Source organism: Congregibacter sp. (genome assembly GCF_965662665.1).
Classification (GTDB): domain Bacteria; phylum Pseudomonadota; class Gammaproteobacteria; order Pseudomonadales; family Halieaceae; genus Congregibacter.
The window spans coordinates 1-49,681 of sequence record NZ_CBFIIF010000021.1 but is presented as its reverse complement, the minus strand read 5'-3'; the positions used below and the strand labels follow the sequence as shown (position 1 = coordinate 49,681).

The window sequence follows — 49,681 nt, the reverse complement described above, 5'->3', positions numbered from 1 at the left end:
AAGGAGATACCCATCTCACGGATCGCGACTTCAGCTGCGGTTCGGCGCGCGGATAAATCATCTGCTGCGAGCTCTTTCAACAGTTTGACCGCCGGCCTGGCTACCTGCCGAGGCGTACCCTTGGGCGTAATCAACTCGTCGTAGTAACCCGCTGCGCTGTAGCGGTTCCAGTTCTTGTCCATGAGACCTCCATCGTTACGCAGGCAGAGAGAACCGCTAGGGATTCCCGTCTACCGCAGTGCTACAGTGTAGCAAGCTGTAGCCTGCGGATACGCAAGTCCCGCGGGCAGTGAGAGTCTTGGGGTAGACGGGCAGGACAAACTGCTGAAGAATTCCGCTCCTAAGAATGCAGCCACCAAATAATCAATATCGGACCCGCATCATGATTCAAACTCACTATCGCGCCTGCCATCTCTGTGAAGCCATCTGTGGCCTGAAGATCGAAACCCAGGGCCAGGAGATACTCTCCATTAAAGGCGATCCGGATGACCCGCTCAGCCGCGGGCATATTTGTCCAAAAGCCGTAGCTCTGAAAGACATCCACGAAGACCCCGACCGCCTGCGTTACCCGGTGCGCCGAGTCACCGGCGAAGACGGAAAAGATCAGTGGGAAGAAATCAGCTGGGAGGAAGCACTCGACAGCACCGCCGAGGCCCTCATGCGTAGCTATCGAGAACACGGCGTCGACTCTATTGGTGTGTACCTCGGCAATCCTTCGGTTCACAACTACGGCATGCTGACGCACCAAAACTATCTATTCCGATGGCTTCGGTCCAAGAACCGATTTTCTGCCACTTCTGTAGACCAGCTACCTCATCACCTCACATCTTTATGGCTCTTTGGCCACAAGTCTCTGTTCCCCATTCCCGATATAGATCGCAGTGATTACTTCCTGATGCTCGGCGCTAACCCCCTGGCCAGTAATGGCAGTATCTGGACCGTGCCGGACGTGAAGAAACGCATCAAAGATCTTAAGGCGAGAGGCGGTAAGCTTCTGGTGGTTGACCCCCGGCGTACAGAGACCGCGGAGCTGGCAAGCGAGCATCTTCCCATTGTTCCCGGCAGCGATGCGCTTTTTCTCGCAGCAGTGCTTAACACGCTTTTTGAAGAAGGACTCACGAATCCAGGACAGCTTGCGGACTTCACCACTGGCCTGGAAGAAGTGGCCAGCGCGGTGTCGGGATTTAGCCCGGAACACGCCGAAAAACACTGCGGTATTGACGCTGCAAGTATCCGGCGTATCGCCCGAGAGTTTGCCGCCGCCGATGCCGCTATCTGCTACGGCCGTATGGGCGTATCAACCCAGGTCTTTGGTGGCTTATGCCAGTGGCTGATTCAGATCATCAACATCGCAACGGGCAATCTGGATAAAGCCGGCGGCAGTATGTTCACACTACCCGCCGTTGATCAGGTGCCTCGCACCGGTCCCGGTGGCTTTGATCGCCATCGAAGCCGCGTGCGCGACCTTCCGGAATTCGATCGGGAGCTTCCCGCTGCGGCGATGGCCGAAGAGATCACCACGCCCGGCGAGGGCCAGATTCGCGTGATGTTCACAGGTGCAGGCAATCCGGTGCTCTCCACACCCAACGGACGGGCGCTGGACGAAGCCCTGACGCAGCTGGACTTTATGGTCTCCCTGGACCCCTACATCAACGAAACCACTCGGCATGCGAATATCATTCTGCCACCCACATCGCCCCTAGAGCACGATCACTACGACATTGCTTTTCATATCAACGCCCTGCGCAACACGACGCGCTACAACCCGCCCGTCTTCGAACCCACTGCAGACAAGCTGCATGACTGGGAGATCTTTACGGCACTGGGCGAGCGTGTCGCGAGCGCCCTTGGCGAAGAGCCCAAAGAGCCGGTAGCACCCCATGAAATGATCGATGTGGGCTTACAGTTTGGTCCCTACGGAAAAGGCAGTGACTATGATCTGAGCCTGGACAAGCTGCGGGACAAGCCCTCGGGCATCGATCTTGGTGAATTAAAGCCGATGCTCCCCGAGCGACTCATGACGGCGGACAAAAAGATTCATTGTGCAACCCCCCAGGCCCTTGCTGACCTTGAACGTCTGAGGTCTACCTTCGGTGAGGATCCGGCAGAGGGTCTGCTCCTTATCGGTCGACGCCACGTCCGTTCAAACAACTCCTGGATGCATAACTATCATCGCCTGGTAAAAGGTAAGCCTCGCGATCAGCTCATGGTGCACCCACAGGATTTAAGTGCCCATGCGCTCAGCGATGGTGACCAGGCTCTCCTGCGCTCGCGCAGCGGTGAAGTCACGGTAACCTTGCTGGCATCGGACGAGGTCATGCCGGGGGTCGTCAGCCTTCCCCATGGCTTTGGACACAATCGTCAGGGCATACGCATGGATACCGCCAGGGCTCATGCTGGCGTATCGTGTAACGACGTTACAGATGCAGGCTATCTTGACGAACTCTCAGGTAATGCTGCCGTCAACGGCGTTCCCGTAGAGCTTAGTGCCATCGCATAATGTGACTCTCAGAGTCGCCTACCCTCTCTTGGCTATGTAAGGAGTTGTCTCATGGAAGTGTCGTCAATCGTGTTCTGGCTGGTGCTACTCGGCCTGGTGATCTACGTCATCAACATCTACAACAGGCTGGTGAGTCTCAAGAACCGCCACGAAAATGCCTTTGCACAGATTGAGGTACAGCTAAAGCGTCGCTATGACCTGATACCTAACCTGGTGGAGACTGCCCGCGCTTACATGACGCACGAGCGCGAGACTCTGGACGCGGTGGTCACCGCACGAAATGAAGCCGCGGCGGTGCTCAAAGCGCTGGGCGAAGGCGGCGGAGGGGCTTCCATGGCCAGTTTGGCGGGGGCGGAAAATAATCTCCAAGGCGCTCTGGGTAAGCTTAATATCACCATGGAAGCCTACCCGGATCTGAAAGCCAGCGAGAATATGCAGCAGCTCTCCGAGGAACTCACGAGCACCGAAAATCGCGTAGCTTTTGCCCGCCAGGGCTTTAACGATGCCATCATGGCCTTTAACACCTACCGCCAGAGTTTCCCTGCGGTAGTCCTTGCAGCTACCTTTGGCCACCCCGCTGACGCCGAGCTTCTTGAATTTGATGACTCTGCACAGATCCAGGCAGCGCCAAAAGTGAGTTTCTGATACGAGGCTAATGCTCCGCAGCTGTGGACTTTTTCACCCAGCAGGATCGCGCCAGGCGTAACACGCGCTACCTCCTCGTGCTATTTACCGTCGCGCTTACGCTACTGGTGCTGATGGTCAATGCGCTCGTCACCGCGTTTCTGTGGGTGGGCCGCGACTACAACATCTATGTGGGTGGCAGCGGCTGGGAAGGCTATCTGGCGCTTTTTTCCTGGGAACGCTTTGCTACCATTGGCCTTGCGGTCGTCTCCACCGTAGGCTTTGTATCCCTTGTTCGCTGGCTTCAGCTCGCCTCCGGCGGTAAAGCTGTCGCCGAGAGCATGGGCGGTCGTCGCGTAATGCGTCAAAGCTCAGACCCCTACGAAAAACGCTGCCTGAACATTGTCGAAGAACTCTCGCTCGCTGCCAATATGCCCGTGCCCGCGCTTTACGTGCTCCCGGAAGAGCGGGGTATCAACGCCTTCGCCGCAGGCGTGAACCCCACCGATGCCGTGGTGGCTGTTACCCGCGGCGCTGCCCTTCAACTCAGTCGAGACGAGCTTCAGGGCGTTGTGGCCCACGAATTCAGTCATATTCTCAACGGCGATATGCGCTTGGGCATACGCCTCGCTTCCCTGCTCAAAGGCATCACCTTTATCGGTGATGTCGGCCACTTCTTGCTGCGCATGGGTGCTTATGGCGTTGGTCGTAGCAATCGCCGCAGCGAAAGCAGCGCAGCACTGCCGGTTCTGGGTTTGGGCCTGATGATCATCGGCTGGCTGGGATCTCTCGCCGCGGGCTTCATCAAAGCCGCCATTAGCCGACAAAAAGAGTATTTGGCCGACGCCAGCGCTGTACAGTTCACCCGCGATACCAGCGGCATTGCTAATGCGCTCAAAGTTATTGGCGGCTTCATTCCCGGCTCTCTCGTCCACAGTGCCCGGGCCCCGGAGATGTCGCACATTTTCTTTGGCGAGGTCCGTCACCGCCTCTGGAGTGGCTTTGCAACACACCCTCCTCTGGATATGCGCATACGTCGTCTGGATAAGAACTGGAATGGCCAGTTTATTGAGCGCTCGGAACGGCGCTACGCCACAGAGCCGCTCTCCGAGAACGACGTTCAGGCGGGCGTGGGCAGAGCCGCTCTGGTTGCCGCCGCAATGGCCAGCGCAGTGCTTCCCGAGGATTCTCACGGCGAGGATAAGTTACTCACCGAAGATGGGCAGTTTGCGAGCTCCACCGGCGACCCTGAGAACGCTAGCGAGGAACAGTCTCACAGCGAGATAACGGGATACATTCCCGACGCTCTGCACAACGCCGTGTTGGAACCTCTGGGAGCGACGGCGACGGCGCTAGCAATGGTCACCGCGCGGCGAAGTGCTGATCAGCTCGAAGGAGCGCTCACAGTGTTGCGCCAAAAAGGCGTCCAAGGTCAGGAAGAGCTTGTATCGGAGCTCCTGCCGCAGATTCGTGAGCTCAAGCCGGGAAAGCGATTTCCTTTAATAGCAGCAGCCATGCCCGCCTTGAAAAACATGTCTACACCGCAGTATCGACAGTTCAAGTCCACCTTGCTGTCGGTTATTCAGAGCGATGGTCAGATTGATCTCTTTGAGTGGTGTTTGTTCCAGCTGTTGAGGCACTACCTCGATCCGGAATACCTGCGAGTGGAAAACAGCCGACCTCGTTACAAACATATCGCCAAAGTGCGAGCGCCGCTCCGTCAGGTTTTATCGATACTGGCCCATCAAGGCTCGGGAGACAGCGAACGTGCCTTTGTTTTGGCATGTGAAAATCTGGGGCTAACAGGCCTTGGTCTGCTACCTCTGAGTGAGTGCAGCGTAGCCGAGTTCAGCCGCAGCGTGCACACCCTGGCAGACTGCTATCCGCTGCTTAAGCCAAGAATTCTCAAGGCTATGGCTCTTGCAGCGGCCGATGACGGCCTGGTCTGCCCCGTGGAGCGGGAGCTGGTGATTGCCGTTGCCGCTGTCATGGATTGCCCCCTTCCACCGGAGCTCTCTCTGGAATAGAGCGCCCCGGACGTTTTCCTGCGCCCCTCACGATTTGATCAATTGCGACCGACCGCCGTGCTAGCTGCTTTTCATTTACCAGCGCTCTGCTAAGCTAATCAGGTGCTTTGCACACCTCGACATCACGGATGATATCGAGTCCGCAGATCTCCCTTGAACCAAAGGGAGGCTCTGGAGACAGTCAATCGAGCAAGGAGGCATCGATGATTCACTTTGATCAAAACCCCCAACCGTCCCCACGGCACAAACACCTGGCCTGGCAGCCCGACCGGAACAGCTCTCCGGTTGTTTCTCGAGAAAACGTACGAACACCGCCACCCAAGTGCTCACAGTCGATGCCACACGCCCTGCGTCGGCGAGACGAGACCTGCAAGCAACTCACCGTAGAGCCCCATGCAATTCCTCTGGAGCATCCCCCAGAGAAACCCAGAACCGGCATCCTCGATCACATGATCCCGGCGTCAACCGTCGCGACAAGTAAGTGGGACTCCTTCGCCCGCTATCAGCCTCACAGCTTACCCACAGAGCACTGCCCGGGCGCTGATGAAGATCTGGACCAGAGGACCCAACGTCAGGATAGTCAACGTCGTCAGCCCTGTGGTGGGCCGACAAAAAGCGAGAACAAGACCAAATACCTCCCGCTATCGAGAACCACTGACCGCGTGCTGAGGATATTGCTGGACGATGATCTATCCAGAGTCCGTGCCGAGAGCGTCGCCGAGACCTTGGGAATCAGTTGCACAACCCTGCGTCGGCGTCTCCGCAACGATCACACCAGCTATCAGTTTTTGCTGGATCGGGCGCGGCAATATCGCTGTGAGTCGCGACTGCGGGAACGCTGGTTACCCGGCAAGTGTCTGGCGGATGAATTGGGCTATCTCGAAGTCAACAGCTTTTACCGGGCCTTTAGGCGATGGACCGGACTCAGCTATAGCGACTATAGACAGCGCTATCACTAGGTCTCCTCTCAGCCACGGGCCGAGAATTTTCTTATGTACGACGATCGCTAACGGGCTTTGGCTATCTGACAATGGCCACCCGGCTTTCGAAACCGCTGGTCCGGGACCCGTAGAGCTGGGTCCTAGCTGAAGGGGTCGTGAAGAATGATGGTCTCCATACGGTCAGGCCCTGTAGAAATAATGTCGATAGGCGCACCGACCACCGTCTCGATCATGGAGATGTAGTCGCGTGCCGCCTTGGGCAGCTCATCGAGGCTCTTTGCGCCCACGGTGGATTCACTCCAGCCGGGCACGGTCTCGTAGACCGGTACGAGACCTTCATAATCGTCGGAATCCATCGGGTTGGGCACTGACTCCCCCGCTGCATTGCTATAACCAATGCAGATTTGAATAGACTCCAGGCCATCCAGAACATCCAGCTTGGTCAGACAGATACCACTCACGGAGTTGATATTGACGGCGTTTCGCAGCGCCACAGCGTCAAACCAACCACAGCGCCGAGCGCGCCCCGTGGTCGCGCCAAACTCATGACCACGGCTCGCAAGATGCTCCCCCGTCGCGTCAAACAACTCAGTGGGAAAGGGCCCCGAGCCCACTCTCGTGGTGTAGGCCTTAGTAATACCCAACACATAATCAAGATAGAGAGGACCAAAGCCCGAACCCGTGGCTGTGCCTCCCGCCGTAGTGTTTGAACTGGTAACAAACGGGTAGGTGCCGTGGTCGATATCGAGAAGGGAGCCCTGCGCACCTTCGAATAATATGCTCCGCGAATCTCCCCGCAACTGATGCAACATCGCTGTTACGTCAGTCATCATGGGCAGTAGCTGCTCCCCAAGGGCCAGGCTGGATTGCAGGACCTCTTCCACATCCACCCGATCGACTTTGTAGTAATTTTCGAGCTGGAAGTTGTGATACTCCATGACGTCCCGAAGCTTGCGTTCAAAACGCTTGGGGTCCTGAAGATCCCCCAGGCGCAAGCCTCGTCGCGCAGCCTTGTCTTCGTAAGCGGGGCCAATACCCCGTCCGGTCGTGCCTATCTTATCTGCACCCCGACGCACTTCCCGGGCGTTATCCAGAGCCACGTGGTAGGGAAGAATCAACGGACACGCAGGCGATATCCGCAGGCGCTCTCGTACTGGCACATCCCGCTCTTCCAGTTCGATGATTTCCTTGAGCAGAGCGTCGGGCGCCAATACAACACCGTTGCCGATGCAACAGATGACATTGGCTCGCAGAATGCCCGACGGTATCAGGTGTAATACCGTTTTCTCGCCATCGCACACCAAGGTATGACCCGCGTTGTGACCACCCTGAAAACGCACCACTGCTTCGGCGCGATCAGTTAGAAGGTCTACGATCTTGCCCTTGCCCTCATCGCCCCACTGGGTGCCCAGCACTACCACATTCCGGCTCATTTACCCTCTCCATCAAGTGACGCACGCCGTGATTGGGGCTGCCACTGACCATCAATTTTTACCATTTCCCGCGCGCAGCGCGAATCTGTTTCACCATCAAGCATGACGATGACCGTTTCGCCTGCGCTACGAAGTTTGCGCACAGCTTTCTGCAGCGATGCATCTTCCAGATCGGGAGCAGCGATTGCATTCTTTGGGATCTCTCGGTGCCTTAGCTGCGCCGCCAGTAGTCTTAAGTCCGTCGCAAAACCTGTCGCAGGGCGAGCTCGGCCGTAGACTTCTCCTACATTGTCATAGCGGCCACCCCGAGCCAGCGCCTCACCCAGACCCTGCGTGTACACCGCAAATACGACGCCTGTGTGATAGCGATAACCGCGCAACTCGGCCAGATCAATATACAAGGACACATCGGGGTAGCGAGCCTGCAGTGCCGAGGACAGGTCGCGCAGCTCCCGCAGAGACTCGCGAATCTTTGGCGCAGCCTCAGCTAACTCTTCCTCTGCGCGATCCAAAACACTCAGATCGCCATGCATGTCCATCAGCGCACGCAGCCCTGCACTCGAGTCCGCTGGCAGTTGCTCCAGTAATCGCTCGAGGTCTGGCCGGGATTTACGCTGCAGAGCATCAAAAATAGCCGACTCAATACCGGCTTCGGCGGCTCCGCTGGCAGCCAGAACATGCTTAAAAACATCCCCGTGGCCCAAATCCAGGGTCAAAGCCTGACCGACTTCAACGCCCGCTACATCGATCATACTCAGCATCAAGGCAATAACCTCAATGTCCCCCGAGAGGCCCGCAGCACCATAGAGCTCTGCGCCCAGTTGTAGGGGCGAGCGGGAAGCTGCCAGGGATTCAGAACGAGTATGCAGTGTCGAACCGGCGTAGCAGAGTCTATTTACCTGCTCACCGTGGAGACTGTGGGCATCCATACGAGCAACCTGAGGCGTTATATCAGCACGCAGCCCCAACATTCGGCCGGTCAACTGATCGGGTACCTTAAAGGTCAAGAGATCGAGGTCTTCGCCAACGCCCACGAGCAGGGAATCAGTGAACTCCACCATCGGCGGCATCACCAGGCGATAGCCCCAACGGGACGCACAGTCCAATAAGCTTCTTCGAAGATTTTCAACTTGCGCTGCGGCATCCGGCAGCAGCTCGTCAATACCATCGGGCAGCTGCCAGGCCCGCGCGGGGCTTTGCTTTTCCACTATTAATGCACCAGATACAACATCACGACGCCAAACAGCATGCTACCCAATCCAAACCGTCGAATAGCCGCATCATCGAGCTGTGCGACGGTCGCAATCATGGAACGCCAGCGTCCCGGACTGATGAAGGGCAGCAGCCCCTCCATAACAAAGACGAGCGCTACTGCAACGGGAAATACCTGCCAAAATTCCTGCAAAACACTCCCCCAAGAAAAAACCGTGGATTTGGACGCGCTCTATTAGCGCACCATCCTCCACGGTTGTCGGATTTTAGCACAGGGCTGCCGCAGCAGCCGATGCTTTATTTAGGGTCTTTACTTCCCTCCGCTAGAGTCCTTCAGATAGCGGAAGAACTCACTATCGGGACGCACGAGCATGATGTCACCGCTGCTCTGAAAGGAATCCTGATAGGCACGCAGACTACGCGTGAAGGAATAGAACTCGGGATCCTGACCAAAGGCCTCGGCGTAAGTCCGTGTGGCGTCGGCATCACCGCGACCGCGAATCTGCTGCGCTTCACGATAAGCGTTGGCGCTGATCACAGTAACCTCACGGTCTGCTGCAGCACGAATACCCTCGGCGAGTTCCTGACCCTGAGAGCGACGCTCTCTGGCTTCTTTCTCTCGCTCCGCGTTCATACGTCGATAGACCGACTCTGAGACTTCCGGAGGCAGGTCAATCTGCTTAACCCGCACATCTACGATCTCAATGCCCAGCTCCTCGCGTGCGACCACGTCCAATTCTCGAGTGATGGTTTCCATGAGCTGATCGCGCTCACCGGACACCACTTCCTGAATGGTACGGATCGCCACCTGGTTACGCAGACGGTTGTTAACCCGTTGGGCCAGCAATCCCGCTGCGCGAGACTCCTCTCCGTTGGTCGCCGTATAGAAGGTTGCGGTATCCGCGATTCGATACTTAGCGTAGGAATCGATAATCAGCGCCTTCTGCTCCTGAGTAAAAAATCGCTCAGGCTGAGAGTCCAAGGTAACGATTCGACCGTCGAACTTACGCACGTTGTTCACAAAGGGCACTTTTACGTGCAATCCCGGTTGGAGATTGGGGTTAACAACCTCACCAAACTTGAGGAGCACTCCTCGCTCGGTTTCCTTGATCACGTAGAGCGAATTACTTGCGACAAACATCACAAGCGTTGCCAGTATCACCAGCGTTAATGAACGTCCTGTCATATCAACGCCCTCCTCTTCGCGCTTGCTGAGCCGCAGCATCCCGGCGCAACTGCTCCGTTACCGCATCTGTCAGCTCACGAATATTGCTTGTGTTGATATCCAATGGCGCACTGCGACGCGTGGTCGTGGTACCCGATCCCAGCTTATCCAACGGCAGATACATCACGTTGTTACCGCCCTCGACGTCCACCATGATCTTACTGGTATTGGTGAGTACGTTTTGTACGGCATCCAGATAGAGACGCTCGCGGGTCACCTCGGGTGCTTTGCGATACTCCTCAAGGAGATTGTTGAAGCGATCCGCTTCACCTTCCGCGTTTGCAATAACCTGCTCCCGATAGGCGCTGGCCTCTTCGATTTGCCGCTGCGCCTGACCTCGGGCCTCGGGCACAATGCCGTTGGCATAGGATTGCGCTTCGTTCTTCACGCGTTCCTCGTCCTCACGGGCCTTGATCACGTCGTCAAACGCGGCCTGGACCTGTGAGGGTGGCTTCGAATCATCAACGTTAACCGCAGACAGCAGAATACCTGTGGTGTAACTGTTCAGATAATTCTGCAGCCGCTCATCGACTTCCGTGGCGATTCTTGTTCGGCCTTCGGTGAGCACCAGATCCATGGTCATACCACCCACTACATGGCGAAGGGCGCTCTTGGCAGCCTGCTGCAGCGAGTTCTCTGGCTCACGGACCTGCAGCACGTAGTTCTTAACGTCATCAATGACGTACTGCACCGACATTCTCACTTCGACGATGTTCTCATCCTGCGTCAACATGATTTCCCGAAAGCTCGCTGCGCGAACCTTGGTAGTGTTAACCCGAATCACTTCGTCGATGCCCGGAGGATTCCAGTGCAATCCCGGTTGTACCGTGGAATTGTATTTGCCGAAGCGCAGCACGACGGCTCGCTCCTGCTCATCGATCTGGTAAAGACCCATGAGCCCCCAGACCACTGCAGCCCCGATGATCAACACAATAAACAGGGAGGACGATGCACCGCCTCCGCCGCCACCTTTGGAGCCCCCAAAGAGGCCTCCAAAGCGCTGCTGCAGTTTCTTCAGTGCTTCATCAAGGTCCGGGGGACCCTGATTGCCACCGCCCCAGGGGTCGCGTGAATTGTTACCGCCACCCGGTTCATTCCAGGCCATGCTTTATCTCCTCAAAACAGCAAGCGCGGCATTCTAGCAAAGTCTTGCGTTAACCATGTGGCTAACCCTGAAACTTGCTGCCGCATTTAGGCGCCTTCCCGGGAAATCAAGCGTTCCCAGTCCGAACGCGGCAGCCGCACTTGCAAGTGCGCACTGCCATCGTCACCAAACTCTTCGTTCTCTACCGCGCCCAACGCATACAGCGCGGCGCGAAGTTTTGCCTGATCCGGACGCAGTTCAACATCCTGCGCCAGCACATCTTCACCCAAGCGCTCGGCCAGGGCGTCAAGCACCAGGTCCAGGCCGAGTCCTTTCTCTGCACTGACCCACACACGATAAGGGACACCCTCATCATCGCGATCAATGCGTGGCTGCATCTCCAGCAGATCGATTTTGTTGTAGATCTCCAGCACCGGTCGCTCGTCCGCGCCAATCTCTTCCAACACCGCCTGAACCTCCTGACGGTTGTCATCACGGTCCTCACTGGCGGCGTCGACAACGTGTAAGAGCAGATCCGCCTCTCGAGTCTCCTCCAGAGTTGCTTTGAAAGCCTCTACCAAACCATGAGGCAATCGAGCAATAAAACCCACAGTATCCGCAATGACCACCGGCCCCAGGTTATCCACTTCCAAACGACGGAGCGTCGGGTCAAGGGTCGCAAAGAGCTGGTCAGCGGCATAGACCTTTGCGTTAGTCAGAGCGTTAAACAAGGTGGACTTTCCCGCATTGGTATATCCGACAAGCGCGACGGTAGCCAGTTCCGCACGTTGACGGGCCCTGCGCCCCTGTCCTCGCTGCCGCCTCACACGATCAAGACGAGCGCTAATGGACTTAATCCTTGCCCGGAGTAAGCGGCGGTCCGTCTCCAACTGGGTTTCTCCGGGACCGCGCATACCAATTCCGCCCTTTTGGCGCTCAAGGTGTGTCCACCCCCGTATCAGACGGGTACTCATGTGGCGCAGCTGGGCCAGCTCCACCTGCAACTTACCCTCGTGGGTCCGCGCCCGCTGCGCAAAAATATCCAGAATCAGCCCCGTGCGATCCAGAACACGAGCGCGCAGCGACGCCTCGAGATTGCGCTCCTGGCTGGGACTGAGGCTGTGATTAAAAATCACAAGGGAGGCATCTTCCGCCTGCACAAGCTCGGCGATTTCCTCCAGCTTTCCGCTACCCACAAAGCTCCGCGCCTTGGGCGTAGTTCTGTGGCCCGTAACATAAGCCACAGGATCTCCCCCCGCAGAAATCACCAGGGCCTCGAACTCCCGAGGGTCTATGCCGCCACCGTCATTGTCCAGACTGATATTGACAAGCACGGCGCGTTCGCCGCTGTCCGGCCGATCAAAAAACAAGGGTATTCCAGTTTTTCGGTGCTATCTCGTCAAGCTTTGGAGTGTCGCTTTCGACGATTAAAGATCGACGAGATAGGATGTTGCATTGCGCCGAGGGCTTAGCTCTCACTATCGTCCTCTGGTGGGTTCTGCATAGGCATGCGAACGACACGCCCAGGAACCACGGTAGAGATAGCATGCTTGTACACCATCTGACTGACGGTGTTTTTAAGCAGCACGACAAATTGATCAAAAGATTCGATCTGGCCCTGTAGCTTGATGCCATTGACCAAATAAATAGATACCGGAACGTGCTCTTTTCGCAAGAGGTTCAGATAAGGGTCTTGTAGGGTATGCCCTTTAGACATGACGCTATACTCCTTTAGCCACGAAGGCTGTTTGGGGCTCAAACCGAGCCAAAAAAAACCAAAGTACGGTGTTACACCGTGTTTGCAGCAGACGCTAGTCCATAGATTGGGCTAGGCGCCGAAACGCCGCCTGCGCAGCTTACTACATGGAGTTGTACGTTAGGTAGTTCAAGAGCAGATTTGCAGGATCTTTGATTTTAGCGAGAAAAGGGTCATTTGAGGCCAAATCACTGCTAGTCACCGCGCCAGCTTCATCCGTATTGATCCATTTTAGGTCGGGCCACTTTCGCAACCAGGTAAACTGCCGCTTGGCGAGTTGGCGCGTCGCAATCACGCCAAGCTCCCGGGCCTCCTCCAAAGAGCACTCACCGTCCAGATGGGCCCAGAGCTGTCGATAGCCCACGGCGCGTATCGCTGGTAAATCAGTGCGCAAGTCTCCGCGTTCCCGCAACCGTTGAACCTCGTCGAGAAAACCCGCTTCCATCATTTTCTCAAAGCGCAGCTCTATGCGCCGATGAAGCACCTGTCGATCCTCGGGCGCTATTGCGACGGCCAACACGTCATCCACATCCAGCAAGGAGTCAGACTGTTGCGCGTGAAGCGCGGTCATGGTCCTACCGGTGAGTCGGTAAACCTCGAGAGCCCGGGACAAACGCTGGGAATGGTTGGGGTGAATACGCGCAGCGGACTCCGGATCCACCTTGGCCAGCTCTTGATGCACGGCCGGCCAACCGTCACGGGCGGCGAGGCTGGCTATGGCGTCCCGCACCGCCGAATCCGCACCAGGCATTGCGGCAAAACCCCGCAATAAAGCGCTGTAGTAGAGCATTGTGCCGCCCACCAATATGGGGCGACGCCCCCGACCACGAACATCGTCTATCGCTTTCTGCGCATCAACGGCAAAGCGAGCTGCCGAGTAGGCCTCGCCCGGATCGCAGATATCGACCAAGTGGTGGGGATAGGCGGGTTTGGCGCTACCTATATCCAGATCGCGATACACCAGCGCAGAGTCCACGCTGATCAATTCGCCATTCAGAGCCTCTGCCAGCGCAATCGCAAGGTCGGTTTTTCCCGAGGCCGTGGGCCCCATGATGCACAGCAACGGTGCGCTCATGTTAGCGTCCGCGCAGAAACAGGCGATCCAGGTCCTGCACGCTCAGCGCCGTCCAGGTGGGGCGACCATGGTTGCACTGCCCCGAGCGTTCCGTGATCTCCATATCCCGAAGCAGGGCATTCATTTCGGGCACCGTCAATCGACGATTGGCACGCACCGAGCCATGGCAGGCCATGGTCGACAGCAGTTCGTCTTCGTGCCGGGCAATACGCTCGGAAGTTCCATACTCAAGAAGCTCCGCCAACACGTCCCGCAACAGCTGCTCCACGTCCGCGCCCTGCAGTGATACCGGAATTTCGCGAATCAGCAGACTTTCATCGCCAGCGACATCGACGCGCAGACCAAGACTCTCAAACAGAGTGGCGTGCTCCTCTACCAAAATGGCTTCGCGACTACTCACCGACACGCTCTGGGGAACCAGCAGCGGCTGACTGCGAATCCCCTGCTCATCCCTGGCTTGCTTGAGACGCTCGTAGGTAATGCGCTCGTGGGCTGCATGGGTATCCACCAGCACCATGCCCTCACGATTCTGAGCAAGGATGTAGATGCCATGAAGCTGCGCCAGGGCGTAGCCCAGCGGCGGAACCTCGGCTGTATCACCTTCAGCAACGCTGTCTTGGGAATCATGGTTGCCATATAGCTGCTGATAGCTCGCAGCAGTAGCCCCACCGAAATTGGCGGAGCCGCTGCTGGCGCGCTGAAAGTCACCGCGACTGCCGTGGTTTGGAAACACCGTCGGGGCGCTATTGAGTCCATCTCCCGCAGACGATTCAGCCAGCCCCATCTCCTGCTGGCGGACGAGTTCACCGGTGAGCAAGTCCAGACGTCCGGCGGATGCCGAAACTGGCGAGCTAGTCCCTTGTGTCGGCACAGATGCATCACTGGGACGGATATCCGCAAGCGCTTTGTGCAAGGTGCTGTAAATAAAACTGTGGACACTGCGGCCATCCCGAAAGCGCACTTCATGCTTGGTGGGATGCACGTTCACATCCACCTCGGCGGGATCCAACTCCAGATACAAAACAAAGGCCGGGTGGCGACCTTGATATAGCACGTCGCTGAACGCCTGGCGCACCGCGTGAACCACCAACTTATCGCGAATATAGCGGCCGTTAACATAAAAGTGTTGAAGATCCGCCTGGCTGCGAGAAAAGCTGGGCTGTGCCACCCACCCGTGCAGGCGCAGTTCTCCCGCATCGCGATCTATGGCAACAGCGTTTTCCACAAACCCTGGACCACAGAGTGTCGCCACCCTGCGCAACTGATCCGCCTCTGAATCGCAGCGACGGAGGTCGCGCAATTGTCTTCCGTTGTGCCGCAAGCCAAAGCTCACATCAAAACGCGCCAGCGCTATGCGCTTGACCACATCTTCCAGATGATTGAATTCCGTGCGCTCGGTACGCAAGAACTTTCGCCGAGCAGGCGTATTAAAAAATAGGTCTCTTACCTCTACCGTCGTGCCCTGAGGGTGTGCCGCGGGCTTCAGTGTGACGGCCATATCCCGCCCGGAACAGCTGGCAGACTGGCCATCGCTGTCTTCTTCCGCCGCGTTGCTGGTTACCAGTAAATGGGAGACGGAGCCGATACTGGCTAAGGCTTCACCGCGAAAACCAAAACTGCCCACCTGCTCGAGGTCTTCCAAAGAGCCTATTTTGCTCGTCGCATGACGATCCAGAGCGAGAGGCAGATCCTCTGGCCCAATGCCAGAGCCATTGTCCCGAATGCGGATCAGCTTGGTGCCCGCCGCTTCGATATCAATGTCTACTCGCTGAGCTCCGGCGTCGAGGCTATTTTCAAGCAATTCCTTCACCACGGAGGCCGGACGCTCGACCACTTCGCCGGCAGCGATCTGGTTGGCTAGGCGCGCGGGGAGGCGCTTGATCTGAGGCATATTGGCTGTCTGCTTCTGTCTATCTAGCTGGCGGGGATGCGCAGCGTTTGGCCCACAAGAATCTTGCTGTTACGCAAATTATTGTACTGACTCAGCAAGTTAACATTAACGTTGAAGCGCTGAGCGATCCCCGACAGTGTATCGCCCCCAACAATGGTGTACTCCTGCTCTCCGGCATCACGTAAATGCGCCAGCAATGAGCCGGGCGGCGGGTGACCGCGAAACCACTGCACAATACCCGTGTGAATAGCTCTTGCCATGCGCCGACGATAACTCGCCGACGCGAGTTTTTTGGCCTCTTCCGGGTTAGAAATAAAGCCCGTCTCTACGAGTATTGAGGGCACATCCGGTGACTTGAGTACCGCAAAGCCCGCCTGTTCCACCTGATTTTTGTGCAGCCGGGCAAACTGATTCATCTCGCCCAACACACTGGCCCCCAGGTTCAAGCTGCTATCAAGCGTCGCGGTCATGGACAAATCGGCGAGGGTCATCGCCAGGGCATCTTCCTTGTCACCCAGGCTTACACCACCCAGTAAGTCCGCTGCGTTCTCCCGCTGAGCAAGATAGCTCGCTGTGGTACTGGTCGCTCCCCGGGTAGACAACGCGTACACCGATGCTCCTCTTGCGCGTTTATCGCGAAACGCATCGGCATGTATGGAGACAAACATATCCGCCTGGCGCTTACGGGCCAGATCGCGACGCCCTTTGAGGCTCACGTAATAGTCGCCGCTGCGAATCAGTGTCGGAGCAAAACCCGGATCCGCTTTGAACAAACTGTGTAGCTCCTTGGCGATCTCAAGCACTACCTGCTTCTCGCGCAATCGACCGGGACCTGAAGCCCCCGGATCCTCTCCCCCGTGCCCCGCATCAATAGCGATGACAATATCTCTACGATCACTGCTGCGAGCGCTCTTTTTAACCGCTGGTGCCGCGACTTCAGTTTCGAGATCGTACAGGTCAATAACCAGACGATGATCGGCGACCTCTGAGGCCTTAAGGGCAAAGCTTCGCGGTCGCACGGCTTCGGAGAGATCGAGCACCAAACGCAAATCATCGCCTTCCCGAACGCCGCTGCGAATTCTTGAAATGGGGGTTTTCTCCAGCTCAAGGCTTGCGATCTCGGCGACCAGCAGCGCATCCGTAACATCGACAACCAGGCGTCTTGGGTTTTGTAATTCTAAAAGCCGGTGCTCCGTGGGGCCCGACAAGTCCAGCACCAGGCGGGTGTGATCCGGAGCGCGCCATAAGCGCAGGTCTTTTACCTCTATGGCCTTGGCATGAAGGAGTGAAGGCGTGGCGCACAGCAGAAGGATCAACGCTTTAAAAATGCATTGACGAGATTTCACTCTGCGCTCAGTACTGATTGTGGCCATCTCCCAACTTTGCTGCTCGATCGTCGAATACGCACAAACCACCCGACATTCAGATGTCTCCGGATTCCAGAGCCGCGAGGCATGCTCTCCCTTTGAGACTGTGCGACGTCATCTGCAGCGCACGCCCCGAACCATCGACCGTAAGTCTAATCTCCAGATCCGGCCGCGGCAAAAAGTCTCCACCACGCTCGGGCCATTCAACCACCACCAGCGCTCGGGTATCAAAGTAATCGCGAATCCCCAGATACTCCAACTCTTCCGGGTCGCCCAAACGATAGAGGTCAAAATGATAAAGAGGCTTCTCCAGATCCTCATAGGGCTCCACCACAGTGTAGGTGGGGCTCTTTACGGCGCCCCGGTGACCCAGACCCCGGGCGATACCCCTCGTGAGCGTGGTTTTTCCCGCGCCGAGCTCACCGTGCAAATAGAGCGTCGCCCCCTCGGGCAGCTGCTGTGCCAGCGATTCACCGAGACTCACCATGTCAGCCTCAGTAGCCACTGCTGCGTGCAGCGCTTGCTCCGGCCTTGCGGCGTCTTTTTTTATACCGGTCACTGTAGCAGCGACCCAAGGCAGGGCGCGAGGTCTCCTGCAAGCAGCGCCCTCTCGCCGATGTTAGCCGCGGCGCTGTCACCGGCCTGAGCGTGGAGCACCACCGCCAGAGCTGCGGCATCTTCCGCGGACAACCCCTGGGCGAGGAGCGCGCCGCAAATGCCGCTCAACACATCACCCATACCACCAGACGCCATGCCGGGATTACCATCGACACACAGGCCCTTGCGCTGTGCACCGACAACGAGACTCCCGTTGCCCTTGAGAACGACGGTCGCGCCCCAGGTCCGGAAAAGCTTCTCGGCGGCGGAGAATCGATCTCGCTGAATGTCACCCGAACTCATTCCTTCCACCGCTAACAGCCGCGCTGCCTCGCCAGGATGGGGCGTTATCACCGAGCCCGCGGGCAAGGTGCGCGGCCCCATCGTTGCAAGCAGGTTAAGCGCATCGGCATCCAGCAAGAGTGGTTTGGCAGACTCCAGGCAGGCATGCAGCATTTGCTCTCCCCAGGCTTCCTGACCCAGACCGGGTCCGATAATCACTGTATCTGCCCAGTCGAGCAGCGGCATCAATGCATTGCGGTGATCAACAGCGCTGACCATGGCTTCGGGACGACGCGCCAGAATCGCTGCAAGATGAGCTTCTCGGGTGGCGACGCGAACGAGCCCCACGCCGGTGCGCAGAGCAGCCTCCGCCGCAAGCACAATGGCACCACCCATACCGTGATCACCACCTACGATCAGGCAGCGCCCAAAGTGCCCCTTGTGAGCTCCCGGAGCGCGTTCAGGTAGAGCTCGTAAGGCGTCTTCGCGCCGCAGCACTTGGTAGGCATTATCCGCAGCAGAAAATGCCGCTTCGGGAACATCGAGGTCATCGTAAGACAGTGCCCCGGCATGCTCAGCACCGGCTCCCGTGTAGAGACCCCGTTTGGCAGTAATAAAGCTTACGGTCCACAATGCTCGCACTGCTGCACCACAAACGGCGCCGGTGTCGCTATCGATACCCGAGGGCACATCCAGTGCAAGTACGGGAACACTCATTGAATTGAGCGCTTCAATGGCAGCGCGGTACCCGGGACGAACATCACCGGAAATACCGGTACCCAACATCGCGTCAACGACGACTCCCTCATCGACCAAAACATCAGGGGCAAAGTTTTCGACAATTAAACCGGCGTTCTCAGCCCGAAGCGCGGCAGCTATGGCATCCTCGCTCCGTGGAGCTCCCCCCACAAGAAACACCCTGGTAGTAATCCCTCGCCCCTTGGCCAGCATGGCCAAAAGGAGTCCATCACCGCCGTTATTTCCGGGGCCACACAACACTTGCAGCATTTTTGGCAGAGCGCCGAACGCGGACTGTTTGGCGAGCAGCAGATCAAACGCCGCGCGGGCAGCCCGCGCCATCAACAGGGGGCCGGGCAGGCCGTGAACAGTAATTGCCTGGCGATCAACGGCGCGACTTTGCTCTGCGGTATACAGTAGCTGTGGCCGCCTGGCGCTCATTCTGCGCGGGCCTCTGGCACAATCGTCTCTATGGCATTAAAAAGCATGGCGCAATTATACGGTCACCGCGGCAAAAGGGCTGCAAACTGATGACAGATAAGCTTCTGGCTTCCGATCACGGAGACCTTCTGGAGGAGATACGCGGCTGGGCTCAGGAGTTGGGGTTCTCGCAGCTCGGTGTGAGCGATATCAATCTGGCTGAGCACGAGGAGTATCTGGAGCGATGGCTCGCGGCAGGATACCAGGGAGAGATGCAGTGGATGGGCGACCATGGCAAAAAGCGCTCCCGGCCAGAGGAACTAGTCCCGGGAACCTGCCGTGTTCTCTCTTTGCGTATGGATTACCTGAATGATGGCGCTGACCCCTTGACCGTACTAGAGGACCCGAACAAAGCCTATATCGCTCGCTACACTCTCGGCCGGGACTACCATAAGCTGGTTCGCAAGCGTCTGGCGACCCTGGCAAAACGCATTGAAGGGCACCTTGGCCGTGGTCAGTATCGCGCCTTTGTCGACAGCGCACCGGTGCTGGAACGCGCCCTGGCCGAGCGCGCGGGACTTGGCTGGATCGCCAAGAACACCATGCTCATTAACCAGGATGCGGGCTCGTGGTTTTTTCTAGGCGAGATTTATACCGACCTCCCATTACCCGTCGATCCACCGCAGGTCAGCAAGCACTGCGGAACCTGTCAGGCCTGTATCGATATCTGCCCTACCAATGCTTTTGTAGGACCCTTCGAGCTGGATGCCCGGCGCTGCATCTCTTACCTCACTATTGAACACAAGGGCAGTATCGACCCGGAACTGCGACCACTCATGGGAAACCGTATTTTCGGCTGCGATGACTGCCAGCTCGTGTGCCCCTGGAACAAGTTTGCAGAGCCCACCACAGAACAGGATTTTCAACCGCGTCACGGGTTGGACAATCAGGGACTACTGGAGCTCTTTAGCTGGAATGAAGAGACCTGGGCCGCGCGTACCGAAGGCTCAGCATTGCGGCGCATCGGTTACGAACGCTGGCTGCGTAATCTGGCCATAGCTCTGGGGAACGCCCCTTACAGCCTGGCGATTGTGGACGCGCTCCGACAGCGGGAGAGCCACCCTTCGGAGCTTGTTCAGGAACATGTTCGCTGGGCGCTGCAACGCCACGGCGCGGAGTGAGGGCTTATGCGCCAGCGTCGCAGTTTAAAAAGTGCTGCTGATAGTGGCGAAGCTCATCGATAGAGTCGCGGATATCTTCAAGGGCAAGATGCACTCCGCGTTTTTGCAAGCCTGCGGCAACATCCGGTCTCCAGCGCTGAGCGAGAATTTTCAATGTGCTGACGTCAAGATTGCGGTAGTGAAAGTAACGCTCCAACTCTGGCAGGTGTCGCGCCATAAAACGCCGGTCCTGACAAATGCTGTTACCGCACATGGGTGAAGCACCTGCAGGCACCCAATCTGCCAAAAAGGCCATGGTCAAACGACTCGCCTCGGCCTCGTCGATGGTACTCGCCCGCACCCGATCACAAAGACCCGAATTGCCATGATGCGTGGTATTCCACTCATCCATGGCATCGAGGGTCGCCTTCGACTGATGAATCGCGATCACTGGCCCTTCTGCGAGGGTGTTCAAGTCGCTATCCGTGACGATCGTCGCGATCTCAATCACGCGATCAGCGTCGGGATCGAGACCGGTCATTTCGAGGTCCACCCAGATTAAATTGCGCTCGTCGACCATCATTTTTTCCTTTCCACTGTCGCAATTGAGTTTAGCACGCGCTCGACACTCTCCCGGCAGCGCTCAATAATGCAGTCGTGAGCAAACGTAAACTCAATCGCCGCCAAAATTGGCGTATCGAACGCAAGCAGCAGGAGCGCGCCGACCGTGCTGAGCGCGCAGGCGCACTGGGCGATGAAGCCCTGGCGGGAGGGCAGCTTGGCGGCGAGCAGCGCGGTCGGGTCATCGCCCGCTACGGCACCCAGGCTGATGTGGAAGCCATTGACCTCCAGATCCATCGCTGTCATTTGCGTATGAATTTGGGCTCAATTGTTGCCGGAGATCAGGTGATCTTCTGTGCAGGCGAAGAAACAGGGGTTGTCGTGGCGCGGGAGGATCGCAGTACAGAACTGCGTCGCCCCGATAAGTTTGGAAAGCTTCGCAGCGTCGCCGCCAACATTGATCGCGTCATTATTGTTATCGCGCCCTACCCGGAACCTCACGGCGGCCTCATAGATCGTTATCTTGTGGCTACCGAAAATCTCGGTGCAGAAGCCGTGATTCTTCTGAATAAAGCAGACTTGCTGGACGACCCCTACTTAGCGGAGTCCATCGACATTCTTTTGGAGCCCTATGCACCTCTGGGGTATCTCACGATCAGAGCCCAGGGTAAGTTCGGCGCCATCGACGAACTTACAAAGCTGCTCGCCGGGCACACCAGCATTCTCGTAGGGCAATCCGGCGTGGGCAAAACCACCCTGGTGAATGCACTGCTTCCCGATGCGCAGCAACGCGTGTCAGAGCTGTCTCCTGACAAACAAAAGGGTCGACACACCACGACGACGGCTCGCCTTTTTGATGTGCCGGGTGGCGGATCATTGATCGACTCCCCGGGTATCCGGGAGTTCGGCCTTTGGCATATGAGTCGTGATGAAGTCGAACAGGGTTTTCGAGAGTTTCGCGAGTGCATTGGGCAATGCCGTTTTCGCGACTGCCAACACCAGAGCGAGCCGGGCTGTGCGCTTACTGCGGCCATCGACACCGGAGCTATTCATCCGGCGCGTCTGGACAGCTACCGGCGAATCATCGCCTCGCTGGATCAGCCTCTTCAAGGCTGAACGTCCGGCTGCACCCCGGCAATTGCGCCATTCAAGCCATTATAAGTGCTAGGCAGACAATTGCTCGCCCATACGCACGGTCGCGCCGGCGACGAGATCCTCATTCCAGGAAACGACGCCTTTGGGAAACAGTAAGATAACCGTTGAGCCGAGCAAAAAACGGCCCATCTCGCTGCCACGGTCAAGGAGGATCGGCGTGGGCGCTGTTACATGATCCCAGCGATCGACCTGCCGAAGACGGGGCGCCACCTGGCCGCTCCAAACCGTCTCGATACCTGCCACGATCATCGCCCCCACCAGTACCATGGCCATGGGCCCGCGGGGGGTATCGAAGTAGCTGATGTGCCGCTCATTTCGAGCAAACAGCCCATCGATGGCCGCGGCGGTGGTACCGTTTACTGAAAACAGATCGCCGGGGACGTAGCTGCTCGACTGCAGCTGACCGTCCAGCGGCATATGCACCCGATGGTAGTTCTTGGGTGAAAGATAGATCGTCGCAAAACTGCCTCCGGTAAACTGCTCGACGCGCGTGTGATCGCCCGCCAGTAAAGCATCGAGGGAATAACTGCGACCCTTGGCCTGCAGAACGCGCTGGCCATCAATGTCACCAATCTCACTTATTGCGCCGTCTGCGGGACAGGCAATACCGCTGGTGCACAGTGGCCGGACTCCGGGCTTTAGAGCCCGGGTAAAAAAGTCATTAAAGCTCTCGTAGGCCTCGGGAAATGGCCGCTCCGCTTCTTTGAGATCAACAGAATAGTGGCTCGCAAAGATCCCGATGACGCGATCTTTGAGCCAGCGAGGGCCCGTGGCGGTCGCAAGGCGACCGACAAGTCGGGACAGCGCATGCTGGGGCAGCAGGCGCTGAAGCAAGATAAACAGAGTGTCCACTGCGGTTTAGTATTTATCCAAATTGTTTTAGCTGCCGACCTATGGGGGTCAGAGATTCTCCTCGGCAAACGCGGCAAGTCTAGATCGGACAATGCCATTCACGTGCATGATACCCGCGTGATCATACCCTTTGCTGCGTTCTACGAGATAGGTCAGCCCCGAAGTCAGCGGAGAAATGTATTTATTATCGATCTGGGCCAGGTTGCCAAGCACGACAATTTTGGAATCCTCACCTACACGGCTGATAACTGACTTGAGCTGAAACTGGGTCAGGCCCTGCGCCTCATCGATAATGATATACGCGTTATTAAATGAGCGTCCGCGCATAAAGTTAAGTGACTTGAACTGAATATTGGCGCGTTCCTTCACGTAATCAATGCTGCCCGTGCAGGACTCATCAGAGCCGTGGAGGATCTCCAGGTTATCGTCAAATGCAGCAAGCCACGGCGCCATTTTCTCTTCTTCGGTGCCCGGAAGAAAACCAATATCCTCGGCGATGGGCGGCGTTGAACGCGCCACGATCAGCTTACTGTAGCGTCCCTCTTCAAGGATAGCGTGCAAACCATAAGCAAGAGCGATGAGGGTTTTACCGGAACCCGCTGGCCCGGTCATCACCGTCATATCTACGTCGTTGTTGCCGATAAGAGACATTGCCATCGCCTGCTCAAGATTCCGCGGCGACAGGCCCCAAAAACGACGATTCATCAAGTTGTCGCGACTGTCACAACGCAGATACAAATACTCGGCATCGATGCGGTGCACAAAGGCGAGAAAGTCCTGATCGTCATACAGGAACATGTTGGGATAGGCGTCGGCAACCGCGTCCCTGGATACCCGATGGAGCGTTACGTTGTCTTCGCGAATCGTATCGACTTCGTTAATGCCTGCCCAAAAATCGCCCTCAATGTGACGATAACCTTTGCACAGCAAATCAATATCATCGAGCACACGATCTCGCCGGTAGTCCTCTACGTGCAGCAGACCCGAGCCCTTGGCCTTGATGCGCATATTGATGTCTTTGGTAACAAGACAGACAAAAGCGCCCTCATTCTCCGCCTGCAGCTTCAGGGCAACGTTGATGATCCGATTGTCGTTGGCCTGATCAGGTGTGCCATCCAGATAGGGCACGTCACTGTGATCGTTAATCAGCTGGTCCGGGTAAATCGCCAGGGTGCCTCTGCTCCCTTGCTCGTCCGCTGAAGGGATACCAACGCCTTCCTGAATCGCCTGGGGTGAAGCCGCATCGACTATCTTATCGATCATATTGATCGCGATTCTGGCTTCGCGACTCACCGTTTTATCGCGGCGATCCTTAATGTGGTCCAGTTCTTCCAACACGGTCATAGGAATGACAATGTGGTGCTCGTTGAACGCCGTGACAGCTGTCGGGTCATGCAAAAGCACGTTGGTATCCAGCACATACACTTTCTTTGCTGGTTCGACGAGCGGGGTCAGGTCGTGCACAACGGAGCTAGATTCCATAAGCGATTCCTCGGGGCAGACAAGCAGAAAACGCCATATCGGACGATATGACGGCAAAAAAAGTGGTTAAACGCGCAGTGCGGTTCTTGAAAGCAACGCTGCGGGTGCAGCTGAAACGAACGCGCCCTGAAACGCGCTTAGCAACGCAGGCAAGAAAGAGCGAAAGGGTCGGTAAGTTCCATAACGAAGAGTAAAATTGCGAAGCGCCTGGATCTGTCAGAGCGACACGGGCTCCTGGCGCTTTGTGAGCACCTTCAGTACCAATCGCATCGGGGAATACACACCCGGTGCCTCACTGATCACCCTCTAAGGCTGGAAAGATCGTCGCGTCCACCTGAAGCTGGAAACACCTCGATTATTAGCTCTGGTCCGAAACACTGTCAACGGACTTCTGACAAAGTGCTGAAATTTCCAAACTGTACACGCTCCGCAGCAGTGGTTCACCGATGCCCGCCCCAAACAACCCCGGGCATCAGTGCAAGATATCTCCACTGAAAGTTAAGCACACTTAAACCGCTTTCAAACTGACACCTGCGGGCATTTCCGATAGCATAGCGCCCTTAAATTTGATGTAGGTCACCCACAGCTTTCCGATGTTAGATCGAGACGCCCTCGCCCAGCTCAAAGGGCTGAAAACCCAGATTGAATCCGAGAAGGAGCGCACCGAGGCAGTGCTTCGGGGTACCCCTGCGCGCTATGGGTTTGCCCGCACTGACGATGGCCGCGAAGTTTTCGTACCCCCGGACGAGATGCTCAAAGCATTCCCCGGGGATCGCGTGCGTGTCTGCCTGCGTCCGGGCAAAGACAAACGACCCATTGCCGAAATCGAAGGCCTCGTCGATAGCCCCATCGGAGAATTTACCGGCCGCTGCGTGAGCAAAGGCAAAGCGATGTTTGTGGAGCCCGACATTCCAGGCGTGAGTCGTTGGCTGTTTTTGCCACCGCAGGCGCGCAACGGTGCCAAGACAGGCGACTACCTCCGCTGCGCCTTGCAGCGACACCCTATTCGTGACGGTAAGCCCCAGGCCAAAGTGCTCGCGACCATAGGCGCCGCCGATGAGCCGGGCATAGAGAATAGCTACACCATGGCCAAGTACGGCCTGGAGCGCGAGTGGTCTGAGGGCGACAAAGAAAAGCTCAACGAAATCCTCGCCAACGCGGCCCCGGAGAACGACCCCGGGAGAGAAGACTTTTCGGATCTGGCCTTTGTCACCATCGATGCGGCAAGAACGCAGGATATCGACGATGCGCTATATGCCGAAGTCACCAGTGATGGCTGGCTGCTCTACGTAGCCATTGCCGACCCTACGGCCTACATCACCGCTGACTCACCGCTTCGAGCCACGGTCGCAGCGCGAGCAAGCAGCGCGTACTTTCACGGTGCTGTGGTTCCCATGCTACCGGAGAGCATCGCGCAGCAGCGCTGTGCGCTGACCGAGGGCGAATTACGCGCGGCTTTGGTTTGTCGGGTCGCGATCGCCGAAGACGGCAGCGTCGGCGAGTTTAAATTCTTTGAAGCGAAGATCCGCTCTCGAGCAAAACTGTCCTACTGTGCGGTTGATCGATACCTGAGCGGACAAGACGAATCTCTAATTTGCCATGCGACGCCCCTGGAAGCGCTCTATCAAGTATCCAGAGCACTCCGTAGCCGTCGTGAGGCCAATGAACTGGTGATGGAAGATCGTCAGGAGTTTCGCTGGCAACTCAATGATCGCGGCCATATCGAGAGCATAGAGCCCTGTGAGAAGCTGAGCTCTCAGCGCCTCGTAGAGGAATGCATGGTCGCGACAAACCGCTGCGCGGCTGTGCTCCTGGCCGATGCAGGAGCCAGCGGACCGTTCGTGGTGCACGATGGCTTTCGAAGAGATCGATTGAAGGACCGCGAGAAGTTTCTCGAGCTCTACGTGAAGGATGCGGGGAGTCTCGATCCCGATTCCCTCGAAGGTTATCGAGACTTGCTGCGCCAGCTCGCGGCCAGTGAGCATGAACTGCCTTTGCGTAGCATGGTGAATCGCTTGCTCACCCGTGCGCGTCTGTCCAAAAAACCCGGTGCTCACATGGGCATGTCTCTACCGCTCTACACAAACTGCACATCGCCACTGCGCAAATACCTGGACTTTCTTGTGCACTTGCAGATCAAAGCAACACTGCGTGGAGAAGCTGCAGCGGCTTGTGAACAACCCGAGCTCGATACCCTTAACCAGAAGCTTCAGAAGCTCCGTCAAATCAGCAATGAAGCAGAGCGCTGGTTAACGCTTGAGTATCTCCAACGTCAGTCAGAGGTCGCTCCGGGCCCTTGGTCTGCCCATGTATCGCACATGGGCAACAACGGTTTCAGTGTCCGTTTGGACGACAGTGGTCTGGAGGGCTACGTGGACCTGCGCAAAGCCGGAGAAAAGTTTCACTTTGATAAGTGGACAGCGACCCTCAAAAGCAAGAGCCGACACTTCAGAGTGAATACTCCAGTGAAGGTCACGCTCATAGGCAGCGATGAAGAAACGGCTCATCTGCCGCTGTTTAAACTTGATCCGAATTCGGGACGGAAGCTCGAAGTGATCTCACAGCCCGAAGAGACAACAGACGCCTAAGCCGCCGCGGTAAAACCGGGCGGCAGCACCTCAGGAGCTGCCTCTAGAAGTGTGCGTTACCCGGGGTGCGGGGAAATGGAATAGCGTCGCGAATGTTTTCCATGCCCGTGACGTAGTTGATCAGACGCTCAAAACCCAAGCCAAAGCCTGAGTGGGGAACGGTGCCGTAGCGCCGCAGATCCCGATACCACCAGAGCTCCTCAAGTAGCTGAGGATCCATCCGCGCATCCAGCACATCCAGGCGTTCTTCGCGCTGGCTGCCGCCAATGATTTCACCGATACCCGGCGCTAACACGTCCATCGCCGCTACGGTTTTTTCATCGTCATTAAGGCGCATGTAAAAAGCTTTGATCTCCCGGGGGTAGTTCATGAGAACCACGGGGCGTCCCACGTGTTGCTCGCAGAGAAAACGCTCATGCTCACTGGCAAGATCAACACCCCATTCCACAGGAAACTCAAACTTTTGACCGCTGTTTTGAAGAATTGTGATCGCATCGCTGTAGTTCATGCGCTCAAAGTTCTGGTCGACCATCGCGGTGAGTCTGGATAACACCGTGTCATCAACACGCTGATTGAAAAAAGCCAGATCGTCTTCGCACTCGTTCAACACCCGACTGAACACATGCTTGAGCAGGGACTCCGCAAGATCCGCATTCTCTGCGAGGTCCGCAAAAGCCACCTCAGGCTCAATCATCCAGAATTCCGCCAGATGGCGACTGGTGTTGCTGTTTTCGGCGCGAAAGGTTGGCCCAAAGGTGTACACCTTACTCATGGAGAGGCAGTAGGATTCCACCGCCAACTGGCCGCTCACTGTAAGAAAGGCATCACCACCAAAAAAATCCTGCCCGTAGTCCACCTTGCCGTCAGCTGTCCGGGGAATATTGTTCATATCCAGGGTACTGACGCGGAAAAGCTCTCCGGCTCCCTCGCAATCGCTGCCGGTGATAATGGGTGTATTCACCCAATAAAAGCCGTTGTCATGAAAATAGCTGTGAACGGCATTTGCCAGACTGTGGCGTACGCGCGTGATCGCACCAAAAGTGTTAGTGCGCGGTCTGAGGTGCGCCTGAGTGCGCAGGTACTCAAAAGTGTGGCGCTTCTTGGCAATGGGGTAGGTTTCGGGGTCATCAACCCATCCGAGCACCCGCACCTCACTAGCCTGAATCTCTACCTGCTGCCCCTTGCCCTGAGAGGGAACCAAGGTTCCCCGAAGCTCTACCGAGCAACCGGTGCTGAGCTGCAATATCTCACTCTCATAATTGCCAAGATCCGCAGGCACCACGGCCTGAATCGCATCAAATGACGATCCATCGTGTATCGCAAGAAAAGAAATGCCCGCCTTGGAGTCGCGCTTGCTGCGCAGCCAACCGCGCACAGCCACTTCAACCCCCGAGTCAGGGTCGGTTTGTAGTAAGTCGAGAACGCGTGAAAACGCTGTCATGGTTCGTCTCCAACCGAAAGGCGCGGAGCATACCCAAACTACTTTGGAACTGCCATGCCTGCGAGGGGTTCAGAGCGTAGCGGCCTGCTGCTCGCGAATGATTTTTAGCTGAACACGGTAGCGCTGCTTTTCGACATGGAAAGAGGCTCGCTCGATAGCTCTCGAGATAAGTCGCTCCGCCTCTTGGTCATTCCCCAACTCGTGGGCGGCCAGGCCCTGACTGTAGATCAGCAAACCATCATCGGGCTGCAATTTGGTAGCTCGCGCGTAGTGCTCGTAGGCCAGGTCCCAATCTTCCTCTTCCATAGCCAGATCGCCGAGGCTCGCGTGGTAGTAAGGATTCAAATTCCGGTACCGCTCAAGACGATCTTCCCAGTAATTCTGCTCATTACTGCGCCCCTGCAACTCGTAAAGAACGACGAGGTTGTTCATTGCCGATCGATCTCCGTTATCTATCTCCAGAGCACGAAAATAAGCTTGCTCCGCCTCGGCGTACTGCCCGGCATAGCGATAGATTGCTCCCAGGTTTACCCACAGCTGCGAAAACCCGGGCGCCTCTTCGAGTCCACGCACCACCTGCTGCCAGGCATAGACCGGGCGATCGTTCGCCAGCGCGTTCATGGCGAGGTTGTTGTAATACAGGGCAAACCCCTCTTCATCGCTCATAAGCCGCGCGCCGGCCACTTCCGAGCGATTTAGGGGGTCGATATCCACCATGTACTCAGTTGTGTCACGCATTTTGACCTGCACATTAACGTGCAAGCGAATGGCAACGCGATCACCCATACGATGCCACTCGGGTCGCACCTCCATCCATTGATACTGCGCGTTGAGTCCCGCCTCGCGAGCGAGGGCCGTGAACATATGCGCGTAACTCAGACAGTTGGCAGTACCTCGGTCAAAGGCATCGCGAGCCGTGCCATCGGCGAAGGGGTCATATTGCATCCCCAGGGCACCCTGACCCTTGATGGCGCGATGGAGCGCCATGAGTTTGTTGTGGGCGTTATTGGATTCTCCGGTGTGGAGCTCTACGAATTCTTTCATTTCTTCGGTGACCAGCAGGATTCCGGGGTCATCGGCCTCCAGGTCGTGAGGCTCGTAGCGGTGGATCTGCCCATCCAGCTTGAGCGGCGGAACATCCCGCGCGTCAAAGGCCCACTGGGGAGTGCTGGCACAGGCGCCCAAAAGCACGGGCAAAACAACGGATAAGAGTGTGCGGGTAGCGATCGCTCTGGAAATTTTCATGCTTAACACCCCCTCAACAGGATTAAGGCACCGAACCTCGCCCTATCCCTGGACAAACTGATGTTGCGTAAACTCATCAACTAATGCTTCGACATAACTTTGGTCGTCAGCGCTAAAGCGGGCAGCGGACGGACTATCGATATCCAGAACCGCAACGATGTCATGCTGCGCTCTTACGGGAACTACAAGCTCGGATCTAGACCGAATATCACAGGCTATATGCCCAGGATAGGCATGAACGTCATCAACCCGCTGGGTTTCACCGGAGGCGACGCAGTTTCCGCAAACGCCGCGACCCACGGGAATTCGCACGCAGGCCGGGTTGCCCTGAAAAGGGCCCAGAACCAATTGCTCGCCTTTGAGGAAATAAAAACCCAGCCAATTGATATCAGGCAACAGGGTATTGAGAAACGCGGCAGTATTAGCGGCGTTTGCAATGAGATCGTCTTCGCCTGTCAACAGCCCGCGCAATTGCTGACGGGCCTCAGAAACAGACAGTCGCGGCTCCAGACTCTTGGCAGCTCCAAGCTCGGCTACTTCGTACATGTTCTGAGTATGGTACAAAGCCGACGCGAACGCCAAGTCAGACGACCGCGTAGAGCAGTCGTTTTGTCGCTTAAGACACTAGGACTCTAAGAGCGCTACCAACAGGTCTCTGACGAGACTCGGATCGTTTCAGCACCAGACCACCGCCAGCGACTAGCCTTTATCAATGGCCGCATGCAGTTCGATGTATTGCTGGGTGAGCTTATGCGACGGGGCAAGATCGATGAGGGGTCGGTGTAAATAGTGTGATTCTTTCATCTTCACAGAGCTATTGAGGAAGGTGGAGATGACCGGGAAGCCTTCGGCCTCCAGTTCGGCAACCAGCTCTCCAGGCAGTCGCGCTTGGCTATTAAACTGGTTAATCACGATACCCTCGACACCCAGATCCTCGTTGTGATCCTCACGCAGCTCGGCAATGTTATCCATCAGAGCATACAGGCTTTGTCGGGCGAAACTGTCGCAATCAAAGGGTATCAGGACGCTATCTGCAGCGATCAGCGCCGATTTTGAGTAAAAATTGAAGTTCGGCGGTGTGTCGATGTAAATCCGATCGTACTCATCCTCCAGTTTGATGAGTGCATCCCGAAGCTTATAAATTTTGTAGCGTGCCTCAAGCTCACGCTCAAGTTCGGATAGCAGTGCACTGGAGGGCATCAGAAACAGGTTTTCGTAGGGTGTTTCCCACACAAATGCATCCGGATTACGACTCATACGCCGAGAACCCACGGTCTGCTTGAACAAGCCGGATACGCCCTGTGCCTCTGCGGGAAAAGCCTCCGCATCGATTTCACCGACCAGGTAATGCGTGGTGTTGCCCTGAACATCCAGATCTATGACAAGAGTCTTGCGGCCCAGGCTGGCGTCTATGGCCGCGAGGTTGCAGGTGATGCTGGTTTTACCCACGCCGCCTTTTTGATTGAACACCACACGCTTCATGAGTACTCCCGATCGAATCCATGATCCGTAAAGGGCAGGCAGTGTAGCCAAGCCCGGGCAGACTGTCAGCCGCAAAAGCGCAAGACAGCTTGTAGTCGGTACTTAGACACGCCTGTGCTACTTTTCGCACCGCGCTACCACTCTTGATGGAGAAAAACATGGCCGAAGTACCCCGCGTGCAGTTGCTGCTGACCGGTGACGAGTTGATGAGTGGAGACACTGTGGACTCAAACTCGGCGCTCATAGCGCGTGAACTAGCGGGACTTGGACTCACACCTTGCAGGCGCGTGACCTTGGGCGATGACCGTCAGGCCCTCGCGCGGGAAATGTCGACGCTGGCGTCAGACGCAAATGTGCTCATTGTGAATGGAGGCCTGGGGCCAACCATCGACGATTTGACCGCCGCCGTGCTCGCAGAGGTCGCGGACAGCGGTCTCGAAGAACATCCCGATGCCGTCAGTCATCTCGAGCAATGGTGCGAAAAACGCGGCCTTGTGCTTAACGCGGCGAATCGGAAACAGGCCATGCTGCCTGCCGGCTGCACCCTGATCCCCAACCCCGTGGGCAGTGCAGTGGGGTTCTCGATGGTCGTGAGTGGCTGTCTGGTGCTCTGCACCCCCGGCGTACCCGGGGAGCTGCGCGCCATGCTACCGATTATTCTAGAGCGCCTGCGCGAGCGCTTTGGCATTACCTTGCAAAAAGACATTCTGCGACTCCAAACCTTCGGACTGGGGGAGTCCACAGCACAGCAACTCGTCGTGGATAATCATCCCGACTGGCCCGAAGAAGTTGTCCTGAGCTTTCGCGCCGGCGCGCCGCAACTGGAAATCAAACTCAGCGTTACCCGGGCCGAAGACCGCCCCTTACGCGAGCAGTGTCACGATTGGCTGCAGTCGCTGTTTGGCGATCACATCATCGGCGAGGGCGACACGCGTATCGCAGAGGCGGTTATCAATCTTGCGCGGGAATCCGGTATCACACTCAGCTGCGCCGAATCCTGCACGGGTGGCATGATCGCGTCTATGCTCACCCAGATAGCGGGTGCTTCCGATGTTTTCCCCGGCGGTTTTGTTACCTACTCCAACGCCCTCAAACAGTCTGTACTGGGTGTGCAGGCGTCAACTTTGGAATCGGAGGGCGCTGTCAGCGAAGCCACGGTCAAAGAAATGGTCAGCGGAGCTCTCGATGCCTCAGGAGCGGATCTGGCGGTGGCGGTATCAGGAATTGCTGGCCCGGGAGGGGGTAGTGCGGAAAAACCTGTTGGTACGGTCTGGCTAGCCTGGGGAGATCGCCAGCGGGTAGAAACGGTCTGTCTTTGCTGGCCCGTAGAACGCGTGCTATTTCAAACGATGGTCGCGGCTGCCGCACTGGACGTACTGCGTCGTCGCCTTGCAGGCATCGATAAGCAATCGAGCTACTTTGACCAAAGACGTATGCGCTGAAGGATCAAAGACGCATGCACTGAAGCAGTTGCTAGGGTTGTAGCTGCGCGACGTCCCAGCTGCCATCCTCGGCTCGCACATAGCGAAAACGATCATGGAGGCGATGCTCACCACCTTGCCAGAACTCTATGCGCTGCGCTTGCACTCGATATCCGCCCCAAAAATCTGGCACCGGTACGTCGCCATCCGCAAACTTGTTGCGGAGCTTGCGCACTTCTTCTTCGAGTAGGGCGCGCTTCGCGATAGGGCGACTCTGACGAGAGGCCCAGGCAGCGATCTGACTCTCTCTCGGGCGCGACAAAAAGTACGTGGCTGACTCTGTGAGGCTCATGCGCTCAGCTACACCACCTACGATCACTTGACGATCAAGTTCATTCCAGGGAAACAACAGCGATACATTTTGGTTGACGGCCATTGCCTTGGCCTTGTCGCTACCAAAGTTGGTGTAAAACACAAAACCGCCCTCAGAGAGCCCCTTAAGCAGGACGATGCGCTGCCAGGGCCGACCTTCTTCATCGATGGTAGAAAGGGCCATCGCCGTGGGGTCCGACAGCCCCGCTTTGACCGCCTGCTCCAGCCAAAGCTCAAACTGCGCGATGGGTGAAGCCGACAGATCCTCAGCAGTGAGTCCACCGGCGGTGTACTCCCTCCGGTAACTCTCGAAATTGCCGCTCATCAGGGTGCGCTGCTATCCGGCGGAAATGGCGCCAATACTGCTTTCACTGCGACAGCGCGATTCATCTCGGCATCTTTGGGATCAGGGTTGCTCTTGAGCGTCGACTGAATCGTCGAACGCCATACCGAGCGGTTTCGCTCGGGATCAATCAGGTCGACGATAAACGTGCCTTCGATGTACTGGCGAACGCTTACATCAGAGACGGGAGGTCCGCATCGCCAGCAGTTGTATGCACTGGCCGCATTGTAGGATCGAATGTCCGTCTTCTCACGGGTCACGAGATGCCATGCCAGATAAACGTCCGCTGCGTCCCGGTCACTGACAATCTCGTACCCCCGGGACTGCAATTCGATACCCAGAGACTTGTTAATACGATCCACCTGCATATCGCTGATCAGCTTCTCTGCGGCGGACGTTCGATCAATGGGCAAGATGGCCAGGCGCTGCACTTCATCAAAGGCAAAATCAGCATCAAAATCGCTAACAGCCTCCAATGACGACATCCCGCTGCTGGCACAAGCGTTCATCAGGTATGCCAGGACGACAAATGCACCCGCACGAAGCATTAAACGCATTCAACTCTCTCCCAAGTTTCAAAATATCGCTGCTGATAGCGCAGTATAGTCAATCGCTGGTCGAGGGAGATACCGGCGCACGATGAGAAAACGCGGGAATCTGCGGAAACGGGTGCCAGCGCGCCCAGTTTTCGCCTAAAAGTGCCTCGATTGTGTCGCCCATTATGGACTCGTGGAGCTCGGCGACCAGCGCCCGGAGAGTCCCCTCGTCCGCGTCCCCGGTGATCACTGCCGCCTCCATCAGACCTTCGAGGCGAAATCGGGGGCCAGGGGGTGCATCATTCCCCTGCGCAAGCGCTTGGAACTGTTCAGTCAATCGCTGTCTAATCTCTTGCTGTAATCTGCTCATCTGAATGCTCACCGTACTGACGCCTTTGGGCCAGTTTGCCATTAGGACACCCAAGAAGCAGCAGCGCAGCGCCTTGTGGGCTTTAGCGTGAGCCGCAAACAGCTATAGTGCGTAAAGTGATAGGTAGAGATTAGGAGCCGCTGAACCAACCGCATGTCTAAGTTTACTAGTCCACAACGCGTCCAATTTGCATGGCTCGGTGTTTGTCTGGGCCTTGTGCTGGTCGTGGGGCTCGCGCCAGTGACCGTAGCCGTCGAAGTCGAGGCAGCGCAGTCCGATGTGCTTGAGGGTGAGGAAGCCGCTCGGGAATCCCTGATGAGCGACGTACGCGCTTACACAAAGCGGATTCAGGAGATGGAGAGTAACGGTGGGGCCTTTGCACCAGGCCTGAGCGAAGATCTGCTGGGTCTCGGTCTTGCGCTGCAGCGAAATGGCGATCATCAGCAAGCGGTAAAGGTTTTCAAACGGGGCATACACCTGTCGCGGATTAACGAGGGACTGTACAGCCGCCGACAGTTATCACTGCTGCAAGGAGAAATCGCCAGCCATATCGCCCTTGGCGCGCTGAGCGAAGCTGACGAGAGACAGCGCTATCTCTACCGCGTGCAGGCCAAAACGCTTTCAGACGTCACCCGGGGACAAGCGCTGATGCAGCATGCCCTCTGGCAGCGGCAGGCCTACGAAGCGGGCATTGGCGAGGACCCCTTCGCTCGGCTGGTCAATATGTGGAGCCTGTACCGATATGCGCTCACCGAGTTCGCTAAAGTCGAGGGAGAAACATCGCCCGCGCTGCTGCCACCGCTCTACGGAATGCTCCGTGCTCAATACCTGCTTAGTGGATTCGTGGGCGAAACGACCAACGGGCAATACCGCACTGGTGGCATCTACGGTGATGAGGAAGCGCGGCAGATAGGCTATCGCAGTCAAAGCTACAAGCAGGGAAGTGCCGTCATCCGCGCTATCTATGACATACAGATCAAACAGAGAGATAGCGGCCTTGAAGAGACCGCTGAATTAATGCTCATGCTGGGTGACTGGCAGTTTTGGCACGGCAAACGTTCAGAAGCCATGGCTACTTACGCAGAACTTTACGGGGAACTTGCAGAGGGGGAGACTGCCCAACAATTAAGAGAGCAGCTTTTAGGCGCGCCACAGCCATTACCGGGACTTGCGGGTGTTCGTGCACTCCCCGACCCCAAAAACGAGCAGGAAGGCCGATTGCTGCTAGAATTCGGGGTCTCCGCTCGCGGACGCGTCATGGATGTCGTCCGTCTGGATGACGATATTCGAAACGACGAGAAAGCGGGCGATATTATCAGCCGGCTAAGACGAACACCGTTCCGGCCGCGTATTGATGACGGCTTGCCGGTAGACACACAAGGATTGCTCTGGGCTTATGACACTTCCGCATGGTGAACAGCAAATCAGAGGACTGCAGGCGCCTAAGCTAAACGGGCTGCAGCTGCTTAGTCTGCCCGTAAAGCTGCCACTGGCATCCTTACTGGCCTGCCTGTTGCTAACGGGCTGCCCCAGCGCAAGCAACCCCACCACGCCACAAACACCCTCGATGCCGTCTCCGAGCACGCCGCCGCCGAGCAGTTCATCGTCAAGTTCATCGTCTTCCTCCTCATCTTCATCTTCCAGCAGCTCTAGCAGCTCCAGTAGTTCTAGCAGCTCAAGCAGTTCAAGTAGCTCCAGCAGTTCTTCGAGCAGCCCGTCGAGCAGCAGTAGTCCCTCCTCCCAGAGCAGTCAAAGCCAGTCCAGCTCCACCGGCGCACAGTCACCGGGAAGCCAAAGCAGCAGTCAGGGTGCCGAAGGCAGCGAGCAAGCCGGGGAAGCGACTGCACAGAGCAGCGCCTCATCCGCCGAGTCGGGACAGAGCGGGTCTACGGATGGCGATCTTCAGGGCGGCGGCGATGTCAGCCGGGATATGGGCGAGTTCCCCAGTGGTGAAGCGCCAGGAGCAGAAGTTGCGGGCGGTGGAGAGTCCGGCGATCAGTCGGGCGATGGAACAAGCGGCTCCGAAGCGGGCTCCGAGGGTGAGCCCGCCGATGGAGGTTCTGGCACCGAAGCGACGGCAGACGCCGGTGATTCAGGGACTGACTCAGGCGGTGACTCCGGTGGCGGCGAGGGTGCAGGAGGCGGTGAGCCTGGATTTGAAGACAGCGCTGGTGGCAGCGACGCACTCCCAAGCATGGAAGATGAGCAGTCCGTCGCCTCGGGAGGCGGCGGCATGGGAGAACCTTCAGGATCAGCAGGTGCTGCCGGCAGCCAGGGAACTGATGGCTCTGGCGGCGGTATGCAGGGCTCCGTCGCGATTCCCGGAATCCCCGGCATTCCGGGCATCCCCGGAGGCGTAGGTAGCGCCGGAAGCGGCGCCCAGGGCCAGGGTGAAGTCGCAGGAGGTGCCAGCGGCACCGGTCAGGGCACTGGCAGCAGCGGAGCCGGCGACGGAGCTTCAGGTAGCGGCACCTATGGACGCTACCCGTCGGGCGGTCAGGGGCCCCTGACTCCCTCAGAGCAAGTAGCCATCCTCGACGCCGAGCTCGAACGTGGCATGGGTGAGTTTGATGCCATGATTCTCGAGGAGCAAGCCGCTCAGCGTGAAGCTAGCCGCCAACAACAGCCCAACGAACCTATTCAAACTGCCTCGGCAGGAGGCGGAGCCGGCGGCGGCGAAGCCGAGGAAGGTTACGGTCGCGAGATGGGCGGTGGTGGCTACAGTGTCGGTGGCGGCATGGGCGGAGCGAGCTCCGGTGGTGGCAGCATTCCCCAGAACACCGCCAAGTATCCTCCGCCAGCAGATATACCTAATGGCAACAATGACGATGTTGTTGCCCGCCAGCTCCGGGAAGCGGCCATGCGCGAGCCGGACCCCGCCGTGCGAGAAAAGCTCTGGGTTGAATACCGCAAGTACAAGGGCATCAAACAACCGTGATTCCGCATTACACAGCTCAAGCAACGGCGGCTCTGCGATGGCTGGCATTGCTGTGCCTGGGACTTGGTCTGGCAGGCTGCGTTAGCCAGACGGTAAAGAGCACGTCGATCCCAGCGCTTGAAGCCCCGGCGCATACGGTGCCAGAGGACGAGCTCATGGACGTGGCGGTCGCCATCTTTGATCCGGGTATCGATTTTGCGGATGAAGATGAGCGTCTGTATCCGGAAGTTCGCCGCGCAGAGGCAAGATACATTCCCAAGCTCCTTACCGAGGTGCTGCAAAACTCGGGTGCCTGGGGTGCGGTGAGACTCGTCCCCAACGAAGATCGAATCACCGACTTGATGATCAGCGGTACCATCTTGCATTCCGATGGGGAAACACTCGAAATCAAAGTTGTTGCCCGCGACTCGCGAGACTACGTGTGGCTTGATCGAATCTATGAGGGCAACGCAAGCCGCTATGCCTACGACGCCAAGACCCGCTCGAGCTACGATCCTTTTCAGGCTGTCTATCATCGGGTGGCGAATGATCTGGTGACCCTGTTTGACGAACTTCCCACTGCACAACGCAAGGAAATCCGCACGGTCTCGGAACTACTTTTTGCCCAGAGTTTCTCTGCCGAGGCCTTTGAGGGTTATCTCGACCAAACGCGCAAAGGCAAACAGCTTGTGGTTCGACTGCCTGCTGAGGATGACCCTATGCTGGCCCGCGTGCGCATGCTCCGGGAACGGGACCATGTTTTTGTGGACACCTTGCAGACCTATTACAACGGCTTCTCTGAAGACATGTTTGGCCCCTATCAAGAGTGGCGCAAGCTTAGCTATGAAGAAGTCGTCGCCTATCAGGAGCTGAAACGCGAAAGCACCCGCCAACTCATTGCCGGAGGCGCAGCGATAATTGCAGGTATCGCAGCGGCGGGCAGTGGTGACGGCAGCGCTCGCGCGGCCGGCAACGTTGCCATCATCGGAGGCGGATATCTTTTAAAAAGCGGACTCGAAAGCCGCGCCGAGGCACAGATACATGTCGAGGCACTGGAAGAGATCGGGCAGTCCCTGGAAGCGGAAATTACGCCACAGGTGATTGAGCTTGAAGACCGCACAGTGATGATAAGCGGCAGCGTTGACGATCAGTACGCGCAATGGCGTGAAGTGCTTGCAGAGATTTATCGCAACGAGATCGGTGAACTCACGCCCCCAGCGTCCGACACTCCTATCCAGAACTAGTCGGAAAACCTTCAGTGACTGAGCAGTATCAACGGGTTCAACCCACACCGTTTGACGCACCGGAATTCACGCCGGCGGACAGGCCTTCGGTTGCCGAAACCAGGCCGGGCTGGCTCCTTCCTGCGTTCGGAGGTCTTGGCGTTCTGGCGATTGTGGTGGTATTTGTGCTGCCGCGATGGGTCGACTCTCAAGACGCGAGCACTGAGGCAGACTCTGCAGCGCCGGCGACAGCAGGGTCAACGTCACAAGACGCTGCGCAAAGCACCCCCGCGGCGCGCACGAGTCCTCAGGAGACTGGATCACCCGCCTCCCCCTTCGCTGACGCCCGCGCGGCAAAGGCCAGGGCTGAAGCTCAGGATCTCCTCGCGGAGTTACTGGACGTGCAGGAAAACCTCACGGAACGCGGCGCCGAAGAGTGGGCAAGCGAGGCTATGGCAGGTATTGCCACTCAGGCTTTAGCCGGTGATGAACTGTATCGCGATCGCGAATTTGATTCGGCGATTGAGCAGTATCAGCAGGCCTTGACCGAGGCACTGGCTCTGGAGCAGTCGTTGCCAGAGCGCTTTCAGGAACAGGTCGCGGCAGCCGAAAACGCAATCGAAGCCCTGGATCCAGACACTGCAGCCGCCGCCCTGGCCCTCGCCGAGAAGCTTGAGCCCGGAGCGCCAGAGACCGCCAGCCTTGCTGAGAGACTGGAAGTTCTTCCCACCGTTATGGAGAGTGTCGCAGCGGCCCTGGATTCAGAAGCAGCGGGAAATCTCGCTGATGCTGTGACAAACATAGAGCTTGCCGCGGACGCGGACAGTGAACATCAGCGCGTTCAAGGCGAACTTCAACGCCTGACGGTAGCCCTTACCAGTCAACGTTTTAATAGCGCCATGTCCGAAGGTTACGCCGCGTTGGATACCGCCGACTTTGACACTGCTCAACAGCGCTTCGAGCGCGCAGCCTCCCTCAACCCCGGCTCCAGCGAAGCGTCTGCAGCGCTTCAGGAACTTTCCGCAGCGCGCACGGCGTCCACGCTCCAACGACTCCAAAACCGCGGCAGCACTCTGTTACAAGAGGAAGACTGGGCAGGCGCAATCAAAGTGTTTGAAGAAGCCCTGGCGATCGATCAGAGCCTGCGCTTCGCGCGGGAGGGTTTGGCCGTTGCTGAACCCCGAGGGCAAATCGAAAAAGAACTTACCGCTATCGTAAAGCAGCCGGAACGCCTGGTAGATGATGCCATTCTTCGTGAAGCGCAGAGCTCTGTTACGCGCGCCCAATCTATCGGCGGTCTGGGCCCGCGGCTGACTACGCAGCTGGAAGCCGCTCAGGACGTTCTTTCTGTGGCAAGCACCCCGCTACCGGTCAGCCTGAGCTCCGATGGCCTCACCGAGGTCACCGTCTATAAAGTCGCTCGTCTGGGCTTGTTTGATAGCGAACAACTCAGCTTACGGCCCGGACAATACACCGCTGTGGGATCACGCCGGGGCTATCGCGATGTTCGAGTGGTGTTTACCGTGTCGCCCGGCAGTAGTGAATCTGTTCACATTGCCTGCACCGAGCTTATCTGATGAGCGAAGGCAAACCCCAGAGCATCCAGGCTGCGGCTTTCGAGCCCCTAAACCCGGCGGCAGTTCAGGAAAAAGCAGGTATTCCTGCCTCGCGCTGGCTGATGATTGTGCTGGTCGTGTTGTTCCTTATGGCGCTTTGGTTTTTGCTCACGGCTCGCTCATTAGAGATCACCGTCGTCGCAGAGGAAGAAGCCAGCATCGATCTCGCGGGTTTTGTACTCCCCTTTGGCGACCGGTTCCTGCTGCGCTCCGGGACTTACTCCCTAGCGGTAAGAGCTCCGGGCTACCACCCCTATGACAGTGACATCGAAGTATCCAGGGACGCCACACAACGGCAGGAGATCATCCTTCAGCCCCTCCCCGGTCGCTTAATCATAGCGAGCACGCCGTCAGGCGCAACGCTTACAGCAAATGGCGACGTAGTCGGGGTAACGCCTCTGACGGATATTCCGTTGGAGGCTGGCAGTCAGACACTATTGCTCGAGCTCCCGCGCTATCTCCCCATAGAGCAAACTATCGACGTCACCGGCCGCAACGTTCAACAGCGGCTCGATCTTTCCCTTGATCCCGCCTGGGCTGATATCAGTATTACCACCGATCCCGGCGGCGCTGAGCTCCGTGTCGATGGCGAACCCATCGGAAACACCCCCGGCACTTTTGAAATACTTCAGGGTGATCACGAGCTGGCGCTTGTGCTCCCCGGCTTTGCCAGCGAAGAGTTCCCGCTGACCACCGAGGCGGGGATCGCGCAGGACCTTGGCAGCATTACGCTCACTCCGGCAACCGGTGTGCTGAGCTTAAACAGCATCCCCAGCGGCGCTAATGTCAGTGTCGATGGTGGGTTCGCCGGGCAAACCCCGCTTGAGATTGAGCTCGAGCCAGACATGGATCATCGCATCAGCCTTTCTCGGGCCGGCTATCGCCGGACCAGCGAGACCCTTCGCATGGAGGCAGGATCCAGCAAAGAGCGCACACTTAATCTTAGGCCCTTGCTGGGCGACGTCCTGGTTAAGGTCAGCCCCCCGGAGGCAGAGCTTCTGGTTAACGGCAAGTCTGTGGGTCGAGGCAGCCAAACACTCTCCCTGCCGGCAATTCTCCAGCGTATTGAAGCGCGCCTGGACGGCTACGAAAGCAGCAAGCGCAGCGTCACCCCCAGACCCGGTCTTGAGCAGTTGGTGGAACTGACGCTCTTAACGCCGGAAGCCGCGCGTAAGGCACGCCTCACTCCCACTATCACTACCGCTCTGGGCCAAACGCTAACGTTGATGAACCCGTTGGACTCCCTACGGAACGAGTTTTCCATGGGGGCTTCGCGCCGGGACCCGGGTCGCAGAGCTAACGAGGTGCTGCATCCCGTGCGTCTGGAGCGTCCGTTCTATATTCAGAACCAGGAAGTCACCAATGCACAGTTTCGTCAGTTTCAGGCTTCCCACAACTCCGGTCAGATAGAAGGCAACAGCCTTAATCGCGAGCACCAACCTGTGGCACAGATCAGTTGGCAGCAAGCGGCATCATTCTGTAACTGGCTCAGCCAGCGCGAGGGACTCACGCCGTTCTACCAGGAACAGCAAGGCATCATTATCGGATTCAACCCCGATGCCCTGGGTTACCGGCTGCCGACCGAAGCAGAGTGGGCCTGGGTTGCCCGAGTTCACGGCGAAGAGCTGAAGCGTTTTACCTGGGGCGATGACTTCCCGCCGAAAGCGGTGGCCGAAAATGTTGCCGATAACAGCTCAGCCTATGTCACCGGACGCGTGCTCAACGGCTACAACGACGGCTACGTGGTGAGCGCACCGGTGGGAAGCTTTACCGCGAACGAGCGGGGAATTTTTGATCTTGGTGGTAATGTCTCTGAGTGGATTCACGATGTTTACATCATTCCGGCGTCCAGCGGTGTGGTCACCACTGATCCCCTGGGTGGCCAGAGAGGCGACAACTATGTCATTCGGGGCGCGAGCTGGGCCCTGGGACGACTGCCAGAACTTCGTTTGTCCTATCGCGATTATGGGCAGGCGGGACGAGATGACGTAGGATTTCGAATTGCGCGCTATGCGGAGTAAGGTCATGTATCTAAGTACCACGCTGACAAAGTACCTGAGCGCCCTGGCCCTGCTGCTGGCCAGCTATGTGCTGTTCAACTACGTGGCCATCGCTCAGCCGCCGGCAGAGCCTGCCGCAACGACAGACACAGCAGCCCCGGCGACAGACGCCGGGGACGAGCAGGAGCCCGTGGTTGCTGCGCCGGCCAATCAACCGTTTGAAGACTACGAAGCGTCGGAGCAGATCTCTGAAGATCTGTCCGTCGCCTTCCCCGTGGATATCTAGGAAAACCCATGAAGAACAGCCTCTCCTCCGAGTTCATGTTCCAACTTTTTGCCCTGCTCACTGCGATTATTCTTGTGCATGCCCTGTATGTCGCGGTCATACGGCCCAGCGCCGACGATCAGCTGGCAGCCGAAATGGCGGCGCAGGTCGCAGGCGAGGAAGTCGTCCCCAAGCGGACCCTGGCAGTAGTCATCCGCGACTTTGAGCAGGAAGCCTGTTTCATCCTCCTGATCTGGGCTCTCTCGATCATGGGCTACAAAGGATGGATGAACATGAAGGAGCAGCAACTTCTGGAAGAGGAGTTACTGTCTATTCCCGAGGGAACCAGCGTGCTCCCGGAAGACGCGCGACAATACAGCCGCTCCATCGAGGCGCTCCCTCCGGCACAGCAGGCCTTTTTGCTCCCTCGCACGCTGCTTTCGGCTCTCCAGCGCTTTGCGACCACGGGGAGTATTCCGGCGGTATCTGACGCCATTCGGGAACAGTGCGACATAGAATCCGATCGTCTGGATTCCGAGCTATCCATGGTCCGCTACATTGCCTGGGCTATCCCTTCCATCGGATTTATTGGCACCGTTCGCGGTATTGGTGATGCCCTTGGGCAAGCCTACAAAGCGGTGGAAGGGGACATTTCCGGCGTTACCGTCAGCTTGGGTGTCGCGTTTAACAGCACCTTTGTGGCACTCGTGCTCTCGATCATTATTATGTTCTGTCTGCATCAGCTGCAGCTTGCCCAGGAACGTCTGGTTCTGAACGGCCAGCGTTATGCCGACAGTCGCCTTCTGCGCTTTCTGGTAGCCAGCGACTGATGACTATTCTCGATTGCCGCGATACGCAAATCAGTCTTTGGCAGGAAGGATCGGCGCTGCACAGCCCGGGGTTTGTCACTCTTGAGGGCAGTGAATATCACTTTGGGCAGGTCGCTCTGGAACAGGCACGTTTGCGTCCCCGGGACAGTAACAGCCATTTTTGGTGGCAGTTAAGCACGCAACCGCTAAAACCCGCGCTAGGTGCCGCCAGGCATACCGCCGACCTTGTGCACTCGCATCTCCGTCACATTCACGCCACTGCCGGCGCACCTGCGTCACTTGTGCTGGCGGTCCCCGAGAGCATGCCGCAGGAACAGTTGTCCCTGCTGCTGGGGGTGGCCCAGGCCAGTGACTTTGCGGTAACAGGGCTCGTGAGTCGCAGTGTTTTGATAGGGAGCAACAGCCCGGCCCTCGAGCAAACGGGACGCGCTATCCATCTGGAAGCACAGCTAAACCAGACGATAGTGAATGAGCTGCTGTTGGAAGATGGGGTGCTTCGCGTGGTGCGCAGTACTCCCTTACCTGCTGCTGGCTTGAAGACATTGCAGGAGCGCTGCGTGTCAGCCATCGCCACGGCCTTTATCCAGCAGACCCGTTTCGATCCCAGGCGTAGCGCCAGTAGCGAACAGAATCTCTACAATAAGCTCTCCAGCATTCTGGCAACGCTGCGGGAGCGCGGGGAGGCCAGCGTAGACATTGACGGGCACCGTAGCCGCATTACCGCAAGCGCGCTTGCCTCCGCCAGTGAACGCCTGATTAAAGGCCTTGAGCAGTCAAGACCTGCGCCGGACATCCCCATACTCCTGGATCCGGAACTGCAGCTGATTCCGGGTATTGAAGCATTGGGGGACGTTGCGAGTACGCTTGCGGGCAATGCACTTTGGGAGGCCTTCACCGTTCAGAAGGCGCATATCGAGACTGCCGGCGAAGACCTCCACCTTATTGACCGCTTACCTCCGTCCGCCCTACAGCGCGCGCCGTCTTCAAGCCCCGAGGCGACTTCCAATCCAGCATCGATGCCTGAGGCCAGCGAGGCGACGACTGAGAACGCCCCGCCGCAGTCTGCCCCTGCATCTCAGAGCGCCGCTCAGGACAACGCTACGCACGTACTGCTGGGAACCCTGGCTCTGCCTCTGCGCGGCAGCGAGATTGAGCTCGGCGACGGCTTTGTCCTGCGCCAGCAAAACAACTTCTGGACTCTGCACGGCAACGGGGCCCTGATCAACGGAATGCCCGGCATGCCACAACAGCCCCTGGCATTGGGGGATACACTTTCACTGGGAACCACCGGGCACGGACGCCTGATCCGAGTGCAGGACTGAGGCTGAGCAGCCGTGGCAAAGCGCAACAAGCGTAGCTTCAGCACCTTCAACCTGTCGTTTCTGGACATCATGTCCTGCGGGTTCGGCGCGGTGATTCTTGTGTTTCTGATCATCGATCACTCCATCGTCGTCGAATCAAAGGAGCTCAACGTCGACCTGCTCTCAGAGGTCAACATGCTCGAAGAAGACATCCGGGAGGGCGAAGAGGGCCTTGTTGTGTTGCGCAACACTCTGGATGAAGTGAACCTCGAGATCGTGGAAGCCGACGGCAGGGCCACCCGTGTGATCGACGAGGTGGAGGAATATGAAGCGCTCATCGCCGCTTTGATCCCCGAAGACGTCAGCGAAGACGAAGCGGTAGAGAAATTAAAAGCTGAGGTTCAGTCTCTGGAGGAAGAGGTTAAAAGGCTCCGGGAGGCCGCCGAAGAAGAAAGCGGCAAAAGTGCGCGCAGCTTTGTCGGTGATGGCAACAGACAATACCTCACAGGACTTAATCTAGGCGGTAAGAACATCGCTATCTTGCTCGATGTCTCCGCCAGCATGCTTGCCGATCGCGTGGTGAACATCATCCGCCTGCGCAACATGGATCCCGTATTGCAGCGAACCACTGAGAAGTGGGTGCGGACGCTCAATACCATGGACTGGTTAACGTCACAGCTCCCTGTGGGTAGCGAGTACCAGGTAATTACCTTTAACACTCAGGCTCAAACAGCGCTTCCCGAAACCGCTGGCAAGTGGCTCGAAGTTGCCGATCAGGCTCAGCTCGAGGATATGTCCGCCGCGCTTAGAGAGATCACTCCCGGAGGCGGCACCAGCCTTGAGAACGTGTTTAGTTATCTGCAAACGCTCTCCCCCGTTCCTGACAACATTTTTCTGATCACCGACGGCCTGCCCACTCAGGGAGCAAACCCTCCCAGAGGGTCAACGGTCAGCGGCAACCAGCGACAGCGACTGTATCGCGAGGCCGTGCGCAAACTTCCCGCGAATGTTCCCGTAAACATCATCCTCGCGCCCATGGAGGGGGATCCTCTCGCGGCCTCAGAGTTCTGGCAGTTGGCTCAAAGCACGCGTGGGTCCTTTATGAGTCCCTCCAGTGACTGGCCCTAGGAGCGGGGATTATGCGTAAACGACGCGAAATGGCGGAATTCACCCTCTCCTTTCTGGACGTGATCTGCTGTGGTTTCGGTGCGGTCATCCTGCTACTCATGATCACCAAGACTGTGCAACCGCAGATCATTGAGGCGTCCACGGTCAACCTCGAGGGGCTGGTGGCAGACTTGCAGGAGCAACTTTTTGAGATCCGCGGCGAAACCCGCTTTCTGAACCGCGATCTGAACGCACGGCAGGAACAGCTGTCAGAGTACAAGGAACGCATTGCCATTCTGCGCGGACAGCTTGCCTCTACCAAGTCTCGCTATGACAGTCTTCAGGTGGAGACGAACACCAATTCGGTCATCACCGAGCAGCTGGCTATTGCGAGGCAATCGCTCACCGCAGAGCAAAAACGTTTGCTTGCGGGCTTAGAGGTGACGAGCAATCTCATCGGCGGTATTCCGGTAGACAGCGAGTACATCATCTTTGTGATCGATACCTCGGGCTCAATGTTCTCTTACGCCTGGGACCGAATGATGCAGGAGATTGATGCCACGCTAAACATTTACCCCAATGTGAAGGGCATCCAGATAATGAATGACATGGGTAACTACATGTTCAGTCGTTACCGGGGCCAGTGGATTCCTGACACCGATGGACGCCGGCGGGTGATTATGCAGAATCTGAGCAATTGGAACGTATTTAGTAACTCTTCCCCCGTGGAGGGAATTACGGCGGCGATCCGTACTTTTTACGACCCCAACAAAAAGATTAGTATCTATGTCTTCGGAGATGAATTTACTGGGGACTCCATCGGACAAGTCGTGGATACTGTGGAACGAATCAACCGAGAGGCCGCCGATGGCCAGCGACTAGTGCGAATCCACGCCGTGGGGTTCCCCGTACAGTTCATTCGGGCAGCAAATCTGCAAACCACGGGTATTCGATTTGCAGCGCTGATGCGGGAGCTGACCTATCGCAACGGAGGTACCTTTGTCGGACTCAATGACTTCAGGCCCTGACAGCCAGCAGGCACGCCGCGGTCTCACGTGGATCGCGCTTGCGATTGTGCTCGTGATTCTCGCGGGCTGCGGCACCAAGGAAGTTGTGGTCACGGGTAATTTTCCTCCTCCGCTCATGGAACCCCTGCCGGTGAGGCTGGGCGTTTGGTACGAGCCAGAGTTTGAAGGCCACGAGTTTTTTGATGAAGCCAAAGGGCGCTCGGAATCGACTTGGATCGTAAAAACCGGTGAAGCCCAGGTGCAGATGTGGGGTCAGTTGTTCAATAACATGTTTGTCAACGTGACAAAGATGGACGGCAAGCCCGCGCCAGAGCAAATGAATCCCATAGTCGACGCGGTACTGATCCCCCGGGTGGATGAACTGCAATACGCTATTCCTGCGCACACAAACGTCAAGGTTTATGAGATCTGGATGCGCTATGCGTTCCAGCTCGTCACAACCAACGGGGAACCCATCGCCGAGTGGACGATGACCGCCTATGGCAAGACACCTACCGCCTTTTTACAAAGCGATGAGGCGGCGGTAAATCTCGCGGCAGTGGTCGCCCTGCGTGACGCCGGGGCCCACTTCATTACCAGTTTTCAGAAAGTTCCCGAGGTAGCCCAGTGGCTGCAAGCGCTGGAGCAGGAACGGGGGGCGGTGGCATCGCGATGAACATAGCGTTGCGCAGTGTGATTCTCGTACTCCTTTCGGCGACGCTCATGGGTTGCGTCACTTCTACCGTGGACGAAATGGTTTTTAACGAGCCCATCGAAGGTATTGGTGATTCGACCGTCGTCATCTTGGGACGGCGCCACGCCAGCGACTACGAGACGGAGTTCGACTTTATTGAGTGCATCGCCGATCACGTCGTGGCGAGGGATGCGAGCATTGAGATCATCGACGAGATCGAGTTCATCAACACGCTCTACCCCTGGTTCGAGCCCCGCACCGCGCCCCTGCGCCCTGCAGATATCGATCGACTGGTGCAACAAGAACCCGTCGCGCAACAGTTAGCCAATCTCAAACTCGAATACATGATTTGGGTAGACGGCAGCACCGTGCGAACAAACTCCGCCGGCTCCATGACCTGTGGAGTTGGCCCCGGTGGCGCGGGGTGCTTCGGTTTTGGCACCTGGGGCGACGCCTCGGACTACGAAGCCACTATTTGGGATTTTACGGATAAGGCCGAAGTGGGCCGCTTAAACGCCAGCACCAGCGGGCAGTCCTACATGCCTGCAGTCATCGTCCCTATCCCCATCATCGCTCCTGTTCAGGGCACAGCCTGTGACGGACTGGGAGATCAATTACTGCAGTTCTTGTCCAGTGAACACTAAACTCCCACAGCTGCTGTTGGTGACACTGCTGGGGGCGGCGCTTGCCAGCGTGCCCGGCTGCGCGGTGAACCCAGCGACGGGTGGCACATCGGTCGTGCTCTCAGGCTCCAACAGCGAGCGCGAGACCGGTCAGGAAATGTACGATAAATTTCTCGCGGAAGGTGCCTTTTACGAGGACCCTGAGTTACAGGCCTATGTCGACAAGATCGGTCAGCGACTGGTCGCCGAGAGTGATATGCCCGACCGAGAGTTTACCTTCTCCGTCATTGACGCCCCTGAGATCAACGCCTTTGCAACACCCGGCGGTTTTATCTATGTAAACCGGGGTCTCATTGGCTATCTTAATACCGAAGCCGAACTGGCGGGGGTTATCGGCCACGAAATTGCCCACGTGACCGCCCGCCATCATGGCCGCAGACAGACCGCCGGAGTTACCAGTAAAGTACTCTCTACCACCGCCTACGTACTGACAGGCAGCAGCGCGGTCTACGAAGCATCCAGCATGTACGGCGCCGAATTAATCAGTGGCTATGGCCGCGACATGGAGCTTGAAGCAGACGGCCTGGGCGCAGAGTACATGTACAAAGCCGGCTACGAGCCCGAGGCCCTGTTGGACGTCATTGGCGTACTCAAAAATCAGGAACAGTTCATGCGCCTGAAAGCCAAGGCCGCCGGCAAAAGCGGCACGACCTATCACGGCCTGTATGCAACGCACCCACGCAATGACAAGCGCCTCCAAACAGTGATTCGTGCAGCCAATGAGCTGGACGATGGCACCTACATCGAGAGTCCCGAGGAGCCGGGAGAATTCCGCCGAGTCACCGATGGTCTTGTTTGGGGCGAGAGCGTCGAGGGACAACGGGCAGATGATCGCTACTACCACAACAAGCTGGGCTTCACTATTGAACAGCCGGAAGGCTGGTCTATCACCCCAAGCGCGCATTCCGTTGTAGCGGCGGCCCCAGATGGCAGCGCACGCCTAACCATTACGCTGCGCAGAAAAGACCCCACGGCGACGCCCCAGGCGGTGCTGGAGTCCTCAGCCAAGGGCACCCTAACGGGCGGCGAAGCCCTGCAGCAGAGTGGCCTTGATGGCTACACCGCGGTAGCCATGGCGGCAGGCAAGAACAAACGCCTCGCCGTGTTTCATTTCGGCAACCTCACCTACATGTTCGATGGCGACACGACTGATTTTGCGGCCAATGATGCGCAGTTGCTCGCCTTGATAGAGAGCTTCCGTGCGATGCACCCCAAAGAGAAGAGTTCGAACAAGGGCCGATATGTACGGTACATACAGGTACCGCGCGGTGCCAATGTGGGTTCCTTGGCCGCGAGCACGCGGATACCCGATGCCGAGGCTCAGCTAAGACTTATTAACGACTTCTACCCCCGGGGAGAGCCACGCACCGGCGACTGGATTAAAGTCATTCAGTAAGGCGTTAGCGCTTGCCCATGAATTACCGCTAGACTCCCTGCTACATAACAAACGTAGCAAAGTGGGTCTTTTATGTACGGTCTGACGAACTTCAAGTCTCTGCTATCCTCGTTCTGTTCAAAACACGGTCGCGCATGGCTGGTTTTTTTACTTGTCATAGCCTGTGCTGCGCCCCTTCGGGCTCAAGTGATATTCACCGCGAGCAAAGTCATCACCATGGATCCGGGCCTGCCCCAAGCTACGGCAGTTGCGGTGAACGAGGGTCGTATTGTCGCCGTGGGGAGTGTTGAGCAACTGCAGGCAACACCCGCATTAAAGGACTATCGCGTCGACGCGCAATTTGACGACAAGGTCCTGACCCCCGGTTTTATCGACCCTCACGTCCACCCCTCACGTCCCGCCGTGCTCACACAGTTTCCCTTCCTGGCGCCGGACAGCTGGGAACTCCCCACAGGCAGCTTT

43 protein-coding genes and 2 pseudogenes are annotated in these 49,681 nt (G+C 57.4%); 22 read left to right on the top strand and 23 right to left on the bottom strand.

Annotated elements, in window-relative coordinates:
- A pseudogene (locus ACTG39_RS09925) lies at positions 1–182 on the bottom strand (circularly permuted type 2 ATP-grasp protein); the annotation flags it as partial.
- A 200-nt stretch (positions 183–382) separates the two neighbouring features.
- Here ACTG39_RS09925 and ACTG39_RS09920 point away from each other — a divergent pair.
- The 4 genes from ACTG39_RS09920 (at position 383) to ACTG39_RS09905 (ending at position 6,110) form a co-directional block, all read left to right on the top strand.
- Positions 383–2,500 (top strand): molybdopterin-dependent oxidoreductase, encoded by a 2,118-nt coding sequence (locus tag ACTG39_RS09920; RefSeq protein WP_439107389.1) that lies wholly within the window; start codon positions 383–385, stop codon positions 2,498–2,500.
- A gap of 51 nt (positions 2,501–2,551) precedes the next feature.
- Positions 2,552–3,145 carry a LemA family protein gene (locus tag ACTG39_RS09915; RefSeq protein WP_439107388.1) on the top strand — a complete coding sequence of 198 codons (594 nt, stop codon included), beginning with the start codon at positions 2,552–2,554 and terminating at the stop codon, positions 3,143–3,145.
- 23 nt (positions 3,146–3,168) lie between these two features.
- Complete coding sequence (locus ACTG39_RS09910) at positions 3,169–5,151, top strand: M48 family metallopeptidase (protein WP_439107387.1); 1,983 nt, start codon at positions 3,169–3,171, stop codon at positions 5,149–5,151.
- A 203-nt stretch (positions 5,152–5,354) separates the two neighbouring features.
- Positions 5,355–6,110 (top strand): helix-turn-helix domain-containing protein, encoded by a 756-nt coding sequence (locus ACTG39_RS09905; protein ID WP_439107386.1) that lies wholly within the window; start codon positions 5,355–5,357, stop codon positions 6,108–6,110.
- Positions 6,111–6,232: 122 nt separating this feature from the next.
- Here the strand turns inward: ACTG39_RS09905 and ACTG39_RS09900 are convergent, their stop codons facing one another.
- From ACTG39_RS09900 to ACTG39_RS09845, 12 genes are all read right to left on the bottom strand, one after another.
- Positions 6,233–7,525, bottom strand: coding sequence for an adenylosuccinate synthase (locus ACTG39_RS09900; RefSeq protein WP_439107385.1), 1,293 nt, complete (start codon positions 7,523–7,525; stop codon positions 6,233–6,235).
- Positions 7,522–8,733 (bottom strand): ATP phosphoribosyltransferase regulatory subunit, encoded by a 1,212-nt coding sequence (locus ACTG39_RS09895; RefSeq protein WP_439107384.1) that lies wholly within the window; start codon positions 8,731–8,733, stop codon positions 7,522–7,524. Before ACTG39_RS09895 ends, ACTG39_RS09900 begins: the two co-directional genes overlap by 4 nt.
- Positions 8,734–8,735: 2 nt before the next feature.
- Entirely contained in the window at positions 8,736–8,930 is a 195-nt protein-coding gene (locus tag ACTG39_RS09890) for a DUF2065 domain-containing protein (RefSeq protein WP_439107383.1), read from the bottom strand.
- Between the two features lie 117 nt (positions 8,931–9,047).
- Positions 9,048–9,923 (bottom strand): protease modulator HflC, encoded by an 876-nt coding sequence (gene hflC / locus ACTG39_RS09885; protein WP_439107382.1) that lies wholly within the window; start codon positions 9,921–9,923, stop codon positions 9,048–9,050.
- A gap of 1 nt (position 9,924) precedes the next feature.
- Positions 9,925–11,067 (bottom strand): FtsH protease activity modulator HflK, encoded by a 1,143-nt coding sequence (gene hflK / locus ACTG39_RS09880; RefSeq protein WP_439107381.1) that lies wholly within the window; start codon positions 11,065–11,067, stop codon positions 9,925–9,927.
- Between the two features lie 86 nt (positions 11,068–11,153).
- On the bottom strand, positions 11,154–12,416 hold the full coding sequence (gene hflX, locus ACTG39_RS09875) for a ribosome rescue GTPase HflX (protein WP_439107380.1): 1,263 nt from the start codon (positions 12,414–12,416) through the stop codon (positions 11,154–11,156).
- 98 nt (positions 12,417–12,514) lie between these two features.
- On the bottom strand, positions 12,515–12,763 hold the full coding sequence (gene hfq, locus ACTG39_RS09870; RefSeq protein ID WP_439107379.1) for an RNA chaperone Hfq: 249 nt from the start codon (positions 12,761–12,763) through the stop codon (positions 12,515–12,517).
- Positions 12,764–12,905: 142 nt separating this feature from the next.
- The gene (gene miaA / locus ACTG39_RS09865) at positions 12,906–13,877 is read right to left on the bottom strand and encodes a tRNA (adenosine(37)-N6)-dimethylallyltransferase MiaA (RefSeq protein ID WP_439107378.1); all 972 of its coding nucleotides are present in this window, start codon (positions 13,875–13,877) and stop codon (positions 12,906–12,908) included.
- Position 13,878: 1 nt separating this feature from the next.
- Positions 13,879–15,768 carry a DNA mismatch repair endonuclease MutL gene (mutL, locus tag ACTG39_RS09860; protein WP_439107377.1) on the bottom strand — a complete coding sequence of 630 codons (1,890 nt, stop codon included), beginning with the start codon at positions 15,766–15,768 and terminating at the stop codon, positions 13,879–13,881.
- A gap of 23 nt (positions 15,769–15,791) precedes the next feature.
- Entirely contained in the window at positions 15,792–17,141 is a 1,350-nt protein-coding gene (locus tag ACTG39_RS09855) for an N-acetylmuramoyl-L-alanine amidase (protein ID WP_439107376.1), read from the bottom strand.
- 49 nt (positions 17,142–17,190) lie between these two features.
- On the bottom strand, positions 17,191–17,694 hold the full coding sequence (tsaE, locus tag ACTG39_RS09850) for a tRNA (adenosine(37)-N6)-threonylcarbamoyltransferase complex ATPase subunit type 1 TsaE (protein WP_439107375.1): 504 nt from the start codon (positions 17,692–17,694) through the stop codon (positions 17,191–17,193).
- The gene (locus ACTG39_RS09845) at positions 17,691–19,193 is read right to left on the bottom strand and encodes an NAD(P)H-hydrate dehydratase (protein WP_439107374.1); all 1,503 of its coding nucleotides are present in this window, start codon (positions 19,191–19,193) and stop codon (positions 17,691–17,693) included. The genes tsaE and ACTG39_RS09845 overlap by 4 nt, the downstream gene beginning before the upstream one ends.
- A gap of 89 nt (positions 19,194–19,282) precedes the next feature.
- Between ACTG39_RS09845 and queG the strand changes: the two genes are divergently transcribed.
- Positions 19,283–20,353, top strand: coding sequence for a tRNA epoxyqueuosine(34) reductase QueG (queG, locus tag ACTG39_RS09840; RefSeq protein ID WP_439107373.1), 1,071 nt, complete (start codon positions 19,283–19,285; stop codon positions 20,351–20,353).
- A 4-nt stretch (positions 20,354–20,357) separates the two neighbouring features.
- Here queG and orn read toward each other — a convergent pair whose 3' ends face one another.
- Positions 20,358–20,912, bottom strand: a complete 555-nt coding sequence (gene orn, locus ACTG39_RS09835; protein WP_439107390.1) for an oligoribonuclease — start codon at positions 20,910–20,912, stop codon at positions 20,358–20,360.
- A 77-nt stretch (positions 20,913–20,989) separates the two neighbouring features.
- Between orn and rsgA the strand changes: the two genes are divergently transcribed.
- Positions 20,990–22,009 (top strand): small ribosomal subunit biogenesis GTPase RsgA, encoded by a 1,020-nt coding sequence (gene rsgA, locus ACTG39_RS09830; RefSeq protein WP_439107372.1) that lies wholly within the window; start codon positions 20,990–20,992, stop codon positions 22,007–22,009.
- A gap of 48 nt (positions 22,010–22,057) precedes the next feature.
- Here the strand turns inward: rsgA and asd are convergent, their stop codons facing one another.
- Both asd and ACTG39_RS09820 read right to left on the bottom strand, forming a co-directional pair.
- A complete protein-coding gene (gene asd / locus ACTG39_RS09825; protein WP_439107371.1) occupies positions 22,058–22,882 on the bottom strand; it encodes an archaetidylserine decarboxylase in 825 nt (274 codons plus the stop codon).
- A gap of 66 nt (positions 22,883–22,948) precedes the next feature.
- Positions 22,949–24,382 carry a PhoH family protein gene (locus ACTG39_RS09820; RefSeq protein ID WP_439107370.1) on the bottom strand — a complete coding sequence of 478 codons (1,434 nt, stop codon included), beginning with the start codon at positions 24,380–24,382 and terminating at the stop codon, positions 22,949–22,951.
- A gap of 593 nt (positions 24,383–24,975) precedes the next feature.
- Here ACTG39_RS09820 and ACTG39_RS09815 point away from each other — a divergent pair.
- The gene (locus ACTG39_RS09815; protein ID WP_439107369.1) at positions 24,976–26,970 is read left to right on the top strand and encodes a VacB/RNase II family 3'-5' exoribonuclease; all 1,995 of its coding nucleotides are present in this window, start codon (positions 24,976–24,978) and stop codon (positions 26,968–26,970) included.
- 43 nt (positions 26,971–27,013) lie between these two features.
- Here the strand turns inward: ACTG39_RS09815 and asnS are convergent, their stop codons facing one another.
- From asnS to ACTG39_RS09795, 4 genes are all read right to left on the bottom strand, one after another.
- Positions 27,014–28,411: an asparagine--tRNA ligase gene (gene asnS, locus ACTG39_RS09810; RefSeq protein WP_439107368.1), complete on the bottom strand. Its 1,398-nt coding sequence runs from the start codon at positions 28,409–28,411 to the stop codon at positions 27,014–27,016.
- A gap of 69 nt (positions 28,412–28,480) precedes the next feature.
- Complete coding sequence (locus ACTG39_RS09805) at positions 28,481–29,656, bottom strand: tetratricopeptide repeat protein (RefSeq protein WP_439107367.1); 1,176 nt, start codon at positions 29,654–29,656, stop codon at positions 28,481–28,483.
- A gap of 42 nt (positions 29,657–29,698) precedes the next feature.
- Entirely contained in the window at positions 29,699–30,202 is a 504-nt protein-coding gene (locus ACTG39_RS09800; RefSeq protein ID WP_439107366.1) for a GAF domain-containing protein, read from the bottom strand.
- Between the two features lie 153 nt (positions 30,203–30,355).
- A complete protein-coding gene (locus ACTG39_RS09795; protein WP_439107365.1) occupies positions 30,356–31,138 on the bottom strand; it encodes a ParA family protein in 783 nt (260 codons plus the stop codon).
- Between the two features lie 158 nt (positions 31,139–31,296).
- Between ACTG39_RS09795 and ACTG39_RS09790 the strand changes: the two genes are divergently transcribed.
- Positions 31,297–32,580, top strand: a complete 1,284-nt coding sequence (locus ACTG39_RS09790; protein WP_439107364.1) for a CinA family nicotinamide mononucleotide deamidase-related protein — start codon at positions 31,297–31,299, stop codon at positions 32,578–32,580.
- Positions 32,581–32,611: 31 nt separating this feature from the next.
- On the opposite strand, the gene pdxH is transcribed toward ACTG39_RS09790, so the two are convergent.
- From pdxH to ACTG39_RS09775, 3 genes are read right to left on the bottom strand one after another with little or no spacing between them, the layout of a single operon-like run.
- Entirely contained in the window at positions 32,612–33,256 is a 645-nt protein-coding gene (gene pdxH, locus ACTG39_RS09785) for a pyridoxamine 5'-phosphate oxidase (protein ID WP_439107363.1), read from the bottom strand.
- Complete coding sequence (locus tag ACTG39_RS09780; RefSeq protein WP_439107362.1) at positions 33,256–33,831, bottom strand: DUF4136 domain-containing protein; 576 nt, start codon at positions 33,829–33,831, stop codon at positions 33,256–33,258. The genes pdxH and ACTG39_RS09780 overlap by 1 nt, the downstream gene beginning before the upstream one ends.
- Before the next feature lie 49 nt (positions 33,832–33,880).
- Positions 33,881–34,147 (bottom strand): hypothetical protein, encoded by a 267-nt coding sequence (locus tag ACTG39_RS09775; RefSeq protein WP_439107361.1) that lies wholly within the window; start codon positions 34,145–34,147, stop codon positions 33,881–33,883.
- Positions 34,148–34,333: 186 nt separating this feature from the next.
- On the opposite strand from ACTG39_RS09775, the gene ACTG39_RS09770 reads away from it, so the two are divergent.
- The 14 genes and pseudogenes from ACTG39_RS09770 to ACTG39_RS09705 form a co-directional block, all read left to right on the top strand.
- The gene (locus tag ACTG39_RS09770) at positions 34,334–35,596 is read left to right on the top strand and encodes a hypothetical protein (RefSeq protein WP_439107360.1); all 1,263 of its coding nucleotides are present in this window, start codon (positions 34,334–34,336) and stop codon (positions 35,594–35,596) included.
- Entirely contained in the window at positions 35,577–37,118 is a 1,542-nt protein-coding gene (locus ACTG39_RS09765) for a hypothetical protein (protein WP_439107359.1), read from the top strand. The genes ACTG39_RS09770 and ACTG39_RS09765 overlap by 20 nt, the downstream gene beginning before the upstream one ends.
- A complete protein-coding gene (locus ACTG39_RS09760; RefSeq protein ID WP_439107358.1) occupies positions 37,115–38,341 on the top strand; it encodes a hypothetical protein in 1,227 nt (408 codons plus the stop codon). Before ACTG39_RS09765 ends, ACTG39_RS09760 begins: the two co-directional genes overlap by 4 nt.
- A gap of 14 nt (positions 38,342–38,355) precedes the next feature.
- On the top strand, positions 38,356–39,897 hold the full coding sequence (locus ACTG39_RS09755; protein WP_439107357.1) for a tetratricopeptide repeat protein: 1,542 nt from the start codon (positions 38,356–38,358) through the stop codon (positions 39,895–39,897).
- On the top strand, positions 39,897–41,957 hold the full coding sequence (locus tag ACTG39_RS09750) for a PEGA domain-containing protein (RefSeq protein ID WP_439107356.1): 2,061 nt from the start codon (positions 39,897–39,899) through the stop codon (positions 41,955–41,957). The genes ACTG39_RS09755 and ACTG39_RS09750 overlap by 1 nt, the downstream gene beginning before the upstream one ends.
- A gap of 4 nt (positions 41,958–41,961) precedes the next feature.
- Positions 41,962–42,222 carry a hypothetical protein gene (locus ACTG39_RS09745; RefSeq protein ID WP_439107355.1) on the top strand — a complete coding sequence of 87 codons (261 nt, stop codon included), beginning with the start codon at positions 41,962–41,964 and terminating at the stop codon, positions 42,220–42,222.
- 8 nt (positions 42,223–42,230) lie between these two features.
- Entirely contained in the window at positions 42,231–43,031 is an 801-nt protein-coding gene (locus ACTG39_RS09740; protein ID WP_439107354.1) for a MotA/TolQ/ExbB proton channel family protein, read from the top strand.
- Positions 43,031–44,353: a hypothetical protein gene (locus ACTG39_RS09735; protein WP_439107353.1), complete on the top strand. Its 1,323-nt coding sequence runs from the start codon at positions 43,031–43,033 to the stop codon at positions 44,351–44,353. Before ACTG39_RS09740 ends, ACTG39_RS09735 begins: the two co-directional genes overlap by 1 nt.
- A gap of 12 nt (positions 44,354–44,365) precedes the next feature.
- Complete coding sequence (locus ACTG39_RS09730; RefSeq protein WP_439107352.1) at positions 44,366–45,460, top strand: VWA domain-containing protein; 1,095 nt, start codon at positions 44,366–44,368, stop codon at positions 45,458–45,460.
- A gap of 11 nt (positions 45,461–45,471) precedes the next feature.
- Positions 45,472–46,467: a VWA domain-containing protein gene (locus tag ACTG39_RS09725; protein WP_439107351.1), complete on the top strand. Its 996-nt coding sequence runs from the start codon at positions 45,472–45,474 to the stop codon at positions 46,465–46,467.
- Positions 46,439–47,122 (top strand): hypothetical protein, encoded by a 684-nt coding sequence (locus tag ACTG39_RS09720; RefSeq protein WP_439107350.1) that lies wholly within the window; start codon positions 46,439–46,441, stop codon positions 47,120–47,122. Before ACTG39_RS09725 ends, ACTG39_RS09720 begins: the two co-directional genes overlap by 29 nt.
- On the top strand, positions 47,119–47,784 hold the full coding sequence (locus ACTG39_RS09715) for a hypothetical protein (RefSeq protein WP_439107349.1): 666 nt from the start codon (positions 47,119–47,121) through the stop codon (positions 47,782–47,784). The genes ACTG39_RS09720 and ACTG39_RS09715 overlap by 4 nt, the downstream gene beginning before the upstream one ends.
- Positions 47,774–49,219 (top strand): M48 family metalloprotease, encoded by a 1,446-nt coding sequence (locus ACTG39_RS09710; protein ID WP_439107348.1) that lies wholly within the window; start codon positions 47,774–47,776, stop codon positions 49,217–49,219. Before ACTG39_RS09715 ends, ACTG39_RS09710 begins: the two co-directional genes overlap by 11 nt.
- Positions 49,220–49,291: 72 nt before the next feature.
- A pseudogene (locus ACTG39_RS09705) lies at positions 49,292–49,681 on the top strand (hypothetical protein); the annotation flags it as partial.

What these genes read in the sequence shown, in the direction of transcription:
- ACTG39_RS09790 (WP_439107364.1), top strand. Translation starts at nt 31,297, where the DNA reads ATGGCCGAAGTACCCCGCGTGCAGTTGCTGCTGACCGGTGACGAGTTG.
- ACTG39_RS09905 (WP_439107386.1), top strand. Translation starts at nt 5,355, where the DNA reads ATGATTCACTTTGATCAAAACCCCCAACCGTCCCCACGGCACAAACAC.
- ACTG39_RS09900 (WP_439107385.1), bottom strand. Translation starts at nt 7,525, where the DNA reads ATGAGCCGGAATGTGGTAGTGCTGGGCACCCAGTGGGGCGATGAGGGC.
- hfq (WP_439107379.1), bottom strand. Translation starts at nt 12,763, where the DNA reads ATGTCTAAAGGGCATACCCTACAAGACCCTTATCTGAACCTCTTGCGA.
- queG (WP_439107373.1), top strand. Translation starts at nt 19,283, where the DNA reads ATGACAGATAAGCTTCTGGCTTCCGATCACGGAGACCTTCTGGAGGAG.
- ACTG39_RS09735 (WP_439107353.1), top strand. Translation starts at nt 43,031, where the DNA reads ATGACTATTCTCGATTGCCGCGATACGCAAATCAGTCTTTGGCAGGAA.
- ACTG39_RS09920 (WP_439107389.1), top strand. Translation starts at nt 383, where the DNA reads ATGATTCAAACTCACTATCGCGCCTGCCATCTCTGTGAAGCCATCTGT.
- ACTG39_RS09915 (WP_439107388.1), top strand. Translation starts at nt 2,552, where the DNA reads ATGGAAGTGTCGTCAATCGTGTTCTGGCTGGTGCTACTCGGCCTGGTG.
- ACTG39_RS09815 (WP_439107369.1), top strand. Translation starts at nt 24,976, where the DNA reads ATGTTAGATCGAGACGCCCTCGCCCAGCTCAAAGGGCTGAAAACCCAG.
- ACTG39_RS09845 (WP_439107374.1), bottom strand. Translation starts at nt 19,193, where the DNA reads ATGAGCGCCAGGCGGCCACAGCTACTGTATACCGCAGAGCAAAGTCGC.
- ACTG39_RS09765 (WP_439107359.1), top strand. Translation starts at nt 35,577, where the DNA reads ATGACACTTCCGCATGGTGAACAGCAAATCAGAGGACTGCAGGCGCCT.
- ACTG39_RS09805 (WP_439107367.1), bottom strand. Translation starts at nt 29,656, where the DNA reads ATGAAAATTTCCAGAGCGATCGCTACCCGCACACTCTTATCCGTTGTT.
- hflK (WP_439107381.1), bottom strand. Translation starts at nt 11,067, where the DNA reads ATGGCCTGGAATGAACCGGGTGGCGGTAACAATTCACGCGACCCCTGG.
- hflC (WP_439107382.1), bottom strand. Translation starts at nt 9,923, where the DNA reads ATGACAGGACGTTCATTAACGCTGGTGATACTGGCAACGCTTGTGATG.
- ACTG39_RS09855 (WP_439107376.1), bottom strand. Translation starts at nt 17,141, where the DNA reads ATGGCCACAATCAGTACTGAGCGCAGAGTGAAATCTCGTCAATGCATT.
- ACTG39_RS09820 (WP_439107370.1), bottom strand. Translation starts at nt 24,382, where the DNA reads ATGGAATCTAGCTCCGTTGTGCACGACCTGACCCCGCTCGTCGAACCA.
- miaA (WP_439107378.1), bottom strand. Translation starts at nt 13,877, where the DNA reads ATGAGCGCACCGTTGCTGTGCATCATGGGGCCCACGGCCTCGGGAAAA.
- ACTG39_RS09800 (WP_439107366.1), bottom strand. Translation starts at nt 30,202, where the DNA reads ATGTACGAAGTAGCCGAGCTTGGAGCTGCCAAGAGTCTGGAGCCGCGA.
- asnS (WP_439107368.1), bottom strand. Translation starts at nt 28,411, where the DNA reads ATGACAGCGTTTTCACGCGTTCTCGACTTACTACAAACCGACCCTGAC.
- ACTG39_RS09795 (WP_439107365.1), bottom strand. Translation starts at nt 31,138, where the DNA reads ATGAAGCGTGTGGTGTTCAATCAAAAAGGCGGCGTGGGTAAAACCAGC.
- ACTG39_RS09750 (WP_439107356.1), top strand. Translation starts at nt 39,897, where the DNA reads ATGAGCGAAGGCAAACCCCAGAGCATCCAGGCTGCGGCTTTCGAGCCC.
- ACTG39_RS09725 (WP_439107351.1), top strand. Translation starts at nt 45,472, where the DNA reads ATGCGTAAACGACGCGAAATGGCGGAATTCACCCTCTCCTTTCTGGAC.
- ACTG39_RS09740 (WP_439107354.1), top strand. Translation starts at nt 42,231, where the DNA reads ATGAAGAACAGCCTCTCCTCCGAGTTCATGTTCCAACTTTTTGCCCTG.
- orn (WP_439107390.1), bottom strand. Translation starts at nt 20,912, where the DNA reads ATGGTCGACGAGCGCAATTTAATCTGGGTGGACCTCGAAATGACCGGT.
- mutL (WP_439107377.1), bottom strand. Translation starts at nt 15,768, where the DNA reads ATGCCTCAGATCAAGCGCCTCCCCGCGCGCCTAGCCAACCAGATCGCT.
- ACTG39_RS09770 (WP_439107360.1), top strand. Translation starts at nt 34,334, where the DNA reads ATGTCTAAGTTTACTAGTCCACAACGCGTCCAATTTGCATGGCTCGGT.
- ACTG39_RS09780 (WP_439107362.1), bottom strand. Translation starts at nt 33,831, where the DNA reads ATGCGTTTAATGCTTCGTGCGGGTGCATTTGTCGTCCTGGCATACCTG.
- pdxH (WP_439107363.1), bottom strand. Translation starts at nt 33,256, where the DNA reads ATGAGCGGCAATTTCGAGAGTTACCGGAGGGAGTACACCGCCGGTGGA.
- ACTG39_RS09745 (WP_439107355.1), top strand. Translation starts at nt 41,962, where the DNA reads ATGTATCTAAGTACCACGCTGACAAAGTACCTGAGCGCCCTGGCCCTG.
- ACTG39_RS09715 (WP_439107349.1), top strand. Translation starts at nt 47,119, where the DNA reads ATGAACATAGCGTTGCGCAGTGTGATTCTCGTACTCCTTTCGGCGACG.